Annotated in this window: 55 protein-coding genes (1 of these 55 only partly in view); 17 read left to right on the forward strand and 38 right to left on the reverse strand. The window is 70.0% G+C overall.

Annotation, left to right across the window (positions count from 1 at the left end; translation table 11 throughout):
- Positions 1-50 precede the first annotated feature (50 nt).
- Positions 51-1001, reverse strand: coding sequence for an alpha/beta hydrolase (locus KME79_RS33470; protein ID WP_219549001.1), 951 nt, complete (start codon positions 999-1001; stop codon positions 51-53).
- A gap of 65 nt (positions 1002-1066) precedes the next feature.
- A complete protein-coding gene (locus KME79_RS33475; protein ID WP_219549003.1) occupies positions 1067-2704 on the reverse strand; it encodes a flavin-containing monooxygenase in 1638 nt (545 codons plus the stop codon).
- A 441-nt stretch (positions 2705-3145) separates the two neighbouring features.
- Between KME79_RS33475 and KME79_RS33480 the strand changes: the two genes are divergently transcribed.
- Positions 3146-3802, forward strand: coding sequence for a GntR family transcriptional regulator (locus KME79_RS33480; protein ID WP_148032177.1), 657 nt, complete (start codon positions 3146-3148; stop codon positions 3800-3802).
- Here the strand turns inward: KME79_RS33480 and KME79_RS33485 are convergent.
- The 10 genes from KME79_RS33485 to KME79_RS33530 all read right to left on the reverse strand — a co-directional run bounded on the left by KME79_RS33485 (position 3796) and on the right by KME79_RS33530 (position 16990).
- Complete coding sequence (locus KME79_RS33485) at positions 3796-4983, reverse strand: serine hydrolase domain-containing protein (RefSeq protein WP_219549007.1); 1188 nt, start codon at positions 4981-4983, stop codon at positions 3796-3798. The two genes, KME79_RS33480 and KME79_RS33485, sit on opposite strands and share 7 nt — an antisense overlap.
- Positions 4984-5014: 31 nt before the next feature.
- A complete protein-coding gene (locus tag KME79_RS33490; protein ID WP_219549009.1) occupies positions 5015-5392 on the reverse strand; it encodes a hypothetical protein in 378 nt (125 codons plus the stop codon).
- 185 nt (positions 5393-5577) lie between these two features.
- Positions 5578-5880: an alpha-amylase inhibitor gene (locus KME79_RS33495; RefSeq protein ID WP_219549011.1), complete on the reverse strand. Its 303-nt coding sequence runs from the start codon at positions 5878-5880 to the stop codon at positions 5578-5580.
- Between the two features lie 148 nt (positions 5881-6028).
- Positions 6029-6979, reverse strand: coding sequence for an alpha/beta hydrolase (locus KME79_RS33500; RefSeq protein WP_219549013.1), 951 nt, complete (start codon positions 6977-6979; stop codon positions 6029-6031).
- 73 nt (positions 6980-7052) lie between these two features.
- The gene (locus tag KME79_RS33505) at positions 7053-8195 is read right to left on the reverse strand and encodes an alpha/beta hydrolase family protein (protein ID WP_219549015.1); all 1143 of its coding nucleotides are present in this window, start codon (positions 8193-8195) and stop codon (positions 7053-7055) included.
- Positions 8179-8355, reverse strand: coding sequence for a hypothetical protein (locus KME79_RS33510; RefSeq protein WP_219549016.1), 177 nt, complete (start codon positions 8353-8355; stop codon positions 8179-8181). Before KME79_RS33510 ends, KME79_RS33505 begins: the two co-directional genes overlap by 17 nt.
- Positions 8356-8710: 355 nt before the next feature.
- On the reverse strand, positions 8711-9313 hold the full coding sequence (locus tag KME79_RS33515; protein ID WP_219549018.1) for a hypothetical protein: 603 nt from the start codon (positions 9311-9313) through the stop codon (positions 8711-8713).
- 72 nt (positions 9314-9385) lie between these two features.
- Entirely contained in the window at positions 9386-11305 is a 1920-nt protein-coding gene (locus KME79_RS33520; protein WP_219549020.1) for a NucA/NucB deoxyribonuclease domain-containing protein, read from the reverse strand.
- Entirely contained in the window at positions 11302-15141 is a 3840-nt protein-coding gene (locus tag KME79_RS33525; RefSeq protein WP_219549022.1) for a LamG-like jellyroll fold domain-containing protein, read from the reverse strand. Before KME79_RS33525 ends, KME79_RS33520 begins: the two co-directional genes overlap by 4 nt.
- Positions 15142-15814: 673 nt before the next feature.
- On the reverse strand, positions 15815-16990 hold the full coding sequence (locus KME79_RS33530) for an esterase-like activity of phytase family protein (protein WP_219549024.1): 1176 nt from the start codon (positions 16988-16990) through the stop codon (positions 15815-15817).
- A gap of 232 nt (positions 16991-17222) precedes the next feature.
- On the opposite strand from KME79_RS33530, the gene KME79_RS33535 reads away from it, so the two are divergent.
- The gene (locus tag KME79_RS33535; protein WP_219549026.1) at positions 17223-18437 is read left to right on the forward strand and encodes a P1 family peptidase; all 1215 of its coding nucleotides are present in this window, start codon (positions 17223-17225) and stop codon (positions 18435-18437) included.
- An 83-nt stretch (positions 18438-18520) separates the two neighbouring features.
- Here the strand turns inward: KME79_RS33535 and KME79_RS33540 are convergent, their stop codons facing one another.
- Positions 18521-19138, reverse strand: coding sequence for a LysR family substrate-binding domain-containing protein (locus KME79_RS33540; RefSeq protein ID WP_372452506.1), 618 nt, complete (start codon positions 19136-19138; stop codon positions 18521-18523).
- A gap of 186 nt (positions 19139-19324) precedes the next feature.
- Here KME79_RS33540 and KME79_RS33545 point away from each other — a divergent pair, with 186 nt between their 5' ends.
- Together KME79_RS33545 and KME79_RS33550 are read left to right on the forward strand one after the other, a co-directional pair.
- Positions 19325-19591: a hypothetical protein gene (locus tag KME79_RS33545; RefSeq protein ID WP_219549030.1), complete on the forward strand. Its 267-nt coding sequence runs from the start codon at positions 19325-19327 to the stop codon at positions 19589-19591.
- 69 nt (positions 19592-19660) lie between these two features.
- Entirely contained in the window at positions 19661-20731 is a 1071-nt protein-coding gene (locus tag KME79_RS33550) for an ADP-ribosylglycohydrolase family protein (protein WP_219549032.1), read from the forward strand.
- Here the strand turns inward: KME79_RS33550 and KME79_RS47200 are convergent.
- Positions 20728-21480, reverse strand: a complete 753-nt coding sequence (locus tag KME79_RS47200) for an NUDIX hydrolase (RefSeq protein WP_219549034.1) — start codon at positions 21478-21480, stop codon at positions 20728-20730. The genes KME79_RS33550 and KME79_RS47200 overlap by 4 nt on opposite strands.
- 29 nt (positions 21481-21509) lie before the next feature.
- On the opposite strand from KME79_RS47200, the gene KME79_RS33560 reads away from it, so the two are divergent.
- Positions 21510-22070, forward strand: a complete 561-nt coding sequence (locus KME79_RS33560) for an O-methyltransferase (protein WP_219549036.1) — start codon at positions 21510-21512, stop codon at positions 22068-22070.
- 71 nt (positions 22071-22141) lie between these two features.
- Here KME79_RS33560 and KME79_RS33565 read toward each other — a convergent pair whose 3' ends face one another.
- The 3 genes from KME79_RS33565 to KME79_RS33575 form a co-directional block, all read right to left on the reverse strand.
- A complete protein-coding gene (locus KME79_RS33565) occupies positions 22142-22696 on the reverse strand; it encodes a hypothetical protein (protein ID WP_219549038.1) in 555 nt (184 codons plus the stop codon).
- Positions 22693-23094 (reverse strand): hypothetical protein, encoded by a 402-nt coding sequence (locus KME79_RS33570; protein ID WP_219549040.1) that lies wholly within the window; start codon positions 23092-23094, stop codon positions 22693-22695. Before KME79_RS33570 ends, KME79_RS33565 begins: the two co-directional genes overlap by 4 nt.
- A gap of 166 nt (positions 23095-23260) precedes the next feature.
- A complete protein-coding gene (locus tag KME79_RS33575; RefSeq protein WP_219549042.1) occupies positions 23261-24250 on the reverse strand; it encodes a glycoside hydrolase family protein in 990 nt (329 codons plus the stop codon).
- Positions 24251-24446: 196 nt separating this feature from the next.
- Here KME79_RS33575 and KME79_RS33580 point away from each other — a divergent pair, with 196 nt between their 5' ends.
- Positions 24447-25187, forward strand: coding sequence for a sugar phosphate isomerase/epimerase family protein (locus KME79_RS33580; protein ID WP_219549044.1), 741 nt, complete (start codon positions 24447-24449; stop codon positions 25185-25187).
- A gap of 39 nt (positions 25188-25226) precedes the next feature.
- Here the strand turns inward: KME79_RS33580 and KME79_RS33585 are convergent, their stop codons facing one another.
- A complete protein-coding gene (locus KME79_RS33585) occupies positions 25227-25448 on the reverse strand; it encodes a DUF397 domain-containing protein (RefSeq protein WP_219549046.1) in 222 nt (73 codons plus the stop codon).
- 300 nt (positions 25449-25748) lie between these two features.
- Between KME79_RS33585 and KME79_RS33590 the strand changes: the two genes are divergently transcribed.
- Entirely contained in the window at positions 25749-28001 is a 2253-nt protein-coding gene (locus tag KME79_RS33590; protein ID WP_219549137.1) for a GmrSD restriction endonuclease domain-containing protein, read from the forward strand.
- 78 nt (positions 28002-28079) lie between these two features.
- Here KME79_RS33590 and KME79_RS33595 read toward each other — a convergent pair whose 3' ends face one another.
- On the reverse strand, positions 28080-28544 hold the full coding sequence (locus KME79_RS33595; RefSeq protein WP_219549048.1) for an ATP-binding protein: 465 nt from the start codon (positions 28542-28544) through the stop codon (positions 28080-28082).
- Between the two features lie 183 nt (positions 28545-28727).
- Here KME79_RS33595 and KME79_RS33600 point away from each other — a divergent pair, with 183 nt between their 5' ends.
- Positions 28728-29555, forward strand: a complete 828-nt coding sequence (locus KME79_RS33600; RefSeq protein ID WP_219549050.1) for a helix-turn-helix domain-containing protein — start codon at positions 28728-28730, stop codon at positions 29553-29555.
- Entirely contained in the window at positions 29537-29761 is a 225-nt protein-coding gene (locus tag KME79_RS33605; protein ID WP_219549052.1) for a DUF397 domain-containing protein, read from the forward strand. Before KME79_RS33600 ends, KME79_RS33605 begins: the two co-directional genes overlap by 19 nt.
- A gap of 36 nt (positions 29762-29797) precedes the next feature.
- Here KME79_RS33605 and KME79_RS33610 read toward each other — a convergent pair whose 3' ends face one another.
- Both KME79_RS33610 and KME79_RS33615 read right to left on the reverse strand, forming a co-directional pair.
- Positions 29798-30538, reverse strand: a complete 741-nt coding sequence (locus KME79_RS33610; protein WP_308249155.1) for an SDR family NAD(P)-dependent oxidoreductase — start codon at positions 30536-30538, stop codon at positions 29798-29800.
- Positions 30535-31512, reverse strand: coding sequence for an aldo/keto reductase (locus KME79_RS33615; protein ID WP_219549056.1), 978 nt, complete (start codon positions 31510-31512; stop codon positions 30535-30537). Before KME79_RS33615 ends, KME79_RS33610 begins: the two co-directional genes overlap by 4 nt.
- A 302-nt stretch (positions 31513-31814) precedes the next feature.
- On the opposite strand from KME79_RS33615, the gene KME79_RS33620 reads away from it, so the two are divergent.
- Entirely contained in the window at positions 31815-32780 is a 966-nt protein-coding gene (locus KME79_RS33620) for a hypothetical protein (protein ID WP_219549058.1), read from the forward strand.
- A gap of 101 nt (positions 32781-32881) precedes the next feature.
- Here the strand turns inward: KME79_RS33620 and KME79_RS33625 are convergent, their stop codons facing one another.
- The 4 genes from KME79_RS33625 to KME79_RS33640 are packed head-to-tail and all read right to left on the reverse strand — an operon-like array spanning position 32882 to position 36946.
- Positions 32882-33877, reverse strand: coding sequence for a LacI family DNA-binding transcriptional regulator (locus tag KME79_RS33625; protein WP_219549060.1), 996 nt, complete (start codon positions 33875-33877; stop codon positions 32882-32884).
- Complete coding sequence (locus tag KME79_RS33630) at positions 33874-34719, reverse strand: carbohydrate ABC transporter permease (protein ID WP_219549062.1); 846 nt, start codon at positions 34717-34719, stop codon at positions 33874-33876. The genes KME79_RS33625 and KME79_RS33630 overlap by 4 nt, the downstream gene beginning before the upstream one ends.
- The gene (locus KME79_RS33635) at positions 34719-35627 is read right to left on the reverse strand and encodes a carbohydrate ABC transporter permease (RefSeq protein WP_219549064.1); all 909 of its coding nucleotides are present in this window, start codon (positions 35625-35627) and stop codon (positions 34719-34721) included. Before KME79_RS33635 ends, KME79_RS33630 begins: the two co-directional genes overlap by 1 nt.
- On the reverse strand, positions 35624-36946 hold the full coding sequence (locus KME79_RS33640; RefSeq protein WP_219549065.1) for an ABC transporter substrate-binding protein: 1323 nt from the start codon (positions 36944-36946) through the stop codon (positions 35624-35626). Before KME79_RS33640 ends, KME79_RS33635 begins: the two co-directional genes overlap by 4 nt.
- A 158-nt stretch (positions 36947-37104) precedes the next feature.
- On the opposite strand from KME79_RS33640, the gene KME79_RS33645 reads away from it, so the two are divergent.
- Both KME79_RS33645 and KME79_RS33650 read left to right on the forward strand, forming a co-directional pair.
- Positions 37105-39093: a beta-galactosidase gene (locus tag KME79_RS33645; RefSeq protein ID WP_219549067.1), complete on the forward strand. Its 1989-nt coding sequence runs from the start codon at positions 37105-37107 to the stop codon at positions 39091-39093.
- 12 nt (positions 39094-39105) lie between these two features.
- Positions 39106-40206: a glycoside hydrolase family 53 protein gene (locus KME79_RS33650; RefSeq protein WP_219549069.1), complete on the forward strand. Its 1101-nt coding sequence runs from the start codon at positions 39106-39108 to the stop codon at positions 40204-40206.
- On the opposite strand, the gene KME79_RS33655 is transcribed toward KME79_RS33650, so the two are convergent.
- Complete coding sequence (locus KME79_RS33655) at positions 40203-41345, reverse strand: acetate/propionate family kinase (RefSeq protein ID WP_219549071.1); 1143 nt, start codon at positions 41343-41345, stop codon at positions 40203-40205. The genes KME79_RS33650 and KME79_RS33655 overlap by 4 nt on opposite strands.
- A 79-nt stretch (positions 41346-41424) precedes the next feature.
- Between KME79_RS33655 and KME79_RS33660 the strand changes: the two genes are divergently transcribed.
- The gene (locus tag KME79_RS33660; protein ID WP_219549073.1) at positions 41425-42219 is read left to right on the forward strand and encodes an alpha/beta fold hydrolase; all 795 of its coding nucleotides are present in this window, start codon (positions 41425-41427) and stop codon (positions 42217-42219) included.
- A gap of 58 nt (positions 42220-42277) precedes the next feature.
- Positions 42278-42811, forward strand: a complete 534-nt coding sequence (locus tag KME79_RS33665) for a DUF6328 family protein (RefSeq protein ID WP_219549076.1) — start codon at positions 42278-42280, stop codon at positions 42809-42811.
- Here the strand turns inward: KME79_RS33665 and KME79_RS33670 are convergent.
- Genes KME79_RS33670 through KME79_RS33695 form a run of 6 tightly spaced genes read right to left on the reverse strand, consistent with a single transcriptional unit; the run spans position 42785 to position 48809 of the window.
- Positions 42785-43087 (reverse strand): cation:proton antiporter, encoded by a 303-nt coding sequence (locus KME79_RS33670; RefSeq protein ID WP_148032151.1) that lies wholly within the window; start codon positions 43085-43087, stop codon positions 42785-42787. The two genes, KME79_RS33665 and KME79_RS33670, sit on opposite strands and share 27 nt — an antisense overlap.
- Positions 43084-43344 (reverse strand): MrpF/PhaF family protein, encoded by a 261-nt coding sequence (locus KME79_RS33675; protein WP_148032150.1) that lies wholly within the window; start codon positions 43342-43344, stop codon positions 43084-43086. The genes KME79_RS33670 and KME79_RS33675 overlap by 4 nt, the downstream gene beginning before the upstream one ends.
- Positions 43341-43937: a Na+/H+ antiporter subunit E gene (locus tag KME79_RS33680; RefSeq protein ID WP_219549078.1), complete on the reverse strand. Its 597-nt coding sequence runs from the start codon at positions 43935-43937 to the stop codon at positions 43341-43343. Before KME79_RS33680 ends, KME79_RS33675 begins: the two co-directional genes overlap by 4 nt.
- On the reverse strand, positions 43934-45466 hold the full coding sequence (locus KME79_RS33685) for a Na+/H+ antiporter subunit D (protein ID WP_219549080.1): 1533 nt from the start codon (positions 45464-45466) through the stop codon (positions 43934-43936). The genes KME79_RS33680 and KME79_RS33685 overlap by 4 nt, the downstream gene beginning before the upstream one ends.
- Positions 45466-46077: a Na(+)/H(+) antiporter subunit C gene (locus KME79_RS33690; RefSeq protein ID WP_219549082.1), complete on the reverse strand. Its 612-nt coding sequence runs from the start codon at positions 46075-46077 to the stop codon at positions 45466-45468. The genes KME79_RS33685 and KME79_RS33690 overlap by 1 nt, the downstream gene beginning before the upstream one ends.
- The gene (locus tag KME79_RS33695) at positions 46074-48809 is read right to left on the reverse strand and encodes a Na+/H+ antiporter subunit A (protein ID WP_219549084.1); all 2736 of its coding nucleotides are present in this window, start codon (positions 48807-48809) and stop codon (positions 46074-46076) included. The genes KME79_RS33690 and KME79_RS33695 overlap by 4 nt, the downstream gene beginning before the upstream one ends.
- A gap of 179 nt (positions 48810-48988) precedes the next feature.
- Here KME79_RS33695 and KME79_RS33700 point away from each other — a divergent pair, with 179 nt between their 5' ends.
- Positions 48989-50173: an RNA-guided endonuclease InsQ/TnpB family protein gene (locus KME79_RS33700; protein WP_308249152.1), complete on the forward strand. Its 1185-nt coding sequence runs from the start codon at positions 48989-48991 to the stop codon at positions 50171-50173.
- A gap of 40 nt (positions 50174-50213) precedes the next feature.
- Here KME79_RS33700 and KME79_RS33705 read toward each other — a convergent pair whose 3' ends face one another.
- Positions 50214-50396 (reverse strand): hypothetical protein, encoded by a 183-nt coding sequence (locus tag KME79_RS33705; protein WP_219549088.1) that lies wholly within the window; start codon positions 50394-50396, stop codon positions 50214-50216.
- A 149-nt stretch (positions 50397-50545) separates the two neighbouring features.
- On the opposite strand from KME79_RS33705, the gene ybiA reads away from it, so the two are divergent.
- Positions 50546-51112, forward strand: coding sequence for a riboflavin biosynthesis intermediates N-glycosidase (ybiA, locus tag KME79_RS33710; protein ID WP_219549090.1), 567 nt, complete (start codon positions 50546-50548; stop codon positions 51110-51112).
- A gap of 3 nt (positions 51113-51115) precedes the next feature.
- Here ybiA and KME79_RS33715 read toward each other — a convergent pair whose 3' ends face one another.
- From KME79_RS33715 to KME79_RS33735, 5 genes are all read right to left on the reverse strand, one after another.
- The gene (locus KME79_RS33715; protein ID WP_219549092.1) at positions 51116-52033 is read right to left on the reverse strand and encodes a carbohydrate kinase family protein; all 918 of its coding nucleotides are present in this window, start codon (positions 52031-52033) and stop codon (positions 51116-51118) included.
- Positions 52034-52231: 198 nt separating this feature from the next.
- On the reverse strand, positions 52232-53050 hold the full coding sequence (locus tag KME79_RS33720) for a PIG-L family deacetylase (protein ID WP_219549094.1): 819 nt from the start codon (positions 53048-53050) through the stop codon (positions 52232-52234).
- Positions 53051-53060: 10 nt separating this feature from the next.
- Positions 53061-53282 (reverse strand): hypothetical protein, encoded by a 222-nt coding sequence (locus KME79_RS33725; protein ID WP_219549096.1) that lies wholly within the window; start codon positions 53280-53282, stop codon positions 53061-53063.
- A gap of 136 nt (positions 53283-53418) precedes the next feature.
- Positions 53419-53997 (reverse strand): tetratricopeptide repeat protein, encoded by a 579-nt coding sequence (locus KME79_RS33730; protein WP_219549098.1) that lies wholly within the window; start codon positions 53995-53997, stop codon positions 53419-53421.
- Between the two features lies 1 nt (position 53998).
- Complete coding sequence (locus tag KME79_RS33735) at positions 53999-55102, reverse strand: glycerophosphodiester phosphodiesterase family protein (protein ID WP_219549100.1); 1104 nt, start codon at positions 55100-55102, stop codon at positions 53999-54001.
- Positions 55103-55164: 62 nt separating this feature from the next.
- Here KME79_RS33735 and KME79_RS33740 point away from each other — a divergent pair, with 62 nt between their 5' ends.
- Positions 55165-55266: the 5' portion of a TetR/AcrR family transcriptional regulator gene (locus KME79_RS33740; protein WP_219549101.1), read on the forward strand. Its footprint extends 501 nt past the window's final position; the window shows 102 of its 603 coding nt (coding positions 1-102); the start codon lies at positions 55165-55167; the stop codon falls past the right edge of the window.

Genomic DNA, 55266 nt, shown 5'->3' on the forward strand with positions numbered 1-55266 from the left:
AAAACGGGCCCGGGGGGCGGGACCCCCCCCCACGGCGCCGGAGCGGTCACTCAGGCCAGGGCCCGCTTGAGCGCCTCGATGCGCCGGGCCCAGATCCGCCGGGAGAGCGGGGCCTCAGCGGCGAACGTCTCGGAGGCGTGGTAGCTGCCCGGGTTGACGTGCAGTTCGGTCGGGACGCCCGCCTGCATGAGGCGCTGCGCGAAGGCGATGTCCTCGTCCCGGAAGAGGTCCACGGTGCCGACGTCGATGAAGGCCGGCGGCAGGCCGGACAGGTCCTCGGCGCGTGTCGGGGCGGCGTACTGGTCGGCGTCGTTGCCGCCGAGGTACCAGGCCCAGGCCTCGATGTTGCCCGCCCGGTCCCAGATGCCGATGTCGGTGATCTCGTGGCTGGACGGCGTCTCGTTCCGGTCGTCGATCATCGGGTAGATCGGCATCATGAACGTGATCGCGGGTCCGCCGCGGTCGCGTGCCAGCAGCGCCGTGCCGATGGTCAGCCCGCCTCCGGCGCTGGCGCCGTAGATCGCCAGGCGTTCCGGGTCGATGCCCAGGTCGGCGGCGTTCTTCGCGGTCCACGCCAGGCCGGCGTAGCAGTCCTCGACCGGGGCGGGATGGGGGTGCTCGGGGGCGAGGCGGTACTCGACGGAGACCACGACGGCGCCGACCTGGTCGCAGATCATCGTCGCGTTGGCGTCCTCACCGGCGACGTCGCCGAGGATCATGCCGCCGCCATGGATGTAGTAGATGCCGGGCAGCGTGCCGGACGCGTTGACCGGCCGGTAGATCCGCACGGAGATGTCGGGTTCCCCGTCGGGGCCGGGGACGGTCCGGTCCTCCTTGGTGACGTTCGGGTTGTCCGGCACCTCGATCGCGCTCATCATGCCCTGGACGGCGGCTCGGCGCTGGACGATGTCGGGGATGGCGTTGAAGCCGCCGGGCATCATGCCGAGCAGCGCGTCCAGGGGGATGCGGCTTTCCGGGTCTATCAGGTCACGACGGGACATCGAGCCCTCCATGGGGGTCATGAATCCGGTGGTCTGGAGTGGGTGTTCTTGTGGTCCCGTCGGGCTCAGACGGAGAGGGCGAAGCCCTTGTAGCCCTGGGCGGCGATCTCGTCACACGTCTTGCGGTACTCGCCGACACCGCCGGCGTAGGGCATGAAGACCTGCGGCTTGCCGGGCACGTTGGCCCCCATGTACCAGGAGTTCGCCTTGGGATAGAGAGTGGCGTCGGCGATCAGGTTGACATGGTCCACCCAGGCGTCCTCGGCTTCCTGGGTGGGCTCGATCGTGGTGAGGCCCTGGTGGTCGAGATACGCGATCGCGTCGGTCACCCAGTCGACGTGCTGCTCGATCGAGACGACCATGTTCGAGAGCACCGACGGGCTGCCCGGACCGGTGATCATGAACAGGTTCGGGTAGCCCGCTGAGCTGATCCCCAGGTACGTGCGAGGGCCGGCGCTCCAGGCCTCGTCGAGCGGCGCCCCGCCCCTGCCCCGGATGTCGACGCTCGTCAGCGCGCCCGTCATCGCGTCGAACCCTGTCGCGTAGACGATCACGTCGAACTCGTACGCCTGGTCCGAGGTGCGGATGCCGCGCTCGGTGATCTCCACGATGGGGGTGCGCCGCAGGTTGACCAGGTGCACGTTCTCCCGGTTGTACGTCTCGTAGTAGCCGGTGTCCAGACAGGGGCGCTTGGTCCCGACGGGATATTCGGGACACAGGTCCGCGGCGGTCCGCGGGTCCTCGACGATCTGGTGGATCTTGCGGTGGATGAACCGCTTGGCCGTGTCGTTGGCCGCCTGGTCGATGCTGAGATCGGCGTACGCGGTCAGCAGGTTGACCAGGCTGCCGCTCTCCCAGGCCCGCTCGAAGGTGGCGTCGCGCTCCTCGTCGGAGACCTCCAGGGCGGACTTCGTCGGGATCGGCGTGGGGACACCGAACCCCGACTCCTTCTGGGCCTGGCGGAACGCCCGGTAGTTCGCCTTCATGGCGGCGACCTCGTCCGGGCGCAGGCTGCGGTTGCGCGCCGGGAGACTGTAGGCGGGGGTGCGCTGGAAGACGGTGAGCTGCGCGGCCTGCTCGGCGATGACGGGGATCGACTGCACGCCGGAGGACCCCGTACCGATGATCCCGACCCGCAGCCCGGTGAAGTCCACGCCCTCATGCGGCCAGTGCGCGGTGTGGTAGGTGGCGCCCGCGAAGCGGTCGAGCCCGGGGATCTCCGGCAGCTTCGAGGCCGACAGGCAGCCGGTGGCCATCACGAGGAAGCGGGCGGTGACGGCGTCCCCGTGCTCGGTGCGCACCCGCCAGGTCCGGCCCTGCTCGTCGTACGCGGCGGCGTTCACGCGTGTCCGGAAGAAGATGTCCCGGCGCAGGTCGAACCGGTCGGCGACGTGCCGCGCGTACCGCAGGATCTCCGGCTGGGTCGGGTAGCGCTCCTGCCACTCGTACTCCTGCTCGAGGTCCTCCGAGAACGAGTACGAGTACGCCAGGCTCTCCACGTCCACCCGGGCACCGGGATAGCGGTTCCAGTACCAGGTGCCGCCGACGTCGGTGCCCGCTTCGAAGGCGATCGCGGACAGGTTCATCTCCCGGAGCTTGTGCAGCAGGTACATGCCCGAGAAGCCCGCGCCCACGACGACGACGTCGACGGAGGAGGGCACGGCGCGCGAGGCGGGCTGAGAGTCAGAGAGGGGTGCGGACATGCGTCCTCCTGGGGGGTGGTGGAAGTGATGCCTCGACAGGTGCCGGGCGGATGCCGTATGTCTACGGGCGCCGCCCGGCCATGAGGGTGCTCGTCATCGCCCCGCGGTCACGGAGTGACGAGCTCAGGAGGGTGGATCCGGGGGAGGAGGCGGCGGGCCCTGGTGTGGCGCGGCCGCTTCGGTGAACCAGCTGGCCCCTGTTCGCGCGGCACGCCGTGCCGCGAGCGGGGAGGACCCTGCACTTTCGTGATCAGGGTTGAACATCACGCATGTCATCTGGAAGTAGCTCGAATGTAAAATGCATTCTGCATTCCGTCAACAGTCTCCGGATCCACGAGGTGAGAGCCCGTCCCGACGGAAACCCGCCGGTGGGGGCCGGACCGGACTGGTCAGGAACTCGTAGGATGGCCGCGTCAGATCCCTCCGAGCGAGAGCGCCGCCATGTCCTTTGCGGTACCGCTGACGCGGAAAGAAGCGGTCCTGCGTCAATTGCGAGACGAGATCATCACCGGACGGTTGAAGCCGGGCGCGGCGATCAAGGACGCGGAGATCGCGGCCCGGCTCGGCGTGAGCATCACCCCGGTACGGGAGGCGGTCACCCAACTCGCCGCCGAAGGTCTGATCGACATCTCGCCGAACCGGACACGGCAGGTCACCCAGGTGACCCAGAAGAGCGCGCTCGAGCTCATCGACGTGATGATGGTGCTGGCCTGCGCGGGTTTCGAGTGGGGCGTCGACAACCTCACCGACGAGCACCTCGCCGCCCTGCGCGGCAAACTCGACGACTTCGCCGAGGGACTGCGCCACGGCAACGCGACGGTCGCCGCCGCCGCGGGAGCCGACTTCAGCACGGTGGTCATCCTGGCGAGCGGCAACCGCGAGCTACAGACCCATGTCGACCTGGTCGTCACGCGCACCCTGCGGGTGCTCGCCCTCACCGCCGAGAGCGAGGTGTGGAACGTGTGGCTGGACGGCTACCGCGAGGTCCTCGAACTCCTCGAACGCGGCGACCGCTCCGGGGCCGCCGGACGCTACCGGCAGATCTACCGTGACTACCGCCGGCGGGTGGAGGCCATGCTGTTCGACGAGGATCACTGACGCTTCGCCGGCGCGGCGATCGCCTGCCTGACGGCGGCGAGCAGGCTCGACGCCCGCGTGTCCGGCACGCCCTCCCGGACGCGGTTCATCACGTACCCGAACGCCAGCCCGCTCTCCGGGTCGGCGAAGCCGATCGAGCCGCCCATGCCGCCGAAGCCGAACGCGGCAGGGGAGTACCAGTACGCGTCCGGGGTGGGCAGGCCGAAGCCCGTGCCGATGCGGACGGGCACGCGCAGGACGCGGTCGACGCCGGCGACCTGTTCCGCGGTCGCGGCGGCGAGGGTGGCGGGGGCGAGGACGCGGTGCCCGTCCACGTCGCCGATGAGGGCGGCGTAGAAGCGGGCCAGGGCGCGGGCGGTGCAGATGCCGTTGGTGGCGGGGATCTCGGCGGCCTGCTCCGCCGGGTCGTTGTGGTCCAGCGGGGGCTGGACGAGGGTCATCGCGCGTACGGTCAGCGACTCCGGATCGGCGTAGGCGGCCATCACCTCGCGCATGGGCTCGGGGATGGAGTCCAGGTCGATCGCGGCGGGGTCGAAGCCGCCCGGATCGGTGAGGATGCGGCTGACCCGGTGGTGCTCTGACGGCGGCAGGCCGATCCACAGGTCCAGGCCGAGCGGCGCGGCGATCTCCTCGGCGAGGAACGCGCCGACGCTCCGGCCGCTCACCCTGCGGACGACCTCGCCGACGAGCCATCCGTACGTGAGCGCGTGGTATCCGTGCCCGGTGCCCGGCTCCCAGTACGGCCGCTGGGCGGCCAGCGCCTTCACCACGGGTTCCCAGGCGATCACCTCGGCCGGGGTGACCGGCTGGTCGAGAGCGGGCAGACCGGCCTGGTGGGTGAGCAGCCACCGGACCGGGACGCGCTCCTTGCCGCCCGCCGCGAACTCGGGCCAGTAACGGGCCACGGGAGCGTCGAGATCGAGCTCACCCCGCTGGGCCAGCAGGAGCGCGCAGGTCGCCGTGACCGCCTTGGTGGTGGAGTAGACGACCTGAAGGGTGTCGCGCTCCCATCGGCGGCCGGTCCCGGGATCGGCGATCCCGCCCCACAGATCGACGACCTGGCGTCCGTGCAGATACACGCTGACCGCCGCGCCGACCTCCTGCCCGGAGGCCAGGTTGGCCGCGAACGCGTCACGTACCGCTTCGAACCCCGGTGCGGTCAGCCCACTGATTTCGGGCATGCGTCATCCCTTTCCAGTCCGTGGAAGAAGGTCAGCGGCGGAATTTCTCGACGAGCCAGGCGCACAGCTCCGGCTCGCTCATCTCCGGGAACTCCGCCGCGAACGTGGCCAGCGCGCGGAGCGCCTCGTCGCGGTCCAGGCCGAGGGCCATCGCCGCCTTGAGATACTCCTGACGCGCGGCGGTGGGACGCCCGCCACCGGACCCGCGCCCCGGCAGCCCCGCACGCCATCGGCGGATCTCCTCCAGCCGATCGGCCCGCCAGCCCGGCGTCTCGTCGACTTCGACGTCCGGCTCGGGGAACGCGTGCTCGGAGCCCGCCGGATAGCGCGTGCGCCACTTGTGCACGGCGTGCCGACTCACTCCCAGGGCCTCGGCGACGCCGAGGACACCGAGGTAGCGCTCGGTCATGGGCGCACCAGCTCGTCCCTTCCGGCCTCCTTCGCGGATCTCCAGTATTACCACGTCCGGCACCTCGCCCTTCGAGGCGCCGGAAACATTGTCTCTCTTGGAGACGACGTTGGCAACCCGTCGTTCACATGCCGAGGGGCCGCCCGTTCTCCCTTCGGAGACGGACGGCCCCTTCCGCGCGGTCGTCAGCAGATGTCCGCGCCGTCGAAGTTGCGCGGGCCCCGCGCGACCTTGGAGGAGATGGTCCGGCCCGGATCGACGGTGGAGCAGTCGCCGTCGGTGCCGCGCGCCCACTTGATCTTCAGGCGTAGTCGGTAGCGGCAGTCGTTGCGGGCGTAACCCGTCTTGGTGACGATGCCCTTGGTCTGCCAGACGGCCACGCACGAGGGCGCGTTGCCCGCCGGAACCGCGGCCACGGCGGGCGTCGCGAGGGTGAGGAGGCATCCGGCGGCGGCGCAGGCGAGGAAGGTGCTCTTGAGGAGGCGCACGGGGTCCCTTTCGATTGGAGAGATGGAACCCTTCGATTTGTAGTTGACTGATTACTTTAAGTCAACATGTGAATCATGATCTGGAGGCCACCCGTGCATGACGCCGCCGCGCGGCTCCCGTACCGGCGGCGGCGCCGCAGGCGATTCGTCAGGCGAGGGCCCTGCGGAGGGCGTCGATCCGCTGGTCCCAGATGCGCCGGGAAAGGGCGGCGTCCGGGGCGAAGTTCTCCGAGGCGTGGTAGCTGCCCGGGTTCACGTGCAGTTCGGTCGGGACGCCCGCCTGCATGAGGCGCTGCGCGAAGGCGATGTCCTCGTCCCGGAACAGGTCGACGGTGCCGACGTCGATGAAGGCCGGGGGCAGACCGGTCAGGTCCTCGGCGCGGGCCGGGGCGGCGTACTGGTCGGCGTCCTTGCCGCCCAGGTACCAGGCCCAGGCTTCGATGTTGCCCGCCCGGTCCCACAGGCCGACGTCGGTGATCTCCTGGCTGGACGGCGTCTCGTTCCGGTCGTCGATCATGGGATAGATCGGCATCATGAAGGAGATCGCCGGCCCGCCGCGGTCACGTGCCAGCAGCGCCGTGCCGATGGCCAGCCCGCCGCCGGCGCTGCCGCCGTAGAGGGCCAGCCGCGCGGGGTCCAGGCCCAGGTCGGCGGCGTTCTTCACGGTCCACGCCAGGCCGGCGTAGCAGTCCTCGACCGGCGCGGGATGCGGATGCTCGGGGGCCAGCCGGTACTCGACGGAGACCACGACGGCGCCGACCCGGTCACAGATCATCGTGGCGGTGGCGTCCTCTCCGGCGATGTCGCCGAGGATCATGCCGCCACCATGGATGTAGTAGACGCCGGGCAACTGCCCCGCCGCGTCGGCCGGGCGGTAGATCCGCACGGCGATGTCAGGCTCGCCGTCGGGGCCGGGGATGGTCCGGTCCTCCTTGACGACGTTCGGGTTGTCGGGCACCTCCATGGCGCCCAGCAGGCCTGAGACGACGGCCCGGCGCTGGACGATGTCGGGGATGGTGTTGAAGCCGCCGGGCAGCATGTCGAGCAGCGCGTCCAGCGGGCCACGGCTCTCGGGGTCTATCAGGTCGCGGGGGGTCATCACGGCCTCCAGGGTTCCGATGGTGGATTCAGCGTGCTGGCACGGAGGCTCCAGTTCAAGAGGGCGGCCGTCGTCAGGGAACGGCCCCGGCGTGCGCGGTCAGGAAGTCGCGGACGAGCCGGTCGTACCTCGGCCGGTCGACGTTCCACGCCTCGGTGTGGTCACCGCCGGGGAACTCCTCGTACCGGATGTCCCAGCCCAGACGCGGCCCGGCGGCGGCGAGCTCCCGGGAGGAGCCCACCGGGACCTCGGTGTCGTCGTCCGTGTGGATCAGCAGGAGCGGAGGCCTGACGGCGGGCGGATGACGGATCAGGTGAAGGGCGTCCTGGTCGACGCCGATCCGCCATTCCACCACCCGGCTGGAGAGCCATCCGGCGAAGGCGGGCATGCCGAACCGGGCGGCGTTCCACTCGCTCACGCGCTCCAGATCGTACGGGGGCGCGTCCATGATGACCGCGGAGACGAGATCCGCCAGCGGTGATCTCGCCAGGAACTGGCCGGCCACGACGCCTCCCATGGACGTGCCGTAGAGGACGACGCGCCGCGCCCCCAGGCCCCGCGCCGTGCGGACGGCCGCCTCCAGGTCCCGCCACTCCGTGTCGCCCAGATGGATCAGCCCGTCGGGGGAGGCCGGGGCGCCCTCGTCGTTGCGGTAGGTGATGGCCAGGAACGGCATGCCGAGCCGGTGCACGACGGGAAGCACCTTCTGGACGGCCTTGCGCCTGGCGTTCTGACCGTGGACGGCGACGAACCAGGTGGTGCCGTCGCCGGGGACGTGCCAGGCGGGCGCCGGGCCGAGCTCGGTCGGCACCGTGATCTCGGAGTAGTCCAGGCCCCACGCCACCTCCGGATCCCCGGGAGGGGCCACGTTGAGGCTGCCGGAGGTGCCGATGGACGGGACCGCGCCGTCCAGCACCGCGCGGGTCACCTTGCCGCCGCCCCGTGACGTCACCTCGCCGAGCATGGTGCCGGCGCCGCTCCATTCCAGCCAGTACGTGCCGGGCTTGCGCGTCGCCGGCGTGTCGGCCAGGGTCACGGTACGGTCGCCGGAGGCCAGCACCATGACGTCTCCCGCCCCCCAGCGCCGCACCTTGATCGCCTGGTCGCTCCCGAACCAGGCGCTGTAACCCAGCCCGGCGACCAGGACCGCCAGGGCAACACCGGCCGCGATCCACGCCCGCCGTCTCCAGCGGCGCGGCCTACGCTCGGACGCCATCGAGGACCCTCCTCGTCGCACGCGTGCACAGAGCCCGGAACTCGTCCTCGGCCAGCCCGATACGGCCGCCGAGATAGAGCTGCACCAGACCCTGGGCGGTGGCCGTCACCGTCATCGCGACCTCCAGCGGATCGTCCGGGCGCAGCAGGCCGTCACGCATGCCCTCCTCGGCCAAGGTGACGATCTTCGTGAATGAGGGTGAGGCGCCGTCCCTGAAGCCGTCAGGGAACCGCCGCGCCCGCCCCAACTCGCCCCGAGTTCGCGGAGAGCGCGATCGGCCACGGCGGCCAGGAGCGCCTCACAGTTGGGGGTAGTGCTTGTAGATCGCCATGGCCGTGATGCCGACGGCGTCAGCCGCCGCCGCATGGTGGCGGCCTCGACGCCCTCGGCCGCGAGGATGGTGCATGCGGGCTCGGCGACCCGGTCCGCCGTCTTCATTGACATGTGTACAACGTAAACTTCGAAGGTTTAACGCGTATACCTCATGCGACGCTTCGGGGGCCTGTGTTCCGGGATCATGTTTCCCATGACCTGTCGGGGATGCGGTAGAAGGCGCGCGTCGCCGTCCACCATTCCCGGTCGGTGAAGCGTCCGGTGATGCGGCCCACCATGCACGCCATGAAATGCATGTCCTGCTTGAGGTTCCTTGTCTCGCCGAGCTCCAGTCCAGGCGTGTGCGGCATGTACTCAGGGAGATCCATGTCGCCGCCTTCGTCATACGGCGGGGTGACGTCTCCAAGTTGTTCCCCGTCGTAGTACAGGTTCAGGGGTTCGAGCTCGCCCAACTCTTCGCGGCAGAAGATCTCGAAGACACGTCGCTTTCCGAGATTTCGGATGGCGGGATGGTACGGATGCAGGCCGAAGGCGAGGACATGTGTCCAGCCGGGGGCGTGCGGGCCGATCCACACAGCGGCCCGCTCCCGTACGCGCCCGTACTCCTCCATGGCGGTTTCAAGATCGCACTCCAGGCGCGAGCCCGGATCCACGCGGAGCAGCCGGGACATTTCTTCGGGATTGCCGCTCTCGACCCAGAGGCCGTGAAATCCATTCTGGAGACCGTGCCCGTGCGCGATCATCAGATCCCATTGGTTTTCTGCGGGGAGTTGGGGGTGCGTCATTTCTGCGTCCTCACATCTCATAGGGTCGGGGTTGCCGGGCTTTTCGCCTCGGCAACCCCGACCCTTCACAGCCTACTCTACGATCTGCACCCAGAACGGGCTGTCGCTGACCTTGGTGACTGTGTTGACTGGGTCGTACGTGAGAAGGCGGTATTGACTGTAGAACGCCTGGAGCGCTTCTCCGTGTCTCGCGTTGTAACTTGTGAAGACGGCTTGGACGGAGTAATTGATTTTATCCTTGGCTGCCCCTTCCTGAGTGGAGGCGAAGGGGTATTCGTCACACCGAAGGGCTCCCTTGCCATGTTCTTCGTAGAGGTCCTCGTTATAGTACTTGCAGTAGTTCGATCCATAGCTATTCCCCATATGGAACTCCTCGGGCCATCCTCTGTGGACCCAGAATTCGTGTCCCGAGAAGACCGCCCGGTTTTCGTCGTAGGCGCCATCGGCGCCCCTCCACAGCGGATCCCCCTCGGAGGTGTGCGGTGCCGCCTTATAGTTTCCGGGGATGGTTTTCGGCCGTTCGGTGCCCGTCTTATTCCTGTGTGGCGGGTATTTGACATCTCGGTTGCTCGTTGTGTCTCCCGGTCGGAACGGCGGGTTGGTTTCAGCGTTCGTGCTCCTGCTCAGAGCTTTCTCGATGTGGTCGATCACACCGATGAAGTTCCTGTCCTTGGTCTTGGACATCGTGAAGACCCGATCGGCTCTGATGTAGATGCAGCCGCCGGTATTCTTTTCCTCGTTCTTGCCGAATCCGAGCTGCTTCCAGTCGCAGCGATAGCTGGGCGAATACAGGCTGTTGCTGGGAATGCCTTGCCCCCACCGCACCACGCCGAGTCGCTTACCCCCGTCGCCGAGCAGTTCCTGGTCCCATAGGGGAAGTCGGCCCTTTTGTCCTTTGTACTGGGTGAGGGCGGGCATGATGGAGCAGACTTCTCGGTCGTGGTTGGTCGGCTTAGGCGTAGTGATCAGGTAATGGAGATACGGCGTCGCGCGCCAACTCTCGATCGTCTTCAGTTGGGTCGGGTTCCCCTGCTGGATTTGGCATCCTTGCGTGTCAAGATCGAATTCGATCTTGACATCGTTCAGATCGTCGTCCAGCTCCGCACGCCTGACTCCTCTATTCCAGACCCCGAAGTCCGTCAGCTTCACCCAGAACTTGATGTGCTGTGGCTTCAGGCCGGCATCGCCGGCACCGCCCTTATAGATGGCGTTACCGGTGTGGTCGCCGATGTAGGTGTGCGCCACCCAGGTCGCCCGGAAGGTGAACACGTCATCGTCGGTCACCTTGTCCAGCACCGCAGCCGGGATTTGCAGCGGCCCCGGGAACAGCCTCACCCACCAGGAAGTCTTGTTCCTGCGCTTCTTGACGCCGTTGTCGTCGTACTCCTCCCATCCGCCATGTCCGATCCAGGAGGTCCAGCATGCCGAGTGCGGGCGCTCCTGCATCCTCGAGTAGGCGTCGGTGAACCTGGGCGCTCTGGTGGTGGCGTAGCAGTCCTCCAACGACGGGTGCTGGTACCCGAAGTTTCCGGTTGCCGCTGCTGCCTCTGAGGCTTTGGCCGACCGGGGCGGCTGCTCGCCCGACCGGACATCGCCGACCTTGAACGTCTGCCATTCCGACCAGACACCGGATGCCCCGGGGACTGTCGCGCGTGCGCGCCACCGCATCCATTGACCCTTCTTGAACTTGCCGGACGGCACCTGCAGCGTGCGCCGCGGCGAGTCGCCCTTCCCGGTCACCGTGCCCGACCAGGTCACCTTCTTGGCAGGGGCCCATCCGGCCTTCGGCAGCCGGGGTTTCGATGTTTCGGCCGGCTGCGGAGCGACCTCTACTTCCGCTGTCGTCGGACGGCCCTGCGGGTCTGTCACCCAGGCGGTGAACGCCGGAGTGGTGCCCTTGTCGTCAGAGATCGCCAGTTTCGCTATGGCCGGGGTGGTTCGGCTGGACTCGGTACCACGGGCGACCGGGACAGCGCCGATGGGAGTGTTCATGTCGGTCTGGATCTGGCCGCGCTCTGGACGCGATTATAGACGCGCACCTCGTCGATCAGACCGCGATAGAACTCGTCCCAGAAGGCGTTTCCACCGATCCGCAGCTCTCCTCCATCGTCGAGGACGTCGCCGGTCAAGGGCACTTGTGAGACCAGCGTGCCGTTGACGTAGAAGGAGAATGTGGCGCCGTCGTAGGTGGTCGCCAGGTGGCTCCACTGATTCAGTGGCAGGGGGTCGTCGGCCGTGAGCCCGCCACCTTCCGCGGTGGTCCGCAGCCAGCCTGCCGGTGCGGTGTACTCGGTGGAGGCGTACAGGCCGTAGACGCCGCCCTCGGCATGCTCCTTCATGAGCACGGTGCGCCAGAGGTCGTCCAGCGCGGAGGGTCGCACCCACGCCGAAAGCGTCAGCTTGTTCGTCAGGCGGAGCGAGGCGGCGTGCTCGACCGTCACCCAACTGGAGGTGCCGTTGAACGACAGTGCGGTGCCGTGCTTGCCCGTGGCCCAAGTGGTGTCCCGGGCGACTCCGGTGTTGTGGTGGCCGGAGGAGTCCCCTACGGTCGTGCCCGTGGCCTCGTTCATGCCGTAGGCGGCCACGAGCCCGGTCGGTGGTTTCGTGCCGGTGGTGAATGACCAGGTGTACGGCCCGGCCATGGCGTTGCCTGCGGCGTCCTTGGCCTCTGACACCTCGGCGGTGTACGCCGTGGTGTCGGCTAGCGGCTGAGCGGGAGTGAAGGTGAGCACTTGCTGGCTGGCGTCCATCGCCGTCGTTCCGGCGACCGACGCGCCGACCGGGTCCTTCAGCGTGAACTGAGCGTCGGTGACCGCTTCGCTGAACGTCGCGGTGACCGGCGTGGTGACCGGAACGTCGCTTGCCTGGGCTGCCGGGGTGACCGTGGAGACCGCCGGTGGAGTCGTGTCGGGGTTGGGAGTGCCGGAGCCGACGGGGGTGTTCATGTCGGCCTGGATCTCGGCGGCTGTCTGGGCGCGCTGGTAGATGCGCACCTCATCGATGAGGCCGCTGAAGTACTCACCCCAGATGGCGTTGCCACCGATCCGCAACGGGCTGCCGTCGTCGAAGAGATCGCCGCTCACCTCGGTCTCGTTCGCTTGCTGACCGTTGACGAACAACCGCAGCCTGGTGCCGTCGTACGTCGCCGCCAGGTGGCTCCAGGCGTTGACCGGCAATGCCGACCTTCCGTTGGCGATCGTCTCGCTGTCGGGGTCAGTTTGCGCCCAGATGGTGGGAGCGGTGCCGTCGGAGGCGTAGAGCAGGTAGGAGGCGCCGCCGGTCTGGAGTTCCTTGCCGACGACGCTTCTCCAGTTGGCCACTGTGGTCGGGTTGACCCAGGCCGACAGCGTCATCCCGGTCGTCAGGCGGAGCGAGGTAGCGTGCTCGACCGTGACCCAGCTGGAGGTGCCGTTGAACGACAGCGCTTTACCGTACTTGCCGTTCTGCCACGACGTGGCGGTTGCCGTACCGGTGTTGTTGTGGCCGGAGGAGTCGCTCACGCTTGTCCCGGCGCCCTCGTCCATGCCGTAGGCGGCCACGAGTCCGGATGGTGGTTTCGTGCCGGTGGTGAATGACCAGGTGTACGGCCCGGCCATGGCGTTGCCTGCGGCGTCCTTGGCCTCTGACACCTCGCCGGTGTACGCCGTGGTGTCGGCTAGCGGCTGAGCGGGAGTGAAGGTGAGCACTTGCTGGCTGGCGTCCATCGCCGTCGTTCCGGCGACCGACGCGCCGCCCGGGTCCTTCAGCGTGAACTGGACGTCGGTGACCGCTTCGCTGAACGTCGCGGTGACCGGCGTGGTGACCGGAACATCCGTCGCTCCGGGAGTGGGGTTCGCCGCCGTCACGGTAGGCGCCGTCGTGTCTGGCCCACCAGTGGTGAAGGACCATGAATACGGATCCATGGTGTTTTCGGCTGAATCGATCGCGCCCGAGACCGCTGCGGTATACGTGGTCTCCGGCTCCAGTGCCTGTGCCGGTGTGACGGTCACCGTCGTATTGGTGGTGTCGTATGCCATCGTGGCCGTGACGTCGGCACCGCCGGCATCCTTGAGCACCACGGCAGCCTCGTCGACCGGTTCAGAGAAGGTGACCTTCAGTTTCGCGTCAAGGGGGACGTCGACCTCGCCATCCGCAGGTTCGACTGCGATCACCTGCGGCGCGCGGGTGTCTTCACCGCTGCCGTCATCGCCGTCACTGCCCTCGGTGGGGAGATCGAGCTCGTCCGCCCTGACTTCGAAGGCTTCGCCGTCTCGCTGTCCCGCGATCCGACCGGCGAACTCATTGCTGATGCTCGTTTGCTCGCTGCCTGTCGGCTCATATATCGATCTGGCGCGGGCTTCCTCCCATGTTGGAAGGCTCGTGATGGGGTCGGGCGACATGAAGGTGAAGCCATCGACGACGGGCGGCGGAGGCGGCTCGAAGTCCACGGTGAGGATGGGTGGGTGGAGTGTGCCCAGGCAGTCTTGCCGCGGGGTTGTGGTGCAGCCGCCGGCCTCGTTGGTCCGGTAGCGTCGCCAGTTCCTGAGGTCGGACTCGTTGCCGGCGGTGAGTTGGAAGCCGTAGTTCGGCTCGCCGTCCGCCCAAGCCTGGACGATGTCGTCCACGGAGTGGATGAGGTCCCACGGGTAGTTCATGGCGCCGGTACAGAACTCGCCGGCGTAGCCGGCGTATTCGGTGTCCGCCCCGGTGGTGGTGATGCGCGGCTGGGACGACCACGTCAACGTGGAGACGTCCCAGCGTTCGGTCACTTGGTAGGCGGTGATGCCGGATCCGACGAACTCGCCGCAGTCGCTGGACAGGTGATTCCACAGGACCAGGTCGGCGTTTTGGATCGTTGCTCCCCGGATGGGGTGGTCGGCCGGGAACTCGTCGAAGCGGATGTAGCTGCGCCAGCGGACGGCGCCGTCATTGGACTTGCCGACCAGGATCCGGTCCAGGCTGCTGTTGGCGTAGCCGTTGGGGTAGTCGGCGTTGTTGACGAAGGTGTCGTTGCCCAGCTCGGGCTCCCACCAGTCGTCGTCGAACGCGGCCAGCGTGACCGGGTAGGCGACGGCGGGGTCGGCGAGATAGTCCGGGTCGGGCGTATAGACCAGCGCCGAGGCGCTCTGGTCCAGAGTGACGGCAGCCTTGCCCACCTTGCCCGCGTCGGCGTCGCTGTTGAGGTCGGTCGCGACCGCGTCGAGGAGCAGCGCCGCAGGCAGGTCAGCGATCTTCTTGCCCTGGGAGAGCAGCGCCGGTTTGCCTGCGCTGTCCTCCTCCAGGGCCAGGTTCTTGGGCACCGTGGTCGGGATGCGGAAGCTGACCGGGCCGGTGACCCGCTCCCTCAGGACGATCTCCTGCTTGAAGCCGGTCGCCGTGGCGGTGACGACCAGGTCGATCCCGTTGCCGTAGAGCGAGGGGTAGGTAGCGGTGCTGCCGTCGATGGTGGGCTTGGGGAGTTTGCCAGGGCTACCGATGGTGGCCGAGCCCTTGCTGCCCTTGCTCTTCAGCACGAAAGCGTCGTCGCCGGCCGACAGAGTCAACTCGCCCTTGACAGCCTTGGGCTTGATGACACCGTCAACTTCGACCAGTGTGGTGTCGATGGGGGTAAAGCCGTCGCCTTTGGCGTTCTTGACCCGGATGGGTTGCAGGTGCTGTTCCATTCGCAAGGTCTTGCCGTCGGGGTTGGCGTAGTAGGTGGCGTTCTCCGAGCGCAGTGACTTGATCTCGATACGCCGGTTGTCCTTCTTGGCCTGCGCCAATGCTATGCCGGTGGGGGTGAGTAGCGGCGAAGATGCGGCAGTGCGGGATGGCGTGGGGTCCTGGGCAATCGCTGGATCGCTGATCATGGAGAGGGAAAGAGCGAGAACGGTGACTAAGGCAGCGCGGCGTCGCGTCCGGGGGGATAAGCCGGACGTCGAGGATGGTGAGTTCACTCCGACCTTTCAAACGAGGTGGCAAAACGGAGTGATCGTCACATGAGATCCCATTAAAAGTAAAGATCCTTTTTAGCGATCGGAAGTGATCCTCTGTAAGCATTTGACCTGCTGAAAGGCAACATCCGCAGACGGGCGGGCCGCTGGCTGATCAAGGGCTCAGTCAAGAGTGGTGTCCATGGTCCGAGCGGCGAATCGCTAAGGAGTCGCTGGAGTTCGCGTGAGCTTCGCGACTCGTGATCGTCATGATGTACGACGATCGAACCCTTACCGCGCCTGGTCGCGATCAAGCACTGTTCTCGAAGAATCTTCATGCCGCACCGTCGGGGCAAGATCGGTGAGTCTCTGCCCTCCGGTGCGTGATGCGGCAGCTGCTCATCACGCACCGGCGGCACCGCGCAGGGCGAGCCTCAGTGGTTCGAGCGGGGCGACGGCTCACTGCTGCCGGTCTCCTGGACGGCCACCACCTGCCGGATTCGCGGGGGCCGGAAGAGGGCTCTTCCACGAGGTCGGCTCCACCGTGCACGCCGAGGAGGCGGCGTGCCCGTGCCCCTCCCAGGGCGGGAGGGGCACGGGCACATGAGGGTCAGCGGGTGGCGTGCAGCGGGCGTGGCAGCTTGATGGTGATGAACTCGTTGTCGTCCGGCTTGCCGGGCGTGCGGCCGGTGGAGAACGGGAAGTTGTTGTCGTTGGCGACGATCAGGGTGCGGTCGTCGAGGATGGCCACGTCCTCGATCGTCTCGAACGGGAAGCGGAACGTCTTGCCGAAGCCGCCGAGGCCCTTGGGGTTGGCGATGTCGAGCAGGTCGGCGACGAGCGTCTTGTCCATGACGCCGTCCTGGTTCCGGTCGCGGACGTCGGCCAGGTAGATCTTCTTGGTCCTGGCCGCGTCGCCCTGGGCGCCGTCACGCTCGATGATCAGGAACCGGTTCCGGTCCACGACGACCGCGTCGCCGATGGCGTGGCCGGGGGCGTCCAGCGGGTAGGTCCAGCGCTTGCCGGTGTAGGCCCTCTTACGCACGTCGAACTCGTACATGCGCAGGGTGCCGGCCGGGTCGCCGCTGACGGTGCCCTCCAGCAGCGGGTAGAGCCGCTTGCCGTCGAGCGAGCGCGCCATGCCCTCGAAGCCCTTGCTGCGGCCCAGGTTCGGCTCGGCGCCGTTCAGGAACGGGTTCTCCGGCGCCTGGACGCCGGGCAGGGGGATGGGCGCTTCGAGCAGTCTGCCCGTCGAGGAGAAGTGCAGCAGGAACGGGCCGAACTCGTCGCCGATCCAGTAGGTGCCGTCGGTGGCGCGCACGATCGACTCCACGTCGAAGTCGGCGCCGGTCAGCCGGCGGTCCTCCCTGGTGATGGGGAACGTGATGTGCCGGTCGGGGTCGGCGAGGTCGAACCCGCCGAGCACCTTCACCGTGCCGCCCCGCAGGTCGGGCTCGACCCGGTGCACCCGCAGCAGGAAGTCCGCGCTGTTGCCCTTACTGCCGAAGCCGTTGTCGGACAGCATCTCGTAGACGCCGCCGCCCCGGGGCACGATGCCGCTGAAGCCCTGCACGGGCTGGCCGGCGAAGGGCGGGGTGAGTCCGTTGACCGGGTCGGGGCCGAGCTGGGTGCCCGAGGTCTCGCTGTTCGGTACGAAAGTCTCGGCGGGCAGCGAGGCGAACCCGGTGAGGGTGGCCCGGCCGGGGTCGGCGGGCTTGGCCGCGGCGGGCGCGGCGAGGCCGGTGACCAGCGTGGCGACACCGAGGGCGAGCAGTGCACGTTTCATGTCGGGCACGCTAGGGAGGCCGTGTTAATCGACGCCCAACGTCGGACGTCCTTCCGGCAGGGGGCCGGCGAACTCACGCGATCGCGGACGTACTGGCGAAAACGCCGACTATAGCTACAAATCGGCACACTACGATCTTTACCTTTGCTGGTCCGACCAGTAGCCTCAGTGCACTCAGTAGCGCGCGCACTCCCCGACGTCCCTTCCCGCCCCCCACTGGAATGAGGGATCCATGAAGCCACGCCTCGTCGCACTGCTGGCCGGAGCACTGATGCTCACCGTCCCCGGAAGCGCGTCCGCGCAGGCCGCCACCGCCGCGAACACCCCCGGGCTGCCCGGCCCCGACAACGCGATCACCGACGTGCCCGGCATCAAGGTCGGGCAGGTCCAGTCGGCCAGGGCGCCCTACCTGACCGGCACCACCGTGATCTACACCCCGACGATGTCCGTGGCCGGCGTCGACCAGCGCGGCGGCGCTCCCGCCACGAAGGAGACGGACCTGCTCGACCCGCTCAACTCCAACCCCGGCGTGAACGCGGTGATGCTCGGCGGCAGCAGCATGTACGGGCTGGCCGCCACCGACGGCATCATCCGCTGGCTGGAGGAGCGCGGCGAGGGCGTCAGGGTCGGCTCGGGAGTCGCGCCGATCGTCCCCGCCGCCGACATCTACGACCTCGGCCGTGGCGGCGACTTCAAGGCGCGCACCACGCCCGAGTGGGGCTACCTCGCCGCGCAGGCCGCCAAGGAGGGGCCGGTACGTCAGGGCGTCGTCGGCGGTGGCACCGGTGCCCGCGCGGGCGGGCTGAAGGGCGGCGTCGGCACCGCCAGCATGACCCTCAGCGACGGCACCATGGTCGGCGCCATCGTGGTGGTGAACTCGGCCGGTTCGCCGGTCGACCCGCGTGACTGCTCGCTGTTCGCGGCCCGGTACGAGGTGGCGGGCGAGTTCCGCGGCCTGGAGACGCCGAAGGCCAAGGAGTGCCGGCCGGAAGCCAAGGCCGACGCCCCGTCGCTGAACACCACGATCGCCGTGGTCGCCACGAACGCGCCGCTGGAGAAGGCCGCCGCCGCGCGGATGGCCGGCAACTCCCAGGACGGTCTGGCCCGCGCGATCAGCCCGATCCACACGCTGGGCGACGGTGACACGATCTTCGGCATGTCGACCGGCACCGGCACCCCGCTGCGGGTCAACAACCCGGCCGACTCGCGCCGGCTCAACGAGATTTTCAACGCCGCCACCGACACGCTGACCCGGGCCACCGGCCACGCGATGCTGAACGCCACGTCCGTCGGCACGACCCAGAGCTACTGCGACCGCTATCCGTCCGCCTGCAAGAAGGTGAAGCCGCTGCCGCAGAACAAGCAGGGCGAGGCGCCTGAGGTGACCAGGGACTCGCTGGCCGCCGCCGCGGAGAAGGTGCGCGAGGTGGCCCCCCTGCCCCAGTAAGAACCCGTGGCCGGGCCGCTTCCCCGCGCGAGATCGTGCGCGTGCCGGGGGAGCGGCCCGCCTCGGCGTCGTAGCGGTCGGGATCACCGCCGTGGCGCGAGTCCGACGGGGACCGATGACGCCGTGCCACGGGCCTGCCAGGCGCTGTGGACCGGGTGGGCGGCCAGCGCCTCCTGGTGGGCCTGCGTGGCGAGGGCGACCGGTTCGCCCGCCCGGTGGGCGAGCGCGCCGTCGAGGCGCCAGGCGACGAGGTGCCTCATCCACAGCGGGGCGCCCGCCAGCGGGCGGACCACGATGCCGTCGCCGGGCGGGAACGTGGCCTGGCACGGCGTGACGGCCTGCCCCGCGGCGATGAGCAGCCGGATCATCGGCACCTCGATCATGATGTGCGGCACCCGCGGTTCGAAGCCGGCATCCCGGCACGCCGTCACGAAGCACTCGGGCCAGCCCGCGCCGTCAGGAGGCGACAGAACCCAGTCGTCATCGGCCAGCAGGGCGAGGGGCACCTCTTCGAGTGACGCGAGAGGGCGGCCGGCGGCCATCGCGACGAAGACCGGCTCCATGGCGATGGGGCGCGCGCCTATCGCGGCGGGCACCGCCAGTTCGTGGCCGGGGTAGTCGACGAGCGTGGCCGCGTCCAGCCGCCTGGAGGCGAGCAGGTCCATGAGCAGGCGGGGCGAGTGCTCGGTGTGCACGGTGATCGGCGTGCCCGGCTACATTGAGGAGGACCTGGTCACCTTCTCCGGCGGACACGTCTCCGGCCCGGAGATCCTGCCGCACGAACTCGGCCACTCACTCGGCGGCGCCGGCTCGGCGCCGAGACCCCGGACGGCGGCGTCATCGGCGCCTTCGCCACCCTCACCGTCACCCACGTCGACATCCCGACCGTGTCCACCCGGTGGTTCGTCAACGGGCACGAGATCGAGGAGTGGGCCGGTCAGACCTCCGTGCAGGCCGGCGACAACAAGCCGCCCAAGGAGCGCGGCAAGCCCGAGTCCCCGTGGTGCGGGCGGAAGGACCTGCGGTCGAAGCACTCGTGCGCGTACACCGTCGTCGTCTCCGACTCCACCGGCTTCATCCGCGATCCCGCGTACCGCGAGAACGCCCTCACCTCCACGATCACCTGGACGTTCGGCCGCAAGCACGCCCACTGACAGGGAGCGGGCCGTGTGCACGGCCCGATCCTTCCCGTACGCGACAAGGCCGGGCATAAGGTGTGGGCCATGGCGGAAGTGACGTACCGCAGCCGGGTCCGCGGATGCGTGCTGGGCGGGGCGATCGGCGACGCGCTCGGCGGGGCCATCGAGTTCGACTCCATCGCGGGCATCCGTGCCCGCCACGGGCAGGCCGGGGTCACCGGCATGGTGACCGACGGGATCGGCCGCGCGGGCCTGATCACCGACGACACCCAGATGACGCTCTTCACCCTGGAAGGGCTGATCAGGGCCGAGCTGAGGGTCGCCACCCGGGGGTTCGCGGACACCCCGGAGGTGGTCCGGTCCGCCTACCTGCGCTGGCTCGACACCCAGCGGCACGACGCCCCGCCCCCGCCCGGCGACCTGCCCCACCGTACGGGCCGGCTGCGCGAGCAGCGGTGGTTGTACGCGAGGCGGGCGCCAGGCAACGCGTGCTTGTCGGGGCTGCGCGCGAAGCCCGCCGGGTACGGACCCCTGGGCGAGCCGGGGCCGGTCAACCGCGACTCCAAGGGCTGCGGCACCGTCATGCGGTCGGCGCCGTTCGGGCTTCTCGGGGGCTCCGCGCGGGAGGCGTTCGAGCTGGCCGCCGCCTGCGCGCGGATCACCCACGGCCACCCCACCGGCTACTACGCGGCCGGCGCCTTCGCCGCCCTCGTCCACTTCGTGGCCGAGGACCTGACCCTGTACGAGGCGGTCCACGAGACGCTCCGCCTGCTGGCCTCGTACCCCGGGCACGAGGAGACCAGCGTCGCCCTGCGGGCGGCGGACGAGCTGGCAGGAAAGGGCGAGCCGGGCCCGGAGCGGGTGGAGAGCCTCGGCGGGGGATGGGTGGCCGAGGAGGCGCTGGCCATCGCCGTCTACTGCGCGCTCACGCGCGAGAAGGACTTCGCCGCGGCGCTGCTGCTGGCCGTCAACCACTCCGGCGACAGCGACTCCACCGGCTCCATGACAGGAAACCTCCTCGGCGCCGTGCGCGGCGAGGACGCCCTGCCGGTCGCCTGGCTGTATCTGCTGGAAGGCCGCGAGACCATCACCGAACTGGCCGACGACTTCGCCGGCCGCGGGCGCGCCGACCCGGCCAAGTATCCGCCGGGCTAGAACCCGTACAGCCCGAAAGCCTCACCGCGTCCGATGCCGCGCAGCGCCTCGGCCGGGTAGCCGACCGTGTCCTCCGGCAGCCGGTCCAGCGGGAACCAGCCGAGCTCGGAGCACTTGTGCGGCTCGGCGTTGTACGGCTCGCCCGCCCACCTCTCCGCCACGAAGAACAGCCCCACCCGCTCCGGCGCCCGGTGCATCACGTGCGCGAAGACCAGGTCGGCGGGGTCGACGCGGACGCCCACCTCCTCGCGCGCCTCCCGCGCCGCCGCCTCCGTCGCCGACTCGCCCGCCTCCAGGTGGCCGCTCGGCAGGTGCCACAGCCCGTCGGCGTACCCGGTGCCGGATCGGCGCCCCATCAGCACCTCGCCGTCGCGGACCAGCAGGACGTGCACGTCCACGATCGCCCGGAACCGGTCCCGGGCGGCGCGCCGGTCGATGTCCTGGATCCACTTGACCGCCACGGCCGCCACCTGCGTCAGCTCCGCCCGCAACCGGTCGGGGTCCTCCTCGGCGAACGCCTCCAGCACCTCCTCCACCAGCACGTGCCGCCAGGTAAGCCGCCCCTCCCGGGACGCCTCCCCGGTCTCCCGCTTCGCCCGCTCCGCCTCGTCGCCGTGCTGCGGGCCGGTGCCGTCGGTGAGGCCCTCGTGGACGCCCCACCGCCGGTCCTGCGCCACCCGCTCGTCCGCCACCGCCCGCAGCACCCTGCCGAGCGAACCGGGCAGGCCGTAGTCACCGTCGATCGTCATGGGTCGGCAGCATAGGGAATCCTGTGCTCATGGAGGATCTCGTACGGCGGGCCACCGAGCGGGCGGAGCGGGCCGGGTTCGCGTACTCCTGCGACCCGGGTGTCGGACGGCTCCTCGCCGTGCTCGCCGCCGGGCTGCCGGCGCGGGCGCGGGTGCTGGAGATCGGTACCGGGACGGGAGTGGGGACGGCCTGGCTCGTCTCCGGGCTGACGCCGCGCACGGACGTCACCGTCACCACCATCGAGTACGACGCCGCGCGCGCCGGGCTCGCGCGGCAGGGGGAGTGGCCGGGGTTCGTGGAGTTCCGCACGGGCGACGCGTTGGCGATGCTGCCGGGGCTCAGGACGTTCGACTTGATCTTCGCGGACTCGCCGGCCGGCAAGCACGAACGGCTCGACCTCACACTCGGCGCCCTCGGGCCCGGCGGCACGCTGCTGGTGGACGACATGACCGCGGACCCCGCCTGGCCGGCGGAGTTCCGCGAGCGACAGGAAGGGGTGCGCCGGACGCTGCTGGCGGATCCCGCGCTGGCCGCGGTGGAACTGGCACACGGGTCGGGGATCATCCTGGCGACGCGGCGGGCGACGTGATCCCGAACTGCTCGCAGCCGCTGCTCATCGGCACTTCCGGGTGGTTGTTTCCGGCGGATCTCGCGCTGGGATCAGCTGTTCTTGATCATTCTTTCGCCACCGAGGGCGAGCAGGAGGAACATGTCGAACTGGTGCAGGTTCGCTCGGTCCATCCGTCTGATCGCCTCGACTCCTGATGTCGCGGTCCTGACGTGGCTGATGGCCCCGGAGCGGGTGGCGTCGAAGGCGGGGTCGTAGTCAGCGCCGTGACGTGCCTCCTGAAGTTCGCTGAAGGCGCTGGCCAGCACTTCGAGATCTGCTGGAACGGCCCCGGTAGCGGAGTCGATGAGGAGAAGTCTCACGGGGTTCGGCGGGGTGCGGCCGGCGGAGAGGTCCTCAACCCATCGGGCTGCCTTCCGGAAGTTGCCGTGCGCATACCAGCGGCTGATCGCGTGCCGATGCTCGACCGGCCCTGCTCCGGCCGCTCGCCGGGCACCATGCTGGACCAGCTCATGGAACAGCGCATAGTACGCCGTTGAGGTCGCCCGGCGGAGGAAGGCCGTGCGGGGACGTCCGCGCCCCGCTGTGCCACCTGCCAGTGCGTTGGCGAGATAGAGGTAGTCGTCCGCCTTGAAGTCGCGTCTCACGACCCGTCCTGATCCGGATGGTTCATGACTTCGTCGATGGCTCGCGTATCAGGAGCGCCCTGCGTTTCCTCAGGCTGGTCTCTGGCGGCGAAGTCTTCCTCAGTGAGTGGCGTGACATAGACATATTCGTCGAGGTCGTGCTCCACCGCGAGTTGATTCACCCGCTTGCGCAGCTCGTGGGTGAATCTCGCGGACCAGCCGTCGTCACCGGCCGAGCCAAGGATGACCAGCGCTCTGAGAGCCGGCTCTCCCTCGGAGTCGACGTAGTGCTCGACGAAGGCTCGGCGGATGGCGGGGCCGTCGGGGATGGACAACGCCTGGATCGCAGCGGCCAGGTCGTCCAATACTTCGTCTCGCCGGTTGGCTCTCATAATGACCATCTTGGCACTTTCATGCATGAACAAACGGCGGTCCCAGCGGGGCCAGGCGCTATCTTGCCATGGCCTTTCCACAGCTGGCGGGCTATTTCGTCCAGCCGATCCGGCCTCCGGCGGTCGGCCCCGCTGAACACAGGGATGTCCTGCGGCGATAGGCAGAGGGCGGGGCCGAGGTCGGGTTACTCGATCAGGAGGTGGCGCGGGCCACGGCGATCACGGTGGAGCCGCGCTGGCCCGCTTCGTAGAACATGTACGAGACGCCGCCGTCGGTGCCGAAGGCCGGGGCGGCGGAGCGCCGGGAGTCGGGGCCGCCGGTCAGCGGGGTGTGGAAGACGCCGAGGTGCACCTCCCGGTCGAAGGAGTTGCCGACCTCGGTGAGGTACATCTTGCCGGAGTTGCCGTGGTAGACGACGTAGGTGGTGCCGTTGCGCTTGAGCAGGTGCGGCCCGCTCAGGTCGGTCAGGCCGTCGCCCGCGGGGGAGATGAGCGGGTTCGGGGCGAACTGCCAGCTCACCGCGTCGCCCGACCAGCCCCAGAAGATCTTGCGCTTGCCGCCGTGGTTGCCCATGAACACCATCACGTACCGGGCGCCCCGCGCCGGGATCGTGTGGTCGAAGACCCGCGCGTAGGAGGCCTCCGAGATGCCGGGCACCATCGAGGTGTTCAGCACGACGCCGTGGTAGCTGAAGTCGACCCCGTTGGCCGAGGTGGCGAGCCGGGTCGTGCTGTTCTCGCCGTGGAAGTACAGGTACCAGCGGCGGGAGGCGGCGTGCCAGAGCACGTGCGGCGACGACACGTGGCTGACGTTGAAGTGCGAGCCCCACTGCCGGCTGACGATCGGGTTGGCGTGATACTCGGTGAACGGCCCGGCGAGTGAGTCGCCGTAGGCCAGGCAGATGCCGCCGGGCGCGTCGTGCGGGGCGTAGTAGAGGTAGTACCTGCCGAGCCCGCCCGGCATGCGGTCGTACGTGCCGCGCACGCACGGGAAGATCAGCTCGCCGGTCGGGTTGTAGCGCAGCGCCGAGGTGTTCAGCGAGCGGCCGAGGTAGGCGTACGAGGGAAAGCCCGCGGGCCCGGCGGCGGCAGCGGCGGCGGGGGAGGAGAGCGCGGGAAGGGCGACGGCCGTGCCTGCGGCGGCGCGCAGGATCGTGCGGCGGTCGAGGATCGGATCGGACATGCTCTGCCCTTTCGTGATCACACCGGCGGGGGGCCGGTGTGATCACCGAGCATCGGTCAGCGAAAAGCATCAGTCAACCTGCTAATACGAATTACTTCAGTGGCGTGGTGAGCCTCCGGCGGTGGCGCCGCTTCCCGGGATGCCGGCGGCTCCCTAAGATCGATGGACTGGATCATGTAGTCGCAGGGGGTACGTCGTGCTTCTTCCCGCCGTCCAGCTCTACTCCGTACGTGCCGAGATGTCCGTGCGGCCGACGACGACTCTGACGTCCCTCGCCGCGATGGGGTACCGGGCCGTGGAGCCCACCTTCGGGCTCCTGGGCGACGACCCGCGCGCCTTTCGCGACCTGCTGGAGGCGAACGGGCTCACCGCCTGCTCGCTGCACGGGCCGCTGCTGGAGGAGCACGCGCCCGCCATGCTGGACGCCGCCGCGGCCATCGGCACGGACACGGTGATCATCCCGGCCATCCCGCCGGACGGGTTCTCCCACCGGGCCGCCGTGGAGGAGAGCGCCCGCCTGATCAACGCCGCCGCCGCCCGCGCCGCCGGGGCGGGGCTGCGGCTCGGCTACCACAACCACCACTGGGAGCTTTCGGCGCGGATCGGCGACCGGCACGCCCTTGAGGTGCTCGCCGAACTGCTCGACCCGGACGTCCTGCTGGAGGTGGACCTCTACTGGGCCGTGGTGGGCGGCGCCGACGTGCCCGGCCTGCTGTCCCGGCTCGGCGACCGGGTCACCCACCTGCACGTCAAGGACGGCCCCGGCACCGTCGACGACGCCATGACCGCGGTCGGCTCCGGCACGCTGCCGATCCCGGACATCCTGGCGGCCGCCCCCGGCGACGCCTGGCGGATCGTCGAGCTCGACCGCTGCGACGGCGACATGCTCGAAGCCCTCGCAGCCTCCCGCACCTATCTCGACGGGCTCGGCGGGTAGTCGACGCTCCGTCGGCCGGCTCCGGGCTGATCGGTGATGCTAGAAGTCGAAGATGCCATTCTTCGCGCCTGCTACGAACTTGTCCCAGACGGCTTTACGGAGAATCCAAGGCTCGGCGTCCGGCTGCTCGGTGTCACGCAAGGCGACGCGTCCATCGGATAAATGTTTGGCCTCCAGGCACTCGCCTCCTTGGCCACTGGACGCGGTGATCCATCCCGTCGGCTCCGCGATCTGCGTCATGATGGCTTCGCTCAACTCCACGACGTCACTCCTTCTTTGGTTCGCTGCATCGACGAATCTCTGTCTCGTAGAGGGCTTCCTACAGGATGAGTCTGATGCTCAAGGATGCCTTCGTCCACGATTGCTAGGCATTGATGTGGTGTGGGGCGATTATGGATGATTTGCCGTTCCAGTCGGGTCTGAATGGCGGGAGACATGAAAAAGTCTCGAAATCATGAACCATCGAACTCTGTGTAACAATCCGCGCTGTTTCGGTTACGAGATTCTGTGTGCGCCGTAAAGTAAAGATCCGAATCGTCGAAACCACGAGCGGGACGGATGATGGCCACACTTTCGGTTCTCCTCCATCAGATCGACAACGGAACCGTGCTGCTTCCCGAATTCCAACGCGGCTACGTATGGAACCGTGACCAGGTGCGCGGCCTCATGCGGTCGCTCTACAAGGGGTACCCGGTGGGTGGCCTGCTGCTGTGGGAGACCGAGCCGGACATGGCATCGGTAAGGGGAAGCACTCCTGATGGAGGCATTCGCCGGCTGCTGCTCGACGGCCAGCAGCGCATCACCTCCCTGTACGGGGTCATGCGCGGAAAGCCGCCCGCCTTCTTCGAAGGAGACGCCTCGGTCTTCACCGGGCTGCGGTTCAACGTGGAGGACGAGACCTTCGAGTTCTACGGCCCCGCGAAGATGCGTGACGATCCCCGGTGGGTTGACGTGAGCAGGCTCTTCATCGAAGGACTTGGCCCCTACATCGCGGAGTTCAGCCCGTTCGCCGACAAGCTCTCCATCTACATCGACCGGTTGAACAGGCTGAAGAACCTGGAGAACCGGGCGTTCCACGAAGAAAAGATCACGGGTCACGACAAAGATGTCGACGTCGTCGTCGACATCTTCAACCGGGTCAACTCGGGCGGCACCGCGCTGTCCAAAGGCGACCTCGCCCTGGCCAAGATCTGCGCTCAGTGGCCCTCGGCCAGGCAGGTGATGCGCGAGCATCTGGAGAGTTGGCGACAGGCGGGCTTTGACTTTTCGCTCGACTGGCTGTTGCGCAACGCCACTGCGGTCGCCACGGGGCGAGCGGTGTTCACGGCCCTCGACTCCGTCCCTGCCGCTGAGTTCGAGTCGGCGCTGACGAAGTCCGTCAACTACATCGGCAACTTCCTGGATGCCGTGTCAGGGAGGCTGGGGCTGGATCATGACCAGGTGCTCATGGGCCGTTACGCCATCCCAGTCATCTCCCGCCACCTCCAGCTGACGCCGGGCGGGCGTTTTCTGGATACCGCTCACCGGGATCGCGTGCTTTTCTGGTACATCCATTCCGCCCTGTGGGGCCGCTTCGCGGGCTCCACGGAGACGCTGCTCGCCCAGGACTACGAGATCGTGGAACGCTCGGGCATCGACGGGCTGATCACCGCGCTGGAGCGATGGCGCGGGGGAAACCTGGAGATCCAGTCGCACGACTTCGAAGGATCCACACGTGGTTCGCGCTTCTACCCTCTGCTCTACATGCTCACCAGGGTGAAAAGCGCCCGAGATCTCGGCAGCGGTCTCGAACTACGCGCAGAGATGCTGGGAAAGCTCACTTCGCTTCAGGTCCACCACATCTTCCCGAAGGCACTGCTGTACCGAGCGGGCTACGACCGGGTCCAAGTGAACGCGATCGCCAACTTCTGCTTCCTGACACAGGACACCAATCTGATGATCAGCAAGCGCGCTCCTGCGGACTACTTCGCAGAGGCGGAGGCGAAGCACCCCGGTATTCTCGCATCGCAGTGGATCCCCACCGATCCGGAGCTTTGGCGCCCCGAGCGCTACCTCGACTTCCTGGAGGCTCGCCGGCATCTCCTCGCTGAGGCCGCGCAGTCCTTCCTCGCCGAACTTCGCAGGGGCGTCCACTCGGCGAGCGACGATCTGAGGCCCATGACGGTGGTGGCGGACGAACAGGACGACGTCCGTTCCGCTCAGATCAAAGCCATGGTGGAGGAGATGAGACGGCTGGGCTACGCCGAGCCCGCACTCGACAGCGAACTCGCCGACCCCGTGACCGGCAGGGCTCTGGCCATTGCCGAAGCGTATTGGCCCGACGGCCTGCAGGTAGGACAGGGCAAGCCCGTGGTGCTGGAACTGGACCCGGCCGCCGCCGACCTGCCGAAACTGGAGGAGCTCGGCTATGAGGTGTTCACCTCGGTCGATTCTCTGCTCGGCTACGCGGTTAGGCGCAACGAGGCCACCTCTGGGAAGGAACCGGTCGAAGACGAGCCCCAGCCGTCTGCTCCGGCCTCAACCACCGACTTCGACAGGGCGATGCGACTCGTCTACGAGCGGGCCCGGAATGAGGCCGGCTATCCCGCCACCTACTTCCTGAGCATGCTCGCCGAGCACGGCGGCCTCGCTACGGCGCGGAAGCTTCTGCACTCGCCGGCAGTGTCGGATGGGTTCGCGGCGCTCGGGGAGAGAGGGCGTCTAGATCTGACTGTCGAGGCGCAGGTGATCGATCCGCGCTTCGAGGGACTCTTCACACCAGATGAGATCGAGATCGCGCACCATCGGCTGCAGCAGTTCGGTTACGGCGGTTAGCGAGCCGAGCGCGGGCGAGATCGTCAAAGGGCCTACGCGGTCCCCCGCCGGCGCTCTCGCAGACCCGGTGAGCTCCAGTCATGGGAGAGGTAGAAGCGCCCACACGATCTTTCCGCCGGCCAGTTCGCCTCCCTTCGGAAATCGGTAGCCCCACCTTTTCGCCAGCGCGGCCACGATTTCCAGGCCGCGCCCGTTGATGGACTCGACGCCGACGGACTGCTGCTTCGGCGCGCCCTGACCGCCATCCCACACTTCGATGATCAGCTCGTACGCCAGCTGGGTCATGAGGATGCGAATCAGCGACTCGGAGGAGAGGACTACCCCCATCCTCGTCCGGTTGTCCTGGAAGCCCAGTGCGTTGACCGAGTTCGTCACCAGCTCGGAGACAATCAATTGGGCATCGTCCACGAACTCGTCGTCCTTGTGGCCCCAGCCGCGCAACGTGGCCGCGACATACGCGCGAGAAATCCACACCGCATTCGGGAGCGCGACGAGAGTCAGGGAATTGCAGGGCTGGTCCAGATATGGGCTTGCGTCAAGCATTTCAGGCATGATGAGTGCCCTTCCAGGTGCTCCAGTGGTTCGCTTGCTCAATGTCCTACGAAAAAGGACCAGGCAGCGGTCGAATCTGGAGACGTATAGTGACCGTGTGTTTCGTACCGCGGTCACACACTCCACAATCTGACCGCGAAATCAGCACAAGAGGTCACACCTGGAGGGAAGAACGTGAGTCTTGAGGGCGATCCAAGCAAATCGGCAGGAGAACGGTTCGCGGCCGACCTCGTCAGACTACGCTCGGAGAATCGGCTGTCTCAGATACGCCTCGCGACCCGCCTCCAAGTGGATCGATCCCTCATCAGCCACATAGAGCGCGGTAAGAAGACCCCGACCGTGGATATCGCCGAACGCCTGGACGACATATTCGGCCTGGACAAACACTTCGTGGGCGTCTTCGAGCGCATCCGCCTCGAACGAGGAGCCCGCGGCTGGATCATCCAGTGGAGAGAGGTCGAGAGCCGAGCTCTCGTCATCCAGTCTTGGGACCCCCTCCTCGTCCCCGGCCTCTTCCAGACGATGACCTATGCCCGAGCGCTGTTCCAGGCCAGCCCGACCATTCCCGCCGAACTGGTCGATATAGAAGTGCAGACCCGCATACAACGGTCAGACATTCTCAGCAGGAAAGACCCGCCGAAAATCATTGCGCTTCTCGAAGAGGCGGTGCTCCATCGGCCGATCGGGGGTGGTGACATTCTGTGCGACCAACTGATTCACCTCAGGGCCGTTGCCCAGCTCCCCAATGTGGTGGTGCAGGTAGTGCCAACACAGGCAGGCTGTGGTCCCGGCCTCATGAGCGCGTTCGCCTTGGCACGGTTGCCGAATGGGGCGGATGTCATCACCGTAGACAGTAGCCTTGCCGGTCAAACTACGATGGAACCGCGCTCTGTGGAGGAAATCAAGCAGCGGTTCGACGTCATCAGGGCGGACGCGCTACCCAAGGGACAGTCCCTGACCGTGATCGAGGAAGCGATAGAACGATGGACGAGCAGGCAGTGAGTCTCGACGGCGCGGAATGGCGCAAGGCCACCGCGAGCGGCGACAACGGCGGCCAGTGCGTTGAAGTCGCCACCAACCTTCCTGGCGTTGTCGCCGTCCGAGACAGCAAGAACCCGACCGGCCCGGCTCTCGTCTTCACCCCAGGAGAGTGGAACGTCTTCCTGAATGGAGCCAAGCGAGGGGAGTTCGATCTCACCCGCCCGTGACCGCCGGCGAGGTGAAGAGCCCGTGGCCATGCATCGCTAGCGCAGGTAGCTGGCGCCGTTCAGGTCGATGATGGTGCCGCTGGCCCACTCCGCCTCCGGCGAGGCCAGGTACACGACGGCGGCGGCGATCTCCTCCGGGCGGGCCACGCGGCCGAACGGGCTCTGGGCGCGGATCTCGTCGCCCCTGGGCGGTTTGAGGTGCTCGTTCGTCATGTCCGTCTCGACGAAGCCCGGCGCGACCGCCGCCACCGCGATACCCTCCGGCGCCAGGGACACCGCGAGCGACTGGGTGAGCGCGTTCAGGCCCGCCTTGCTGGCGCCGTACGCGGGACTGTCGGGCTCGCCGCGGAAGGCGCCGCGCGAGGAGACGTTGACAATGCGACCGCCCCGCGGCATGTGGGGGAGCGCGCACCAGATCATGTTCGCCGCGCCGGCCAGGTTGAGGTCGAGCGTCCGGCGCCAGGCCGCCTGCCACTCCTCGTAGGTGAGGTCCGTGACCGGGTGGTGCAGGAACACGCCGGCGTTGTTGACCAGCACGTCGATGCCGCCCAGGGCGGTCGCCGCCTCGTCCACGACGCGGCGCACCGCCTCCGGGTCGGCCAGGTCCGCCTGGACGACCGCGTGTCCCTCGCCCGGCAGCTCGTCCAGCAGCCCGGAGGCGAGGGCGGGGGAGTCGCGGTGGTGGACCGCCACCCGGTCACCCAGCTCCGCGAACGCCGTCGCGACGGCCCGCCCGATCCCCCGGGACGCCCCGGTGACGAGAACCGCCCGGCTCACCATCGGTCGTGCACCTGCGGACGGATGAGCTCGTCGTACACGTCGCGTACGGCCTGGAGGGTCTCCGGCGGGAGGGGCGGGAGCGCGGCCGCGGCGGCGTTGGCGGCGGCCTGGGCCGGGTTGCGGGCGCCCGGGATGACGACGGACACGCCGGGCTGGTCGAGGATCCAGCGCAGCGCGAACTGCGCCATCGTCGCCCCCTCGGGCACCAGCGGGGCCAGCCGCCGCACCGCCTCCAGGCCGGTGCGGAAGTCCACGCCGGAGAACGTCTCGCCCACGTCGAACGACTCGCCGTGGCGGTTGAAGGTGCGGTGGTCGTCGGGCGCGAACGTGGTGTTCTCGTCGTACCGGCCCGACAGCAGGCCGCTGGCCAGCGGCACCCGGGCGATGATGCCGACACCCGCCTCGCGGGCCGCGGGCAGCACCCGCTCCAGCGGCTTGAGCCGGAACGCGTTCAGGATGATCTGCACCGTCGCCACGCCCGGCCGGGCGATCGCCGTCAGCGCCTCCTCGCACGTCTCCACGCTCACCCCGTACGCGGCGATCTTCCCCTCCGAGACCAGCGTGTCGAGCGCGTCGAACACCGCGTCGGACGAGTACACCGGCGTGGGCGGGCAGTGCAGCTGCACCAGGTCGACGGTGTCGACGCCGAGGTTGCGGCGGGAGCGCTCGTTCCAGGCGCGGAAGTTGGCCATCACGTAGTTCTCCGGCACCTGGTCCATCCGGCGGCCCATCTTGGTGGCCACCGTGAGGTCCGGGTGGGCCTTGGCGAACCGGCCGACGATCTGCTCGCTGCGGCCGTCGCCGTAGACGTCGGCGGTGTCGATGAACGTCACCCCGTCGCCGGCCGCCGCCGAGAGCGTCGCGATCGCGTCGTCCTCGCTCACCTGCCCCCAGTCGGCCCCGAGCTGCCACGCTCCCAGCCCCACCACGCCGACTCGCCGTCCGGTGTGTCCCAACACACGCTGTTCCATAGGCAGTCACTCTGGCATATGGACGTATGCGAGGGCATGCCGGAGCGCGGTGTTGACGATCGCGTGACTGTATAGTACAAGCCCAGCGCCACCAGATCCGGCAACCGGGATGGTCGCCGGTTCGATGCACGCCCCCATCATGGAAAACCATCAGCTCGGCGCGCCATGTGGGCGCATATTCGTGGTGTGTCCGATGGGAATTCCCCACCGATATTTTGCTGAATGGAGCGGCCTGCTTTCGCTGTTCCTCTATCGAAACGGGTATGCCTGCTTTCGACCGATTTCTATCAGGGGGAGCGGAAATGAGTCCGATCGTCGGAACAGCGGCGAATCCTGGAACAGCGGGCGTCACCGGGGAGAGCGAGCAGTGGAATGGCGTCCTAGGTGTCAGCAGGGCGAACGGGCACGCCGGCGTGGCCGGAGTGAATGAGCGAGGCGGCAACGGAATCTACGGCCGTGGCACCGGAAACGGTGTCTGGGGGCACGGCTACGCCCACGCCAACGCGATCGGCGTCGTCGGAGTCAGCGATCACAACGACGGCGTGGCCGGGATCTCGCAGACCACCGGGAAGTCCGGTGTCCTCGGTGTCCACCATGGTCAGAATGGTCAGGGCGTGTGGGGACAGGCGAACAAAGGCCGGGGCGTCGTCGGCCTGAGCCAGACGGGAACCGGCGTGTACGGCAGGTCCGAGGCGGACGAGGGAGTTCGGGGTGAATCCCTGAACCGGCACCATGGCGGAGTCGTCGGAATCAGTCGGGCGGTGGGCGGTCACGGTGTCTACGGCACCTGTGACGAGGGCACCGGAGTCATCGCCGTGACGAAGAGAGGGACCGCGCTCTTTGCGAAGGCGGACGCGGGAAAAGCGGGGCATTTTCAAGGCGATATCGAGGTCACCGGGATCATCCGAAACGCCGACCTGCAGGCGCGGCTTGACCAGGCCCAGCAGAAAGTGGCCGAACTGGAGCGTAAGCTCATGGCTCTGCAGGCCCAGCTGAACGAATTCAGCTCCAACATCAATACCCGGGTGTCGAATTGCGAGACGCAGATCAGAGGCCTTGCGCTTTATTCGCATTCACATGAGTTGGCCAGGAAAGGGGCGGAAGCTGACAGGGCCGTCGCCGACGCGGAAGAAGTGAGCCTGTCGCCGTCTCTGATGCTGTCCAACGGTCACGAGCCGTCGCTCACCCTTCCGGAAGAACCGCTGGTCGGCGCTTCGATGGGAGCCGGTGCCAACCAGTCCCAGCACGAACAGGACCAGCCTGAGTAACACACCAGCCAGAAGATCCGGGCGCCGGACTCCAGGAGGGGAGATCAACCTGATGGGGCGTGGACCGGCGAACGGCCGACCGGAGATGCCGGCGACAGGAATCAGGCGGACTCGCGGATCACCAGCTCGGTCGGCAGCACCACCGGCTGGGGCTTCTCGGCGCCGTCGAGCCGGGCCAGCAGCAGGTTGATGGTCGCGTTCGCCATCTCCGCCAGCGGCTGCCTGATCGTCGTGAGCGGCGGGAGGGTGGAGGTGGCCACCGAGGAGTCGTCGAAGCCGCCCACCGCCACGTCGTCCGGCACCCGCCGGCCCGCCGCGCGCAGGGTCGTCAGGGCGCCGGCCGCCATCAGGTCGGAGGCGACGAACACCGCGTCGAGGTCAGGGGTGCGCTCCAGCAGCTCGGCCATCGCCCGCTCGCCGCTGGCCTGGGTCCAGTCGCCGTGCGCGATGAGCTTCTTGGACGCCTTGCGGCCCAGCACGTCGGCGAAGCCCTCCAGACGCTGGATGCCGCCGGGGGTGTCCATCGGGCCGGTGATCATGGCGATCCGCTTGTGGCCCCGGCTCACCAGGTATTCGGTCATCTGCCGGGCGCCCAGGCGATCGTCCGCGGCCGCGTACGGGATGACGTTCTCGCGCCCGATGACCGCGCCGCACGAGACGGCGGGGGCGGCGGCGGCGAGCGCGTCGGCCAGCGGGTCGCCCGCGTGGGTCGTCACCAGGAGCACGCCGTCGGCGTGGCCGCCGCGCACGTAGCGCACCACCCGGTCGCGGTCGCCCTCGTTGCCGGCGAGCATCATCACCAGCGAGATGTCGCGCTCGGCCAGGCGGCGGATCGCCACCCGGATGAGGGTGCTGTAGTTGGGGTCCTCGAACAGCATCTGGTCCGGCTCCGACAGCACCATGGCCACGGAGCCGGTGCGCTGGGTGACCAGGCTGCGGGCGGCGCGGTTGACGACGTAGCCGGTCTCGGTGATGGCCCGCTCGATCGCGGCCCGCGCGGCCGGGCTGACGTAGCGGTCGCCGTTGAGCAGCCTGGACACCGTGCCGCGGGACACGCCCGCGGCCGCGGCGACGTCGTGGATGGTAGGGCGCTTCATTTCACCGCTCCGGAGGACAGGTCTGTCCTCCAGTATCGCTGCATCGTGAGGAAGAGCGCGATCAGCGGGATGATCGACAGCAGCGCGCCGGTCAGGATCAGGTTGTACAGCGCCGGCTGGTTGGCCCCGGCCGCCAGCAGCGTGTAGAGCCCGACCGTGAGCGGGAACTTGCCGTCGTCGCCCAGCATGATGAACGGCAGCAGGAAGTTGTTCCAGATGGCCACGAACTGGAACAGGAAGATGGTGACCATGCCCGGCACCATCAGCGGCAGCGCCACCCGCGACATGAGCGTCCACTCGCCGGCCCCGTCGATCCGCCCGGCCTCCAGCAGCGAGTCCGGGATGGCGGCGGTCGCGTACACCCGGGCGAGGTAGATGCTGTACGGGGACAGGATCTGCGGCAGCAGCACCGCCCAGTACGTGTCCGCCATCCCCACCTTCGAGAACAGCAGATACTGCGGGATGGCCAGCACCACGGCCGGCACCAGGATGCCGCCGATCAGCAGGTTGAAGATCAGCGCCCGGCCCGGGAAGCGGTACTTGGCCAGCGCGTACCCGGAGACCGCGGCGACCACGGTGGCCAGCAGCGAACCGCCGCCCGCGTAGACGAACGTGTTGACCAGCCACAGCCAGAACACCCCGTCGCGGTAGGCGAGCAGATCGGACACGTTGGAGAGGAAGCCGGTGCCGAAGGCCATGGTCGGCGTGGTGAACAGCTCCCCGGGCGACTTGGTCGCCGCGATCAGCACCCAGCTCACCGGGAACAGGCAGTAGATCGCGCCGGCCAGCAGCACGGCGGTCGGCAGCAGGCCGGTGGACCGGCGGGTCGTGACGGCGGTCATCAGCCCTCCCCGAAGGCGCGGTCGCGGACCACGCGCAGAAATCCGAACGCCAGGACGAAGGAGACGGCGGCGATGACGATCGAGGTGGCCGCCGCCGCGTACAGGTCACCGGTGACGAACGCGTCCCGGTAGACCTTCATCAGCGGGCTCCACGTGGAGCTGATCGTGTTCGTGAACGGCCGCAGCGTGGTCGGCTCGGTGAACACCTGGATCGTCGCGATGATCGAGAACACGGTGGTCAGGATGATCGCCGGCATCAGCAGCGGGATCTTGATCCGCAGCGCGATCTGCGTCTCGGTGGCGCCGTCGAGCCGCGCCGCCTCGTAGTAGTCGCGCGGCACCGCCCGCAGCGCCGTGTAGAGCACCAGCATGTTGAAGCCGGTCCCGCCCCACACCGCCACGTTGGCCATCGAGTACGTGACCGTGGTCGCGCCGAGCAGGTCCACGTCCAGCACCGCCCGGATCGGGCTGAGCGACGGCAGGTAGAGGAACCCCCACAGCAGCGACGCGGCCACGCCGGGCACCGCGTACGGCAGGAAGATCGCGATCCGGCCGAAGCGGGCCAGCCGCACCCGGGCCGAGTCCAGGGCCAGCGCGAACACCAGCGCCAGCCCCAGCATCACGACCAGCACGATCGCGCCGTACCCGAGCACCCGCAGCCACCCGGCCCACAACTCGCCGTCGGTGATCGCGGCGGCGAAGTTGTCGAACCCGGCGAACACCTCGCGGCGCGACCCGCCCCCCAGCCCGAGCCCGGACACCCGGGTCCGGCGCATCGCCAGGTAGGCGGTGTAACCGATCGGCACCGCCAGGAACAGCACGAACAGCACGATCGCCGGGGTGAGGAACAGGTATGGGGCGAGCAAGGGGCGGCGCGACGCGCGCCGCCTCTTCGCGGAGTACGTCATGACGCGAGCGAGAACCCGGACTTGCGCATGTCGGCGACGGTGGCCTCGTGCATCGCCCTGACGGCGCCGGAGAACGGGCTGCCGTCCTGCAACGCCTTGTCGAAGCCGTCCCTGAAGGCGTTGTACGTGACGCCGACGTTGGGCCCGAAGGTGAAGCCGCGCGCCCCGGCGGAGGCCTGGGCGGCCTGCTGCCAGAAGTCCGGCTGGTTGGCGAAGTAGCCGGGCGCCTCGGTGAGCGCCGTCTGCGCCTTGGTGGCCGCCGGATAGATCGCGGCCTCCTTCACCAGCGCGCCGACCGCCTCCGGGTCGGTGTTGAGCCAGGTGGCGAACCGGGCCGCGGCGGCCCTGTTCGGCGACTTGGCGGCGACCGCCACGGACGAGCCGCCCCAGAAGCCGGTGTGGTTCTCGCCGGCGTTCCACTGCGGCATCGGGGCGATCGCCCACTTGCCCTCGGCCTTGGGCGCGTTGCTCTCCAGCGTGCCCGGCGCCCAGATCGCCGACGGCCAGGTGAGCAGCTTGCCGTCGGCGAGCGCCTTGTTCCACTCGGGGGTGAAGTACGGCGTGTCGTCGATGGCGCCCTCCTTGACCAGGCCGTCCCAGTAGTCGGCGACCTTCACGGTGGGCGCGTCGGCGATGTCCACCTTCCAGGCCTCGCCGCTGATCGACCACCACTGGGCGCCCGCCTGCTGGGCGAGGCCGGTGAACGCGCCGGGGTCCTTGCTGGAGAAGGTGCCCAGGTAGACCTTGGGGTCCTTCTTCCGCACGGCGCGGGCCGCCTCGGCGTACTCGTCCCAGGTCTTCGGGACCTCGATGCCGTACTCGTCGAACAGGTCCTGGCGGTAGAAGAGCATCATCGGGCCGCTGTCCTGCGGGACCGCGTACACGCCGTCGGTGCCGAGCGTGACGAGCCCCCACACGCCCTCGCCGAACTCGCCCTTGACCGTCTCGGTCTCGGCCTTGAGGTCGGCCACCGCCTCGGCCGCCACGAACGACGGCAGGTGCTGGTATTCGGCCTGCACCAGGTCCGGCGGGTTGCCGGCCTTGGCCGCGGTGAGGAACTTGGCGGCGGCGTCGTCGCCCCCGGCCTGCTTGCTGACCGTCACCTGGATGTCGGGGTGCGCCTTGTTCCACACCTCGACGACCTTGTCCATGTTGGGAGCCCACGTCCAGTACGTGAGCTTGACCGGGCCCTGCGGGGCCTGAGACTGCGTCCGCGCCGCCTCCGGAGTGCCGGCGGGCTCGCCGCCGCCACATCCGGACAGGGTCAGGGTGGCCGCGAGCGCTGCGGCCAAGGCGGCTCCGAGGCGTGTGGCACGCATGCATACCTCCAGATGTTCTCTGTGAACGTGCACAGACTGGATCAGCCATCAGTGCGGGGTCAAGGGCCCGTTATGTTCTCGTTAGTCTCCTGGTCGGTTTCCAAGAGCCGTGACGCGCGCTACTGTGCACGTTCACAGAAGTACGACAAGGGGGATGGATGTATCCGGAGCGTCCGGCCGGTATCGCCTACGGCGGGGACTACAACCCCGAGCAGTGGCCGCGCGAGGTGCACGAGGAGGACGTCGCCCTGATGCGCGAGGCCGGGGTCAACCTGGTGAGCCTCGGCATGTTCTCGTGGGCGCTGATGGAGCCGGAGGAGGGCCGCCACGAGTTCGGCTGGCTGGACGAGATCGTCGACCGGCTGCACGCCGCCGGCATCGCGGTCGACCTGGCCACGCCCACCGCCGCGCCGCCCGCCTGGTTCACCGCCCGCCACCCGGACACGCTGCCCGTCGGCCGCGACGGCGTGCGGATCGGCTTCGGCGGCAGGCAGAACGCCTGCTCCAGCGCGCCCGCCTTCCGCGAGGCCACCGCCCGCCTGGTGCGCGCGCTCGCCACCCACTACCGCGGCCATCCCGCCGTGGTCATGTGGCACGTGCACAACGAGTACGGGGCGCCGCTGGGCGAGTGCTACTGCGAGCACAGCGTCGCCGCCTGGCGCGACTGGCTGCGCCACACCTACCGTGACCTGGCCGAGCTCAACGACGCCTGGGGCACCGCGTTCTGGGGGCAGCGCTACACCGACTGGGCGCAGATCGACGCCCCCCGCCACAACCACACCGCCGTCAACCCGGCCCAGCGGCTCGACTTCGCCCGCTTCAGCGACGGCCAGCACCGCGAGCACTACGCGCTGCAGCGCGACATCCTGCGCGAGATCACCCCCGGCGTGCCGGTGACGACCAACTTCGCCGGCACCGTGAACTGCAAGTCGACCGACCTGTGGCAGTGGGCGCGCGAGCTCGACGTGGTCGCCAACGACCACTACCTGAAGGCCGAGCAGCCGGACAACCACATCGACCTGGCCATGTCCGCCGACCTGGCGCGCTCGGTGGCCGGGGGAGAGCCGTGGATGCTCATGGAGCACTCGGCCGGCGCGGTCAACTGGCAGCCGCGCAACCTCGCCAAGCGGCCCGGCGAGATGCGCCGCAACAGCCTCGCGCACGTCGCCCGCGGCTCCGACAGCGTGCTGTTCTTCCAGTTCCGCGCCTCGCGGTTCGGCGCGGAGAAGTTCCACTCCGCGATGGTGCCGCACGCCGGCGCCGGCTCCACGCAGTGGCGCGAGATCGTCGAGCTCGGCGCCGACCTGCGCAGGCTCGCAGGCGTGCGGGGCAGCCGGGTGCGCGCCGACGTCGCCCTGGTGTGGGACTGGGAGTCGTACTGGGCGCTGGAGCTCGACTGGCGGCCGTCGGTGGACCTGCGGTTCCGTGAGCGGGCCGACGCCTTCTACGAGGCGCTCTGGCGGGAGCACGTCACCATCGACTTCGTCCACCCGTCCGCCGACATGTCGCGTTATCGGGTGGTGGTCGCGCCGAGCGCGTACCTGCTCACCGACGCCTCCGCCAAGAACCTGCACCGGTACGTGGAAGCAGGCGGAAACCTGCTCGTCTCGTACTTCTCCGGCATCGTCGACGAGCACGACACCATCCACCCCGGCGCCTACCCGGGCGCGCTGCGCGAGGTGCTCGGCCTGTCGATCGAGGAGTTCCACCCGCTGCGCGAGCACGAGACCGTCGCCGTCACCGGCGGGCTCGACGGACGGATCTGGTCCGAGCGGATCCACCCGGCCGGGGCCGTCGCCGAGCGCGCGTTCGCCTCCGGGCCGGACGCCGGGCATCCCGCGCTCACCCGCCACGACCTCGGCGCGGGCACCGCCTGGTACCTGGCCACCGCCCCCGTCACCGGCCTGCGCGAGCTGCTGGCCGGGGTGCTCGACCGCGCCGGCGTGAGCCGCCCGCGCGGCCTGCCCGACACGCTGGAACTGGTCCGGCGCGGCCACCACCTGTTCCTCATCAACCACGGCGACGAGCCGGTGACGGTCGAGGGGGTGACCGGCACGGGCGTGTTCGACGGGGCGCACCACGACGGGCCGGTGACCGTCGCGGCCGGCGCCGTGACGGTCGTCGAGGAGCAATCCCCCCACCCCTAGGAGAGCACTCCCATGAGACGGTTACTGATCGCTCTGCTCTGCCTCGCCACCCTGGCCGCGGCGGCTCCCGCCGCCCAGGCCGAACGGCGGCTGCCCATCCGCGGCGCCGACGTCTCCAGCCTCGCCAAGTCCGAGGCGCTCGGCGGCGTCTACCGCCACGCCGACGGCCGCCGCGACGACGCGCTCCGCATCCTGGCCCAGGCCGGGCTCACCCACATCAGGCTCAAGGTCTGGGTGGATCCGGCCGACGGCTACAACACCAAGACCCAGGTCCTGGCCGTCGCCAAGCGGGCCAAGAAGGCCGGGCTCCGGCTGCTGGTCGACTTCCACTACTCCGACACCTGGGCCGACCCCGGCAAGCAGTTCAAGCCCGCCGCCTGGGCGAACCTGCCCTTCGACGAGCTGGTCCGGGCCGTGTACGCGCACACCTTCGACGTGCTGGACGCGCTGCGCCGCCAGGGCACCCCGGCCGACCTGGTCCAGGTCGGCAACGAGATCAACGGCGGCCTGCTGTGGCCCGACGGGAGCAACCAGAACTGGGCGAACACCGCCCGGCTGCTCAACGCCGGACACGACGCGGTCAAGGACGTCTCCCGCCGCACCGACGTGGTGCTCCACCTGGCCAACGGCGGCGACAACGGCCTGTACCGGTGGTGGTTCGACAACGCCGCCGCCCACGGCATCCGCTACGACGTGATCGGCCTGTCGTACTACCCGTACTGGCACGGCACCCTGGAGGCCTTCCAGGCCAACATCGACGACGTCGCCACCCGCTACCGCAAGCCCGTGGCCGTCGTGGAGACCGGCTACCCGTTCACCACCGCCGACGACGACGGCTGGGAGAACCTCATCCTGTCGCCCGAGCCGTACCCCGGCTACCAGGCCACCCCCGCCGGGCAGGCCGCCCTGCTGAGCAAGGTCTCCGACATCGTACGGAACGTCCCCGACCGGCTCGGCCTGGGCGTCTTCGCCTGGGAGGCCACCTGGACCGGCGTGCCGGGCAACGGCTGGGACCCCGCCGACCCGGCCACCGGCAACGCCTGGGAGAACCAGGCCCTGTTCGGCTTCGACGACCGCGCCCTGCCCGCCATGCGGGCGCTCGGCCGCGGCTAGACCTCGATCTCGGGCCCGTACAGCTCGCGCAGGCACTCGCGGGCCAGCTGGAGCTCCTCGTGCGGTTCGACGACGAGCACCGGCACCGCGGTGCCCGCCGGGCTGATCAGGCCGTCGTCGGCGCGGTTGCCGCCCACCGGCGGCTCGACCCCGAGCAGGCGCAGGCGGCGGCAGACCGCCTCGCGCACCTCGGGCTGGTCCCAGCCGATCTCCCCGGTGAACACCAGCGCGTCGACGCGGCCCAGCGACGTCGCCGCGGCCGCGATCTCCCGGCTCACCCGGTGGCAGAACACCCGCAGGGCCAGCGCCGCCTCCTCGTCGCCGTCGCGTTCGGCGGCGACGAGGTCGCGGGTGTCGCCCGAGCGGCCGCCGGACAGGCCGAGCAGCCCCGACTCGCGCTCCAGCCCGTGGCGCAGCTCGTCCGCGCTCAGCCGGCCGTCGAGCAGCCACATCAGCATGCCCGGGTCGAGGCTGCCGGAGCGCCTGCTCATCGGCAGCCCGTCGAGCGGGGTGAATCCCATCGAGGTGTCCAGGCTGCGCCCGCCCGACACCGCGCACACCGACGCGCCGCCGCCCAGGTGGGCGAGCACCAGGTCCAGCTCCGCGACCGGACGGCCGAGCAGTTCGGCCGCCCGGTCGGTCGCCCACGCGTACGACAGGCCGTGGAAGCCGTAGCGGCGCAGCCCGTACCTCTCCCGCCACGCCTTGGGCAGGGCGTAGACCGCGGCCGCGTCGGGCAGCCCGGCGTGGAAGGCGGTGTCGGGGCAGAGCACGTGCGGCACCGCGGGCAGCAGCTCGCGGGCCGCGTCCAGCAGGTCCAGCGCCGGCGGCAGGTGCAGCGGCGCCAGGTCGGTGATCCGGCGCAGCGCGGCCGCCAGGTGGTCGTCGGCCACCGCCGGCGCGGTCACCAGCTCGCCGCCGTGCACCAGCCGGTGCGCCACCGCGCCCACGTCCCGGTCGAGGTGGCGGCCCAGGAACTCCGACACCTCCGACCGCGCGGACCCCGGCTCCACCGCCCGCTGGGAACGCGCGCCGTCGACGACCACGCCGCCGTCGACGAGGTCGAGGCGGAGGCTCGACGAGCCGGCGTTGACCGTCAGCACCGCCGCTTCCGCCCAGCTCTGTCCCTGATCCAGCATGCCTGACGCCTACCCGGCGCCGCCTGGGCGACACCACGGTGTCTAGGACATCCGCCGCCCCTGACGGAGGATGGTGCCTATGATCGGATTCGGCTACGCCCGCACCCCTTTAGGACAGATCCACTACGCCGAGTGCGGCACCGGCGAGCCGGTGCTGCTGCTGCACCAGACGCCCCGCTCCTGGGACGAGTACCGCGAGGTGCTGCCGCTGCTCGGGGCGGGCCACCGGGCGATCGCGATGGACACGCTCGGCTTCGGCGCCTCCGCGCCGCCGGCCGAGCACACGATCGAGGCGTACGCGGACGGAGTGCTGGCCTTCATGGACGCGCTCGGCCTGGAGACGGCCGCGGTCGCCGGGCACCACACGGGCGGGGTGATCGCCGTGGAGGTGGCGGCCCGCGCGCCTGAACGGGTCAGCAGGCTGGTGCTGTCGTCCACGCCGCTGGTGGACGCCGAGGCGCGCCGGCGGCGCGAAGGCCGGCCGCAGGTGGACCACGTGACCGAACGGGAGGACGGCTCCCACCTGGTCGAGCTGTGGGCGGGCCGGGCCGGCTTCTACCCGCCGGGCCGCCCCGACCTGCTGGCCCGCTTCGTCCGCGACGCGCTGGCCGCCCGGCCCGGCCTGACCGGCGGGCACCGCGCCGTCGCCGCCTACCGGATGGAGGACCGGCTCGGCCTGATCCGCTGCCCGGTCCTGTGCGTGGGCGCCGCCGACGACCCCTTCGCCTTCCCCGAGCTGCGCCCGCTGGCCGACCGGCTGGGGGCGCCGGCCGCGGTCATCGCCGGCGGCATGGTGCCGCTGGAGTACCAGGCCGCCGAGTTCGCCCGCGTGGTCGGAACGTTCCTGGCGGGCGGGGAGTTTGCGACTCCTTGACGTTGGCAGTACCCCCTTGACTTTCGAGATGTATCGGAACAGGTGGGAGGCGGTATTCATGCAACAGGTGCCGGAACAGGAGAAGGAGACCCGGCAGGAACGCGCCGATCGCAACTTCGTCGAGTTACTGCAGGGCGCCCGCGTCGCGGTGACCGGTGTCCAGGTGCTGTTCGCCTTCCTGCTGACCGTGCCGTTCTCGCAGGGCTTCGAGCGGCTGAGCGCGTTCGACCGGTGGTTGTTCTTCGTGGCGCTGGTGTCGGCGGCGTGCGCCTCGATCTGTTACATCGCCCCGGCCAACCAGCACCGGGTGCTGTTCCGCCAGGGCCTGAAGGAGAAGCTGGTCCGCCGCTCCAACCACTACGGCCTCGCGGGCGCCCTCGCGCTGGCCCTGTCGATGACGTCCGCGACGATGCTGGTGGTCGACTTCCTGTTCCACTCCACGCTGGCGTGGGTCACCGCGGGCGGGGTGGCGGCGCTGGCCGCCTGGGCGTGGTTCGGCCAGCCGGCGCTCGACCGGTCCGCCCGCCCCGACGACACCGCGCCGGACGAGAGCGACGGCCGCCGCTCAGGAGGAGCCGCCGCCGGCGTCTGACCGGCGGTAGTCGGCCCGCGCCACCACGTACGCGGCCACCGACACGGTGATGATCTGGGCCACGGCGACGATGAGCAAGGGCCCTGCCGTGGCCCAGGTCGGCTGGCGCAGCCACATCGCCAGCAGCACCAGCAGCACGCAGAGCACCTGGGGCTTGGTGGCGACGTGCATCCGGTCGAGTGTGGTGCGGAAGCGCACCATGCCCCATCCGGCGGTCAGCGCGAGCGCCGCCCCGGCCAGCAGGCAGACGGCCGCCGCGACGTCCAGCACGTTCACTCGTTCCCCTCCGGGAAGTAGCGGGCCAGCGAGACGGTCCCGACGAACCCGAGCAGCGACAGCACCAGCAGGATCGGGACGTCGGAGTAGTCGCCGTAGACGGCGGCGTACGCGCCCGCACCGCACATGGCCAGCGAGGTGATCATGTCCACCGACACTGCCCGGTCCAGCGTGGTCGGGCCCCTGCCCAGCCGGTAGAGCGCCCCCGCCGCGCCGACGGCGAGCAGCACCAGCGTCACCAGATACACCGTGGTCATCCGAGCTCCTTCCGGTCGGCGCGCGTACCGAACGCCGCCACGATCCGCGTCTCCAGCGCGGTCACCTCGTCCTGGGTGAGCGCCGCCACCACCGCGTGCGGGCCGGACCGGCCGAGCACGTGGATGGTCAGCTCCCGCCGCTCCCGATCGGCTCCCAGCACGAGGCTGCCCGGCACCGTCGTCACCCCGATCACGACCATGACCGTCATGGCCTCCGACGAGGTGCGCAGGCGTACCGGCACGATCGCGGTCGGCGGCGACGGCGACCGCAGCACCCAGAACACCACCCGCGCCGTCGAGGTCACCAGGTCGAGCAGGAACCAGGCCAGGAACCGGACGAACGGCAGCGGCCGGAACCGGATGCCCGGATCGAGCACCGGCAGCGGCAGCAGCCACGTGACCACGGCTCCGGCGATCAGCCCGCCCACCAGGGTGCCGAAGGACAGATCGCCCCAGAGCATCATCCAGATCAGCGCCAGCCAGCAGACCAGCGCCAGCGGCACCGGCCGGCCGAACAGCCGCGGCGCCAGCCGGTCGCGCGTCTTCCCCTGCCGCTCCGGCTCCTGAGGGCCGGCCTCCGAAGGCTCCGTCATCCCGACCCCAGGACCGCGGTGATGTACGGCTGCCGCGCCAGCAGTTCGTCGGCCGCACGCTCGGTCAGCGACGACAGCGGCCCGGCCAGCACCGTGTAGGCCAGCCCCAGCATCACCAGCGCCGTCACCGGCCCGTACAGGCCCGGCGTGTTCGCCGCGCTCCGCTCCATCTGCTCCTCACCGGCGTCCGCCCGGCTCTCGCCCTCGCCCTGCGGCTCCCGCCAGAACGCCTTGCCCCACACCTTCGCCACCGCGTACAGCGTGAGCAGGCTCGTCACCAGCGCGGCCGCGACCAGCGCGATCGGGAGCGCGCCGCCGACCTCCAGCCCGGCCTGGATCAGCGCCAGCTTGCCCAGGAAGCCGGACATCGGCGGAATGCCCGACAGGTTCATCGCGGGCACGAAGAACAGCACCGACAGCAGCGGCGCCTTCCGCATCAGCCCGCCCAGCCGGTTCACCGACGTGGTGCCCGAGCGCCGCTCGATCAGCCCCGCCACCAGGAACAGGCTCGTCTGCACGGTCATGTGGTGCACCGCGTAGAAGACGGCGCCCGCCAGCCCCGCCACGGTCGCCAGGCCCACTCCCATCACCATGTAGCCGACGTGGCTGACCAGCGTGAACGACAGCATCCGTTTGATGTCCGTCTGCGCCACCGCGCCCAGCACGCCCAGCAGCAGCGTGGCCAGCGCCGCCCACAGCAGCAGCGTCCCCACCGGCCCGCCGGGGAACAGCAGCGCCTCCAGCCGGAAGATCGCGTACACGCCGACCTTCGTGAGCAGCCCGGCGAACACCGCCGTCGCCGGCGCGGGCGCGGTCGGATAGGAGTCCGGCAGCCAGCCCGACACGGGGAAGATCGCCGCCTTGATCGCGAACGCCAGCAGCAGGAACAGCTCCACCAGCAGCTTCACCTGCGGCGTGAGGTCCGCGAACCGCACGGCGAGCTGGGCGATCGACAGCGTCCCGGTGGCCGCGTACACGATCGCCAGCGCGATGAGGAACAGCATCGACGACATCAGCGCCATGACCGTGTACGTGGCCCCGGCCCGGATCCTGGACTGGGTCCCGCCGAACGTGAGCAGCACGTACGACCCGCTCAGCAGCATCTCGAACGCCACGAACAGGTTGAACAGGTCACCGGTCAGGAACGCGTTCGCCACCCCGGCCAGCATCACCAGGAACGCCGGGTGGAAGATCGCCATCGGGGCGACGTCCTCCTGCCGGTCGTAGGCGCTGACCACCGAGTACACCATCACGCACAGCGTCACCGCCGACGAGGTCACCAGCATGAGCGCGGACAGCCGGTCGGCGACCAGCGAGATCCCGATCGGCGTCTCCCAGCCGCCGATCCGCGCCACCATCGGCCCGTGCTGGTCGACCTGGGCGAGCAGCACCGCCGACACCACCAGGTTGACGGCCAGGGCGAAGATGCTGATGACACCCTGCAGATGCCGCAGCCGCGCGCCGATGGCCAGCTTGATGCCCGCCGCCAGCAGCGGCAGCAGCACCGGGACCGGGATCAGCGCCTCCACTACTCGTCGCCCTCCAGCTCGGGGTCGAGCGCGAGCGCCTGGCGCTCCCGCTCGGCTCTGATGGCCCGCCGCATCTGCTTGCGCGCCTCCCGCTGGCGGGCCTTGAGGCGCCTGCGGTCGGCCCGCCGGTGCGCCATCCGCTCACCCCTGGTCGGCTCGTCACGCAGCTCGGCGTGCAACTCGGCGCGCTGCTCGGCGACCAGCCGGTCGTACTCCGCCTGCCGGGCGCGCACCCGCTCGCCCAGCTGCCCGCGCCGGGCGCGCAGCCGCACCCAGCGGTCCTCGGTGTCGTCGCTCACCTCGTCGGAGCCGCGCAGCTGCCAGGCCCGGTGCACCATGGAGAGCAGGAACGCGGTGACGCCCAGCGTGATGACGATCGCGGTCAGGACCATGGCCTGGGGGAGCGGGTCGGCCATCTGGTCCGGCTCGGCCCGGCCGAGCAGCGGCGGGTCGCCGGCGTCGCCGCCGGTGGTGAGGATCAGCAGGTTCACCCCGTTGCCGAGCAGGATCACGCCCGCCAGCACCCGGGCCAGGCTCCGCTCCAGCAGCAGCGTCATCCCGGCGGCGACGAGCAGCCCGCACACGGCCAGCGGCACCAGCGAAATCGTCATCGCGCCTCGATCTGCTCGTCCACCTCGGCGCCGAGCGCCCGCAACACGTCCTGCACCATTCCCACCACCGTCAGATAGATCCCCAGGTCGAACAGCAGCACCGTGGACAGGTGCAGGGTGCCGACCAGCGGCACCGTCACGTCGGCGGCCAGCATGCGCAGCGCCTCACCGCCGAACGCCATCCCGATGAGCGCCGTGCCGACCGACATCGTGAGCCCGACCCCGAGCAGCACCCCCGGGTGCACCGGCACCGCCCTGGCCAGCTCGTCGCGCCCGCCCGCCAGGTAGCGGACCGTGATCGCCAGCCCGGCCACGATCCCGCCCGCGAAACCGCCGCCGACCCGCCCGTGCCCGACGAACAGCAGGAACACCGAGAGCAGCAGGACCGTGTGGAAGGTCAGGCGGGCGGCCACCTCGAACGCGAGCGACCGATGCTCCTCCGGCAGCGCCGACGCCAGCCAGGGCCGGCCGGGGCGCGGGGGCGCCGGGCGCCTGTCGATCGCGTACGAGGTGCGGCGCAGATACACCAGACTGGTGACGCCCAGCGTGAGCACCAGGATCACGGTGCTCTCGCCCATCGTGTCCCAGGCCCGGATGTCGAGCAGCAGGGCGCTGACGATGTTGCCGGCCCCGGCCCGCTCCGCCGCCCCGGCCATGAGGCCGCCGACCGGCGGGGCCTGGCGGGCGTCCATCGCCAGGATGCCCGCCACGACCACCACCGCCCCGGTCACGAGACCGATGCCGAGCCGGAGCGCGAAAGGCAGCCTGGCCGGCACCGGCGGGTTCGACACGCGTCTCAGCACCAGCACGAATATGACCATGCTGAGGGTCTCGGCCAGGAACTGGGTCAGCGCCAGGTCGGGGGAGCCGTGGGCGAGGAACAGCAGCGCGACCCCGTACCCGGTCATGCCGCAGGAGATGGCCAGCAGCAGGTAGCTGTGGGCGCGCAGGGCGAGCACGACCGCGGCCGCGATCAGCACGGCGAGCAGCGGCTGCTCGGGCCGCTGCCACCCCGTCACCGGCGCCTCCAGCGCGAGCGGCGGACCGTAGGACAGGGCGAGCGTCCCGATGCCGGCCAGGGTGGCGAGCGTGAGCAGCACGTAGTCGGGCACCGAGCCGCGCTGGACGATGCCGGTGAGCTGGAGCGCCGCCAGGTCGGTGCGGCGCAGCGCGTTCCAGAACGCCACGCCGGAGTCGGTGATGTGCATCGCCGACCCCAGCCGCGCCACCGGCTCGCGCGCCAGGAACAGCAGCACGCCGACGACCAGCGTGGCCGCCGACAGCAGCAGCGGCGCCCCCACCCCGCTCCAGAGCGCCAGGTGGGTGCCGTGCCCCGGGTCGGGGAAGGAGGCCGTGTAGCCGGACATGGCCGTCTCGAACATGCCCGCCAGCGGCGCCAGCACCAGCCCGAGCCCGGCCAGCAGCACGGCCGGCGCCACCATGAGCACCAGCGGCCGCTTCAGCTTCGACCGCTTCCTGTGCGGCTTGTCCGCGAACGCCCCCCACAGGAACCGCAGCGTGTACGCGGCGGTCAGCGCCGACCCGGCCACCACCGCCGCCAGGACGAACGGGTCGGCCAGCAGCGCCTCCAGCGCCGCCTCCTTGCCCACGAACCCGACCAGCGGCGGCAGCCCCACCATCGACGCCCCGGCCAGCACCGCCGCCGCGCACGTCCACGGCATCGAACGGCCCAGCCCGCTCAGCCCGCGCAGATCACGCCGGCCCGCCGCGCGGTCCACCACCCCCACCACCAGGAACAGGGTCGCCTTGAACAGCGCGTGCCCGAGCAGCATCGCCACCCCGGCCAGCGCGGTCGCCCCGGTGCCGGCGCCGAACAGCACGATCAGGAAGCCGAGCTGGCCGACCGTCCCGTACGCGAGCAGCCTCTTCAGATCGGTCTCCCGCAGCGCCCGCCAGCCGCCCAGCAGCATCGTCAGCGCACCCAGCGGCACCGCCACCGCCCGCCACACCGTCGCGTCGCCGAACGCCGGGCCCAGCCGGGCCAGCAGGTAGACGCCCGCCTTGACCATCGCCGCCGCGTGCAGGTAAGCCGACACCGGCGTGGGCGCGGCCATCGCCGCGGGCAGCCACGCGCTGAACGGGAAGATCGCCGACTTGGACAGCGCCCCGACCAGCACCAGCACCAGCGCCACCGGCCCCACCTCGGGCGGGTCCGCCAGGATGGCGGAGATCTGGTAGGTGCCCGCCGACTGCCCGATCATCACGAACCCGGCCAGCATCGCCAGCCCGCCCAGGGTGGTGACGACCAGCGCCTGCATGCCGGCCCGCCTGCTCGACCGGCTCTCCGGGTGATGCCCGATCAGCAGGTACGAGAAGACCGTCGTCAGCTCCCAGAACACGTACAGCAGCAGCAGGTCGTCGGCCGTGACCAGGCCCAGCATGGCGCCGGCGAACGCCGTCATGGCCGCGCCGAACCGCCCCAGGCCCTCGTCGCCCCGGTAGAAGTAGCGCGAGCTGTAGACCATGACGAGCGCGCCGACGCCGGTCACCAGCGCCATCATCAGCAGGCCCAGCGCGTCGGCGCGGAACGCCAGCGAGATGCCGAGCGCCGGAGCCCACGGACGGACGGACGCCTCCGGCCTCAGCAGGGTGTAGACGAAGCCGGCCGCCGGCGCCGCCGCGAGCAGCAGCAGCGCGTCCCGTCCGAACCGCCGGACCAGCCAGGGAGCGCAGAACGCGGCCGCCGCGTGCAGGATGAGCAGCCACTCCATCAGAGCCCCCCGAAGGGACCGGCGCCTTGAGGCGGCGGGGGAATCGGGAGCGGGAGGGACTGCAAGGCCCGAGCGTGCGCTGACCTGTCAGGTCCGCGCGTCACGGATACCCTTCCTGGTTTTGTCGGCGCGAGCCGATATCGTGGTGTTGTCGTTACCGAACGTGACAGGAGGTGGGTGTGCGCAGATCGTTGAAGTTCCTGCTGCGCCCCACCACCAAGCAGGCGGCGGCGCTGGCAGAGTGCCTGGAGGACCACCGGCAGCTCTACAACGCCGCCCTGGAGCACCGCCGCACCGCCTGCGCCAAGGCGGGCGTGAGCGTCCGTTACGGCGATCAGTCCGCCGAGCTGAAACATATCCGGGGCGATGACTCCGGCGGGCAGGGCCGCTGGTCGTTCTCCTCCCAGCAGGCCACGCTGCGCCGCCTCGACAAGGCGTTCGGCGCGTTCTTCCGCCGGGTCAAGGCCGGGCGCACCCCGGGCTTCCCGCGTTTCAAAGGGCGCGGCTGGTTCGACACCGTCGAGTGGCCCAAGGACGGCGACGGCTGCCGGTGGGACTCCCAGCCCGAACACCCGAAGGTGACCTTCGTCCGGTTGCAGGGTGTCGGGCACGTCCGCGTCCACCGGCACCGGCCCGTGAAAGGCCGGGTCAAGACCATCAGCGTCAAGCGTGAGGGCTCCCGCTGGTATCTGATTCTGTCGTGCGACGACGTGCCTGCCGAACCTCTGCCCGCCACGGGCGCGATGGCAGGGATCGACATGGGTGTGGCCTCGCTCGTCACCACCTCCGACGGCGGCCGGGTGGCGAACCCGCGTCACCTCGCCGCCACCGCTGGCCGTCTCGCGGACGCCCAGCGCGACCTGGCCCGCAAACGGCAGGGCTCCCGGCGGCGGCGCAAGGCGGCGGCCCGCGTCGCCGCCCTGCACGGCAAGGTCCGCCGCCAGCGCCTCGACCACGCGCACAAGGCCGCGAACGCGCTGGTCCGCGCCTACGACGTGATCGTGCACGAAGACCTGCGGATCACGAACATGACCCGCGGCGTGTCCGGCACGATCGAGGCTCCCGGCCGGAACGTCGCACAGAAGTCCGGCCTCAACCGATCGCTCCTGGATGCGGGTTGGGGGGTGTTCCTGACGATCCTGTCGCACAAGGCTGAAAGCGCCGGTCGCAAGCTGATCGCGGTGAACCCCGCCGGCACCTCCCGCACGTGCTCGCGTTGCGGGCACGTGGCGAAGGAGAACCGCGTCACCCAGGCCGAGTTCCGGTGCGTGTCGTGCGGGCATGCCGCGCACGCTGATGTGAACGCGGCGGTCAACATCGTGAGGGCAGGGCTTGCCCTTCGTGAGGCTGCGGAAGCGGCTTAGCGAGAAGCCGCTCCCTTCAGGGAGCGGAGGAGTCACCCATTCAGCCCGAGTTGTTGTTCAGGCGGTTACCGATCTCACGCGAGAGCGACTCGTCGAGCATGCCGCGCACCTCGTCGGCACGCTCGCGCAGCAGCCACCTGTTCACCAGCGTGACGTCGGACGCGACGCCGGACACCACCCCGCTCTCGGCAGGCATGCCACGCGTCGCCTCATACTCGGCCATGGAAACTCCCGGTTCGTCCGTAGCACCTCGTCTGCCCCGGTCACCCCTGTGGCAAACCGCGCCCCTCGCCGCACGGGCATGCCGTCGCGCGGGGTGTGACGCGGGTGTGACGCGGGTGTGACACAGGGAGGCTGTGACACAGTAAGGCCATGTCCGAGAAGCTTCCCCGGTCAGTCCCCGAAGCCGTGGCCGCAGAGCTGGCCGGGCGACCGCCGCGCTATCTCTACTTCTGGGGCCACCAGCCCGCCCGCGACGGCACGGCCGGCCGCGGCTGCCTCAGCCAGTGGTGGCCCGCCGGGTTCACCGAGGACGGGCGCCACTACCGGTCGGCCGAGCACTACATGATGGCGCACAAGGCGCTGCTGTTCGGCGACGAGGTGGCCGCCGAGAAGATCCTCGCCGCCGCCCATCCCGGCGAGGCGAAGAAGCTCGGGCGCGCCGTCGGCGGCTTCGACGAGGAGACCTGGGCCGCCCACCGCTACGAGATCGTGGTACGGGGCAACCTCGCCAAGTTCGGGCAGCACGCCGAGCTGAAGGAGTTCCTGCTGACCACCGGCGGGCGGGTGCTGGTCGAGGCCAGCCCGCTGGACCGGGTGTGGGGCATCGGGCTGGCCGCCGACGACCCGGCCGCCGCCTCGCCCGCCACCTGGCGCGGGCTCAACCTGCTGGGCTTCGCCCTCATGGACGTCCGCGACGCGCTGGCCCGCCCGCGCTGACGGTCAGCGGCCCGCCACCGCACCGGCGTCATGGGGGAGGTCGGCGCCCCGCACCGTGCAGGCCAGCGCCGCCACCTTCGCCGCGAACGCCGCCGCCTCCCGCGCCGTGGCCGGGTCCAGCCCGTCCAACCGGCCGCCGAGCAGCCCGCGCCCGTCGAGCCAGTGCAGGAGCCCGGCCGTGAACGCGTCGCCCGCTCCCACCGTGTCGACCACGTCCACCTGAGGCGCGGGCACCTCCGTCCGGGCCCCGCCGAGCGACACCAGAGCCCCGGCCGGGCCCCGCGTCACCACCACCAGCCGCGCCCCGGCGGCGTGCCACTCGTCGCACACCCGCTCCACCGGCTCGCCGGGCCGCAGGAAGGCCAGGTCGTCGTCGCTGAGGCGCAGGATGTCGGCGAAGGCGCACCACCGCTCGACCGCGTACGCCTCCCGCGTGGCGAGGCTCGGCCGTACGTTGGGATCGACCGAGACCGTCATCCGCCGCGCGGCCGCCGCCGCGAACGCCTCCACCACGTCCCGTCCCGGCGGCCTGACCAGCGCCAGAGAACCGGTGTGCAGGCACCGCACGCCGTCCAGCGCCGGGCCGGCCAGCTCGTCGCCGGTCCACTGCCAGTCGGCGGTGCCCTCGGCGTGGAAGCCGTAACGCGCCTTGCCGGCGTCGTCCAGGCCGGCCACCGCGAGCGTGCTCGGCTCGCGGGCCTCGACGGCGTACGTCAGATCCACCCCGGCCAGCCGCTCCCGGAACAGCTCCCCGAACACGTCACCCGAGATGCGCCCCAGGAACCGCGCCGGCGTGCCGAGCCTGGCCAGCGCGGCCGCCGTGTTCGCCGGCCCGCCGCCCGGCAGCACCCGCAGCGTCAGCTCACCCGCCCGCCGATCCGCGAACGCGTCGGCGACGCACTCACCCAGCACCGCGATCACCCGCCCACCCTCTCACGCCGCCCCCTGCACGATCAGCCGGTGTCCGGGGAGATCCGTCCTCCCACGCCGGCCCGATGCGTGTGGAGGGCGGTGGCCGCCCGATGCGTGCGCCAGGGCCGGTGACCGCGGAGGTCATCGGCCCTTCCTTCGCCCGGGTCGGAGCGGGCAGAGCCGCCTGGCAGGTCGAGGAGGGCCGCGTCAGCGGAGGCCGGTGAAGAGGTCGTCCTCGTGGGCCGGGGTCTTGACGCGGCTCTGGACGCGGGTGAACGCCTCGTGGGAGAACATCTGCTGCTGGGCCTGCGGGGGCATGCGCAGCGGGAAGATGTTTTCGCCCTGGCTGGCGTGCGCCTCCAGGGCCTTGAGCTTGCGGTCGACGTAGGCCGAGACGTCGACGATGGCGTTGACCAGCTCGTCGGGGGTGCCGAAGTCGTCGTCGGGCTCGAAGCCCAGGTCGATGCCCGACTCGCGGAGGGTCGCGGCCATGTTGGCGATCGCGGCGCGCGGGATCGCCGTGTAGTAGAGCTTGTCGGGGACGCCGCCGCCGTTGACGGCGGCCACGGCGACGCGGTGGGCCTGGACGTGGTCGGGATGGCCGTAGCCGCTGCCGCCCGTCTCGTCGTAGGTCACCACCACCTGCGGGCGGTAACGCGCCATCAGCTCGGTCAGCCGGGCGGCCGCCGACTCCACGGACACGTTGGCGAAGGCGTCAGTGTGGTCGTTGGTCGACCAGCCAGCCATGCCGGAGTCGCGGTAGCCGAGCAGCTCGACGTGCTCGATGCCGAGATGGTCGGCGGAGGCGCGCAGCTCGGCCAGCCGGCGCTCGGCCACCTCGGCGGCGTCGTGGCCGGGGTCGCCGGGCTTCACCCCGCCGGGGCCGTCACCCTGCTCGCCGTTGGTGCAGGTGACCAGAACCGTGCGGACGCCCTCCGCGGCGTAGCGGGCGAGCACCCCGCCGGTGCTCAGGCACTCGTCGTCGGGGTGGGCGTGCACGGCCATCAAGGTCAGTCGGCTTTCCATGGCCGAAACCCTACTCGGCGCCCCCGACAGATCCTCCCGCCAGGGCCAGCCGGGCCGCCTCGTCCCGCGCGGCGGCCGCGGCGGCGCGGTCGCCGCGCGCCTCGGCCAGGGCGCCCCGCTTCAGCCAGTTGAACGGGCTGCACGGCCGCAGGTACACGCGCTCGCTCACCAGCACCCGCGCGAGTTCGTGCCGCCCGGCCCGCAGCGCCGACTCCAGCAGCGTCCTCTGCACCGCGTCCCGCTGCGCGTGGCTGCCGCGGCCTCGTTCACCCGGTGCCTGACCGGCTGGAGCAGCTCGACGACCCGGTCGTGGTCGCCCCGCCCGTAGGCCACCAGCGCCCGGCACACCGGCAGTCCCACCCGCGCGGTCATCGCCTGGTCGGTGACCCGGGACGCGGCTCGCGCACGTACGCCTCCCGCGCCGCGATGAGCCGCTCCGCCTCGCCGGCGCGGCCCGCTCCCACGTACGCCATGACCGCGTGCAGGTCGTTGAACGCGTGACAGGCCTCGTCCATCTTGTCTGGCCACGCGTCCGCCAGCGCCGCCCACCGCCCGTCCGGCACGACGCCCTCCAGGTAGAGGCGCCACAGCAGGGCCGAGGCGTCCAGCAACTGCATCGCGGTCTCGCCGCCGGCCAGCACCGCGTCGTAGATGTCCAGCACCCGGCCGGTCTCGCCGCGTTCCAGCGCGTACAGGGTGTAGTGCCACCAGGTGTGCACGTTGAAGAACGTCCCGGTGGACCAGTCGCCGACCCGCTCGTCCAGAAAGCGGATGCCGTCACCGAAACGTCCCTGCATCTCGTACGTGTGCGCGACCGCGTGGATGCCCCACACGTCGCGCCGGTTCAGCTCGACGGCCCGCAGCAGCGCGTCGACGGCCCGGTCGTAGTGGCGGACGGCGGCCCGCCCCGCCCCGCTCACGGCGAGCCCGTGCTGGTCGGTCGTCATGTCAGCGGGCGTGACGCGAGACGACGGCCCGGCCCATCGCGGGGTCGTCGCAGAACGCGCCGTCGACGCCCAGCTCCAGCAGCCGGCCCAGGAAGCCCGCCACGTCACCGGTGGCGCGCGGGTAGGCGGGGCTGTCGGGGTTCCCGAGCCGGTGGTCGGCGGGGAGCTGGGAGTTCTCGTTGCGCACGGTCCACACGTGCACGTCCAGCCGCCCGCGGTGGGCGTCGCGGACCAGGGCGGTCGGCTCCAGGGTCCGGCCGTCGGCGCCGACGGGCAGCACGCGCCGGGTGTCGACGCCGATCGCGCCGGCGTACCGGGCGACCTCCCGCAGGCCCTCCGGGGTGACCATGTCGTCGTAGGTGCGGCCGTTACCGGCCGCGACCCAGTCGTAGGGGGCGCCGGTCGCGCCGATGAGCTGGACGAGCGGCAGCCGCGTCCTGCCGGACAGCTCGCGCAGGTTGGCCGTCTCGAACGACTGGATGTACGCCTTCCGCACGCGGTTGCTCTCCAGCGTCTCCAGCAGCGGCTCCTCCAGCGACAGGCCGATGGAGTCGAAGTAGGTCGGGTGCTTGGTCTCCGGGTAGACGCCCACCCCGTGGCGCAGCGCCAGCTCGACCACCTCCTCGAAGGTGGGGATCTGGGCCGTCCCGTCGAAGGCCGTGTTGTCCGGGCGCAGGTCGGGCACCCGCTCCCTGGCCCGCAGGGTCTTCAGCTCGGCGAGCGTGAAGTCCTCGGTGAACCACCCGGTCACCTCGCGGCCGTCGATCGTCTTGGTGGCGCGCCTGCCGGCGAACTCCGTCCGCTCGGCCACGTCGGTGGTCTGCGAGATCTCGTTCTCGTGCCGCGCGACGAGGACGCCGTCCTTGGTGGGGACGAGGTCGGGCTCGATGTAGTCGGCGCCCATCGCGATCGCGGCCTCGTACGAGAGCAGCGTGTGCTCGGGGCGGTGGGCACTGGCGCCGCGATGGCCGATGACGACGGGCGGCTGGGCGCGGCGGCCGGGGTCGGCGGCCGTCGCGGCGGAAGTCGATGGGGTCACCACGAGGGCGACGGTACCGGCCGACAGCACGGCCAGCACACTCGCGAACAGGCTGCGGATCGTCATGGGCGCACCGTAAACCCGCGAGAGGGGTTCCCGGAGTTACTTGGATGAGTTACTGTTTACTCATGCAAGTAAGAAAGCGGACGTTCACGGGGGACGCCAGGCGCGCGCAGATCATCGCCGCGACTATCGAGACCCTCGGGCGGCTCGGCTACGGGCACACCTCG

It is taken from the genome of Nonomuraea harbinensis (assembly GCF_019396385.1).
GTDB classification, from domain to species: domain Bacteria; phylum Actinomycetota; class Actinomycetes; order Streptosporangiales; family Streptosporangiaceae; genus Nonomuraea; species Nonomuraea ferruginea.

Excerpts from the sequence above, each read along its gene's own strand:
- KME79_RS33515 (WP_219549018.1), bottom strand. The coding sequence starts at position 9,313 with ATGACGCACCCCCAACTCCCCGCAGAAAACCAATGGGATCTGATGATC.
- KME79_RS33650 (WP_219549069.1), top strand. The coding sequence starts at position 39,106 with ATGAGACGGTTACTGATCGCTCTGCTCTGCCTCGCCACCCTGGCCGCG.
- KME79_RS33530 (WP_219549024.1), bottom strand. The coding sequence starts at position 16,990 with ATGAAACGTGCACTGCTCGCCCTCGGTGTCGCCACGCTGGTCACCGGC.
- KME79_RS33525 (WP_219549022.1), bottom strand. The coding sequence starts at position 15,141 with ATGATCAGCGATCCAGCGATTGCCCAGGACCCCACGCCATCCCGCACT.
- KME79_RS33635 (WP_219549064.1), bottom strand. The coding sequence starts at position 35,627 with ATGACGTACTCCGCGAAGAGGCGGCGCGCGTCGCGCCGCCCCTTGCTC.
- KME79_RS33680 (WP_219549078.1), bottom strand. The coding sequence starts at position 43,937 with ATGACGGAGCCTTCGGAGGCCGGCCCTCAGGAGCCGGAGCGGCAGGGG.
- KME79_RS33630 (WP_219549062.1), bottom strand. The coding sequence starts at position 34,719 with ATGACCGCCGTCACGACCCGCCGGTCCACCGGCCTGCTGCCGACCGCC.
- KME79_RS33490 (WP_219549009.1), bottom strand. The coding sequence starts at position 5,392 with ATGACCGAGCGCTACCTCGGTGTCCTCGGCGTCGCCGAGGCCCTGGGA.
- KME79_RS33570 (WP_219549040.1), bottom strand. The coding sequence starts at position 23,094 with ATGCATGAAAGTGCCAAGATGGTCATTATGAGAGCCAACCGGCGAGAC.
- KME79_RS33475 (WP_219549003.1), bottom strand. The coding sequence starts at position 2,704 with ATGTCCGCACCCCTCTCTGACTCTCAGCCCGCCTCGCGCGCCGTGCCC.
- KME79_RS33520 (WP_219549020.1), bottom strand. The coding sequence starts at position 11,305 with ATGAACACTCCCATCGGCGCTGTCCCGGTCGCCCGTGGTACCGAGTCC.
- KME79_RS33575 (WP_219549042.1), bottom strand. The coding sequence starts at position 24,250 with ATGTCCGATCCGATCCTCGACCGCCGCACGATCCTGCGCGCCGCCGCA.
- KME79_RS33625 (WP_219549060.1), bottom strand. The coding sequence starts at position 33,877 with ATGAAGCGCCCTACCATCCACGACGTCGCCGCGGCCGCGGGCGTGTCC.
- KME79_RS33640 (WP_219549065.1), bottom strand. The coding sequence starts at position 36,946 with ATGCGTGCCACACGCCTCGGAGCCGCCTTGGCCGCAGCGCTCGCGGCC.
- KME79_RS33560 (WP_219549036.1), top strand. The coding sequence starts at position 21,510 with ATGGAGGATCTCGTACGGCGGGCCACCGAGCGGGCGGAGCGGGCCGGG.
- KME79_RS33590 (WP_219549137.1), top strand. The coding sequence starts at position 25,749 with ATGGCCACACTTTCGGTTCTCCTCCATCAGATCGACAACGGAACCGTG.
- KME79_RS33470 (WP_219549001.1), bottom strand. The coding sequence starts at position 1,001 with ATGTCCCGTCGTGACCTGATAGACCCGGAAAGCCGCATCCCCCTGGAC.
- KME79_RS33480 (WP_148032177.1), top strand. The coding sequence starts at position 3,146 with ATGTCCTTTGCGGTACCGCTGACGCGGAAAGAAGCGGTCCTGCGTCAA.
- KME79_RS33645 (WP_219549067.1), top strand. The coding sequence starts at position 37,105 with ATGTATCCGGAGCGTCCGGCCGGTATCGCCTACGGCGGGGACTACAAC.
- KME79_RS33675 (WP_148032150.1), bottom strand. The coding sequence starts at position 43,344 with ATGACCACGGTGTATCTGGTGACGCTGGTGCTGCTCGCCGTCGGCGCG.
- KME79_RS33615 (WP_219549056.1), bottom strand. The coding sequence starts at position 31,512 with ATGGAACAGCGTGTGTTGGGACACACCGGACGGCGAGTCGGCGTGGTG.
- KME79_RS33505 (WP_219549015.1), bottom strand. The coding sequence starts at position 8,195 with ATGGCGTCCGAGCGTAGGCCGCGCCGCTGGAGACGGCGGGCGTGGATC.
- KME79_RS33620 (WP_219549058.1), top strand. The coding sequence starts at position 31,815 with ATGAGTCCGATCGTCGGAACAGCGGCGAATCCTGGAACAGCGGGCGTC.
- KME79_RS33550 (WP_219549032.1), top strand. The coding sequence starts at position 19,661 with ATGGCGGAAGTGACGTACCGCAGCCGGGTCCGCGGATGCGTGCTGGGC.
- KME79_RS33655 (WP_219549071.1), bottom strand. The coding sequence starts at position 41,345 with ATGCTGGATCAGGGACAGAGCTGGGCGGAAGCGGCGGTGCTGACGGTC.
- ybiA (WP_219549090.1), top strand. The coding sequence starts at position 50,546 with ATGTCCGAGAAGCTTCCCCGGTCAGTCCCCGAAGCCGTGGCCGCAGAG.
- KME79_RS33660 (WP_219549073.1), top strand. The coding sequence starts at position 41,425 with ATGATCGGATTCGGCTACGCCCGCACCCCTTTAGGACAGATCCACTAC.
- KME79_RS33730 (WP_219549098.1), bottom strand. The coding sequence starts at position 53,997 with ATGACGACCGACCAGCACGGGCTCGCCGTGAGCGGGGCGGGGCGGGCC.
- KME79_RS33535 (WP_219549026.1), top strand. The coding sequence starts at position 17,223 with ATGAAGCCACGCCTCGTCGCACTGCTGGCCGGAGCACTGATGCTCACC.
- KME79_RS33690 (WP_219549082.1), bottom strand. The coding sequence starts at position 46,077 with ATGACGATTTCGCTGGTGCCGCTGGCCGTGTGCGGGCTGCTCGTCGCC.
- KME79_RS33735 (WP_219549100.1), bottom strand. The coding sequence starts at position 55,102 with ATGACGATCCGCAGCCTGTTCGCGAGTGTGCTGGCCGTGCTGTCGGCC.
- KME79_RS33695 (WP_219549084.1), bottom strand. The coding sequence starts at position 48,809 with ATGGAGTGGCTGCTCATCCTGCACGCGGCGGCCGCGTTCTGCGCTCCC.
- KME79_RS33720 (WP_219549094.1), bottom strand. The coding sequence starts at position 53,050 with ATGGAAAGCCGACTGACCTTGATGGCCGTGCACGCCCACCCCGACGAC.
- KME79_RS33485 (WP_219549007.1), bottom strand. The coding sequence starts at position 4,983 with ATGCCCGAAATCAGTGGGCTGACCGCACCGGGGTTCGAAGCGGTACGT.
- KME79_RS33705 (WP_219549088.1), bottom strand. The coding sequence starts at position 50,396 with ATGGCCGAGTATGAGGCGACGCGTGGCATGCCTGCCGAGAGCGGGGTG.
- KME79_RS47200 (WP_219549034.1), bottom strand. The coding sequence starts at position 21,480 with ATGACGATCGACGGTGACTACGGCCTGCCCGGTTCGCTCGGCAGGGTG.
- KME79_RS33595 (WP_219549048.1), bottom strand. The coding sequence starts at position 28,544 with ATGCTTGACGCAAGCCCATATCTGGACCAGCCCTGCAATTCCCTGACT.
- KME79_RS33605 (WP_219549052.1), top strand. The coding sequence starts at position 29,537 with ATGGACGAGCAGGCAGTGAGTCTCGACGGCGCGGAATGGCGCAAGGCC.
- KME79_RS33510 (WP_219549016.1), bottom strand. The coding sequence starts at position 8,355 with ATGCGTGACGGCCTGCTGCGCCCGGACGATCCGCTGGAGGTCGCGATG.
- KME79_RS33665 (WP_219549076.1), top strand. The coding sequence starts at position 42,278 with ATGCAACAGGTGCCGGAACAGGAGAAGGAGACCCGGCAGGAACGCGCC.
- KME79_RS33500 (WP_219549013.1), bottom strand. The coding sequence starts at position 6,979 with ATGACCCCCCGCGACCTGATAGACCCCGAGAGCCGTGGCCCGCTGGAC.